The sequence below is a fragment of the Massilia sp. BGA-UO-ETr-WB1 genome (genome assembly GCF_059567845.1).
This window is the reverse complement of sequence record NZ_JCAQOT010000016.1, coordinates 1-55,081: the sequence shown is the minus strand read 5'-3', so window position 1 is coordinate 55,081 and position 55,081 is coordinate 1. Positions and strand designations below refer to the sequence as shown.

60 protein-coding genes and 1 pseudogene (1 of these 61 cut by a window edge) are annotated in these 55,081 nt (G+C 59.5%); 38 read left to right on the top strand and 23 right to left on the bottom strand.

Annotated features, from left to right (window positions below; translation table 11 throughout):
- Positions 1-194, top strand: the 3' portion of a protein-coding gene (locus tag AC56DV_RS04060) for a hypothetical protein (RefSeq protein ID WP_496313025.1). It extends 148 nt beyond the left edge of the window; only the last 194 of its 342 coding nucleotides appear in the window; its start codon lies off the left edge, out of view; it ends in the stop codon at positions 192-194.
- Positions 195-227: 33 nt separating this feature from the next.
- Here AC56DV_RS04060 and AC56DV_RS04055 read toward each other — a convergent pair whose 3' ends face one another.
- Positions 228-848 carry a recombinase family protein gene (locus tag AC56DV_RS04055; protein ID WP_496313024.1) on the bottom strand — a complete coding sequence of 207 codons (621 nt, stop codon included), beginning with the start codon at positions 846-848 and terminating at the stop codon, positions 228-230.
- A complete protein-coding gene (locus AC56DV_RS04050; RefSeq protein WP_496313023.1) occupies positions 845-1,108 on the bottom strand; it encodes a hypothetical protein in 264 nt (87 codons plus the stop codon). Before AC56DV_RS04050 ends, AC56DV_RS04055 begins: the two co-directional genes overlap by 4 nt.
- 327 nt (positions 1,109-1,435) lie before the next feature.
- Between AC56DV_RS04050 and AC56DV_RS04045 the strand changes: the two genes are divergently transcribed.
- Together AC56DV_RS04045 and AC56DV_RS04040 are read left to right on the top strand one after the other, a co-directional pair.
- On the top strand, positions 1,436-2,587 hold the full coding sequence (locus AC56DV_RS04045) for a DNA-binding protein (protein WP_496313022.1): 1,152 nt from the start codon (positions 1,436-1,438) through the stop codon (positions 2,585-2,587).
- Positions 2,588-3,933: 1,346 nt separating this feature from the next.
- Positions 3,934-4,500: a helix-turn-helix domain-containing protein gene (locus AC56DV_RS04040; protein WP_496313021.1), complete on the top strand. Its 567-nt coding sequence runs from the start codon at positions 3,934-3,936 to the stop codon at positions 4,498-4,500.
- 169 nt (positions 4,501-4,669) lie between these two features.
- On the opposite strand, the gene AC56DV_RS04035 is transcribed toward AC56DV_RS04040, so the two are convergent.
- From AC56DV_RS04035 to AC56DV_RS04020, 4 genes are all read right to left on the bottom strand, one after another.
- Positions 4,670-5,236, bottom strand: a complete 567-nt coding sequence (locus tag AC56DV_RS04035) for a recombinase family protein (protein ID WP_496313020.1) — start codon at positions 5,234-5,236, stop codon at positions 4,670-4,672.
- 185 nt (positions 5,237-5,421) lie between these two features.
- Positions 5,422-6,618 carry an MFS transporter gene (locus AC56DV_RS04030; RefSeq protein WP_496313019.1) on the bottom strand — a complete coding sequence of 399 codons (1,197 nt, stop codon included), beginning with the start codon at positions 6,616-6,618 and terminating at the stop codon, positions 5,422-5,424.
- An 18-nt stretch (positions 6,619-6,636) separates the two neighbouring features.
- Positions 6,637-8,067 (bottom strand): FAD-dependent oxidoreductase, encoded by a 1,431-nt coding sequence (locus AC56DV_RS04025; RefSeq protein ID WP_496313018.1) that lies wholly within the window; start codon positions 8,065-8,067, stop codon positions 6,637-6,639.
- A gap of 58 nt (positions 8,068-8,125) precedes the next feature.
- Complete coding sequence (locus tag AC56DV_RS04020) at positions 8,126-8,437, bottom strand: ArsR/SmtB family transcription factor (RefSeq protein WP_496313017.1); 312 nt, start codon at positions 8,435-8,437, stop codon at positions 8,126-8,128.
- A 141-nt stretch (positions 8,438-8,578) separates the two neighbouring features.
- Between AC56DV_RS04020 and AC56DV_RS04015 the strand changes: the two genes are divergently transcribed.
- The 6 genes and pseudogenes from AC56DV_RS04015 to AC56DV_RS03990 form a co-directional block, all read left to right on the top strand.
- Positions 8,579-8,914 (top strand): ArsR/SmtB family transcription factor, encoded by a 336-nt coding sequence (locus AC56DV_RS04015; RefSeq protein ID WP_496313016.1) that lies wholly within the window; start codon positions 8,579-8,581, stop codon positions 8,912-8,914.
- 38 nt (positions 8,915-8,952) lie between these two features.
- A complete protein-coding gene (locus AC56DV_RS04010) occupies positions 8,953-9,432 on the top strand; it encodes an arsenate reductase ArsC (RefSeq protein ID WP_496313015.1) in 480 nt (159 codons plus the stop codon).
- Between the two features lie 13 nt (positions 9,433-9,445).
- Positions 9,446-9,946 (top strand): arsenate reductase ArsC, encoded by a 501-nt coding sequence (locus AC56DV_RS04005; RefSeq protein ID WP_496313014.1) that lies wholly within the window; start codon positions 9,446-9,448, stop codon positions 9,944-9,946.
- A complete protein-coding gene (locus tag AC56DV_RS04000) occupies positions 9,943-10,686 on the top strand; it encodes an aquaporin (RefSeq protein ID WP_496313013.1) in 744 nt (247 codons plus the stop codon). The genes AC56DV_RS04005 and AC56DV_RS04000 overlap by 4 nt, the downstream gene beginning before the upstream one ends.
- Entirely contained in the window at positions 10,683-11,399 is a 717-nt protein-coding gene (arsH, locus tag AC56DV_RS03995) for an arsenical resistance protein ArsH (protein ID WP_496313012.1), read from the top strand. Before AC56DV_RS04000 ends, arsH begins: the two co-directional genes overlap by 4 nt.
- 59 nt (positions 11,400-11,458) lie before the next feature.
- Positions 11,459-11,671 (top strand): annotated as a pseudogene (locus AC56DV_RS03990) (Tn3 family transposase); the annotation flags it as partial.
- A 431-nt stretch (positions 11,672-12,102) separates the two neighbouring features.
- Here AC56DV_RS03990 and AC56DV_RS03985 read toward each other — a convergent pair.
- The 4 genes from AC56DV_RS03985 to AC56DV_RS03970 all read right to left on the bottom strand — a co-directional run bounded on the left by AC56DV_RS03985 (position 12,103) and on the right by AC56DV_RS03970 (position 14,048).
- Complete coding sequence (locus AC56DV_RS03985) at positions 12,103-12,483, bottom strand: hypothetical protein (RefSeq protein ID WP_496313011.1); 381 nt, start codon at positions 12,481-12,483, stop codon at positions 12,103-12,105.
- A gap of 93 nt (positions 12,484-12,576) precedes the next feature.
- Positions 12,577-12,876 (bottom strand): hypothetical protein, encoded by a 300-nt coding sequence (locus tag AC56DV_RS03980; protein ID WP_496313010.1) that lies wholly within the window; start codon positions 12,874-12,876, stop codon positions 12,577-12,579.
- Between the two features lie 16 nt (positions 12,877-12,892).
- Positions 12,893-13,156, bottom strand: a complete 264-nt coding sequence (locus tag AC56DV_RS03975) for a hypothetical protein (RefSeq protein WP_496313009.1) — start codon at positions 13,154-13,156, stop codon at positions 12,893-12,895.
- A 67-nt stretch (positions 13,157-13,223) separates the two neighbouring features.
- Positions 13,224-14,048 carry a DUF932 domain-containing protein gene (locus AC56DV_RS03970; RefSeq protein WP_496313008.1) on the bottom strand — a complete coding sequence of 275 codons (825 nt, stop codon included), beginning with the start codon at positions 14,046-14,048 and terminating at the stop codon, positions 13,224-13,226.
- An 853-nt stretch (positions 14,049-14,901) separates the two neighbouring features.
- On the opposite strand from AC56DV_RS03970, the gene AC56DV_RS03965 reads away from it, so the two are divergent.
- The gene (locus AC56DV_RS03965; RefSeq protein WP_496313007.1) at positions 14,902-15,192 is read left to right on the top strand and encodes a hypothetical protein; all 291 of its coding nucleotides are present in this window, start codon (positions 14,902-14,904) and stop codon (positions 15,190-15,192) included.
- Between the two features lie 33 nt (positions 15,193-15,225).
- On the top strand, positions 15,226-16,191 hold the full coding sequence (locus AC56DV_RS03960) for a hypothetical protein (RefSeq protein ID WP_496313006.1): 966 nt from the start codon (positions 15,226-15,228) through the stop codon (positions 16,189-16,191).
- 354 nt (positions 16,192-16,545) lie between these two features.
- Here AC56DV_RS03960 and AC56DV_RS03955 read toward each other — a convergent pair whose 3' ends face one another.
- The 5 genes from AC56DV_RS03955 to AC56DV_RS03935 form a co-directional block, all read right to left on the bottom strand.
- Positions 16,546-18,057 (bottom strand): sensor histidine kinase, encoded by a 1,512-nt coding sequence (locus tag AC56DV_RS03955; RefSeq protein ID WP_496313005.1) that lies wholly within the window; start codon positions 18,055-18,057, stop codon positions 16,546-16,548.
- A complete protein-coding gene (locus AC56DV_RS03950) occupies positions 18,054-18,872 on the bottom strand; it encodes a hypothetical protein (protein WP_496313004.1) in 819 nt (272 codons plus the stop codon). Before AC56DV_RS03950 ends, AC56DV_RS03955 begins: the two co-directional genes overlap by 4 nt.
- A gap of 168 nt (positions 18,873-19,040) precedes the next feature.
- Positions 19,041-21,188, bottom strand: coding sequence for a TonB-dependent receptor plug domain-containing protein (locus AC56DV_RS03945; RefSeq protein WP_496313003.1), 2,148 nt, complete (start codon positions 21,186-21,188; stop codon positions 19,041-19,043).
- Positions 21,189-22,067, bottom strand: a complete 879-nt coding sequence (locus AC56DV_RS03940; protein ID WP_496313002.1) for a CPBP family intramembrane glutamic endopeptidase — start codon at positions 22,065-22,067, stop codon at positions 21,189-21,191.
- Between the two features lie 67 nt (positions 22,068-22,134).
- Positions 22,135-22,788 carry a response regulator transcription factor gene (locus AC56DV_RS03935; RefSeq protein ID WP_496313001.1) on the bottom strand — a complete coding sequence of 218 codons (654 nt, stop codon included), beginning with the start codon at positions 22,786-22,788 and terminating at the stop codon, positions 22,135-22,137.
- 470 nt (positions 22,789-23,258) lie between these two features.
- Here AC56DV_RS03935 and AC56DV_RS03930 point away from each other — a divergent pair, with 470 nt between their 5' ends.
- The 18 genes from AC56DV_RS03930 to AC56DV_RS03845 all read left to right on the top strand — a co-directional run bounded on the left by AC56DV_RS03930 (position 23,259) and on the right by AC56DV_RS03845 (position 41,160).
- Entirely contained in the window at positions 23,259-23,606 is a 348-nt protein-coding gene (locus AC56DV_RS03930) for a hypothetical protein (RefSeq protein ID WP_496313000.1), read from the top strand.
- A gap of 1 nt (position 23,607) precedes the next feature.
- Positions 23,608-24,237 carry a lytic transglycosylase domain-containing protein gene (locus AC56DV_RS03925; protein WP_496312999.1) on the top strand — a complete coding sequence of 210 codons (630 nt, stop codon included), beginning with the start codon at positions 23,608-23,610 and terminating at the stop codon, positions 24,235-24,237.
- Between the two features lie 30 nt (positions 24,238-24,267).
- A complete protein-coding gene (locus tag AC56DV_RS03920) occupies positions 24,268-24,555 on the top strand; it encodes a hypothetical protein (RefSeq protein ID WP_496312998.1) in 288 nt (95 codons plus the stop codon).
- A gap of 2 nt (positions 24,556-24,557) precedes the next feature.
- Entirely contained in the window at positions 24,558-24,920 is a 363-nt protein-coding gene (locus tag AC56DV_RS03915) for a VirB3 family type IV secretion system protein (RefSeq protein WP_496312997.1), read from the top strand.
- Positions 24,895-27,267, top strand: a complete 2,373-nt coding sequence (locus tag AC56DV_RS03910) for a VirB4 family type IV secretion/conjugal transfer ATPase (protein ID WP_496312996.1) — start codon at positions 24,895-24,897, stop codon at positions 27,265-27,267. Before AC56DV_RS03915 ends, AC56DV_RS03910 begins: the two co-directional genes overlap by 26 nt.
- 100 nt (positions 27,268-27,367) lie before the next feature.
- On the top strand, positions 27,368-28,027 hold the full coding sequence (gene virB5 / locus AC56DV_RS03905; RefSeq protein ID WP_496312995.1) for a P-type DNA transfer protein VirB5: 660 nt from the start codon (positions 27,368-27,370) through the stop codon (positions 28,025-28,027).
- A 132-nt stretch (positions 28,028-28,159) separates the two neighbouring features.
- On the top strand, positions 28,160-29,056 hold the full coding sequence (locus AC56DV_RS03900; RefSeq protein ID WP_496312994.1) for a TrbL/VirB6 family protein: 897 nt from the start codon (positions 28,160-28,162) through the stop codon (positions 29,054-29,056).
- Positions 29,057-29,063: 7 nt separating this feature from the next.
- Entirely contained in the window at positions 29,064-29,192 is a 129-nt protein-coding gene (locus AC56DV_RS03895) for a hypothetical protein (RefSeq protein ID WP_496312993.1), read from the top strand.
- Positions 29,193-29,197: 5 nt separating this feature from the next.
- The gene (locus AC56DV_RS03890) at positions 29,198-30,007 is read left to right on the top strand and encodes a VirB8 family type IV secretion system protein (RefSeq protein WP_496312992.1); all 810 of its coding nucleotides are present in this window, start codon (positions 29,198-29,200) and stop codon (positions 30,005-30,007) included.
- Positions 30,004-30,834, top strand: coding sequence for a TrbG/VirB9 family P-type conjugative transfer protein (locus AC56DV_RS03885; protein WP_496312991.1), 831 nt, complete (start codon positions 30,004-30,006; stop codon positions 30,832-30,834). Before AC56DV_RS03890 ends, AC56DV_RS03885 begins: the two co-directional genes overlap by 4 nt.
- On the top strand, positions 30,831-32,105 hold the full coding sequence (locus AC56DV_RS03880) for a TrbI/VirB10 family protein (protein ID WP_496312990.1): 1,275 nt from the start codon (positions 30,831-30,833) through the stop codon (positions 32,103-32,105). Before AC56DV_RS03885 ends, AC56DV_RS03880 begins: the two co-directional genes overlap by 4 nt.
- Positions 32,086-33,309 (top strand): P-type DNA transfer ATPase VirB11, encoded by a 1,224-nt coding sequence (gene virB11 / locus AC56DV_RS03875; RefSeq protein WP_496312989.1) that lies wholly within the window; start codon positions 32,086-32,088, stop codon positions 33,307-33,309. Before AC56DV_RS03880 ends, virB11 begins: the two co-directional genes overlap by 20 nt.
- The gene (locus tag AC56DV_RS03870) at positions 33,302-35,185 is read left to right on the top strand and encodes a type IV secretory system conjugative DNA transfer family protein (protein WP_496312988.1); all 1,884 of its coding nucleotides are present in this window, start codon (positions 33,302-33,304) and stop codon (positions 35,183-35,185) included. The genes virB11 and AC56DV_RS03870 overlap by 8 nt, the downstream gene beginning before the upstream one ends.
- Positions 35,186-35,200: 15 nt before the next feature.
- Entirely contained in the window at positions 35,201-37,354 is a 2,154-nt protein-coding gene (locus tag AC56DV_RS03865; protein ID WP_496312987.1) for an LPD7 domain-containing protein, read from the top strand.
- 91 nt (positions 37,355-37,445) lie between these two features.
- Positions 37,446-38,048 (top strand): TrbM/KikA/MpfK family conjugal transfer protein, encoded by a 603-nt coding sequence (locus AC56DV_RS03860; RefSeq protein ID WP_496312986.1) that lies wholly within the window; start codon positions 37,446-37,448, stop codon positions 38,046-38,048.
- Positions 38,049-38,207: 159 nt separating this feature from the next.
- On the top strand, positions 38,208-40,655 hold the full coding sequence (locus AC56DV_RS03855; protein WP_496312985.1) for a DNA topoisomerase: 2,448 nt from the start codon (positions 38,208-38,210) through the stop codon (positions 40,653-40,655).
- A 2-nt stretch (positions 40,656-40,657) separates the two neighbouring features.
- Complete coding sequence (locus AC56DV_RS03850) at positions 40,658-40,801, top strand: hypothetical protein (protein ID WP_496312984.1); 144 nt, start codon at positions 40,658-40,660, stop codon at positions 40,799-40,801.
- Positions 40,802-40,881: 80 nt separating this feature from the next.
- Positions 40,882-41,160 carry a hypothetical protein gene (locus AC56DV_RS03845; protein ID WP_496312983.1) on the top strand — a complete coding sequence of 93 codons (279 nt, stop codon included), beginning with the start codon at positions 40,882-40,884 and terminating at the stop codon, positions 41,158-41,160.
- Positions 41,161-41,357: 197 nt separating this feature from the next.
- On the opposite strand, the gene AC56DV_RS03840 is transcribed toward AC56DV_RS03845, so the two are convergent.
- Positions 41,358-42,203 (bottom strand): hypothetical protein, encoded by an 846-nt coding sequence (locus tag AC56DV_RS03840; RefSeq protein ID WP_496312982.1) that lies wholly within the window; start codon positions 42,201-42,203, stop codon positions 41,358-41,360.
- Positions 42,203-42,346: a hypothetical protein gene (locus AC56DV_RS03835; RefSeq protein WP_496312981.1), complete on the bottom strand. Its 144-nt coding sequence runs from the start codon at positions 42,344-42,346 to the stop codon at positions 42,203-42,205. The genes AC56DV_RS03840 and AC56DV_RS03835 overlap by 1 nt, the downstream gene beginning before the upstream one ends.
- A gap of 513 nt (positions 42,347-42,859) precedes the next feature.
- Between AC56DV_RS03835 and AC56DV_RS03830 the strand changes: the two genes are divergently transcribed.
- The 4 genes from AC56DV_RS03830 (at position 42,860) to AC56DV_RS03815 (ending at position 45,858) form a co-directional block, all read left to right on the top strand.
- Positions 42,860-43,141 carry a hypothetical protein gene (locus AC56DV_RS03830; protein WP_496312980.1) on the top strand — a complete coding sequence of 94 codons (282 nt, stop codon included), beginning with the start codon at positions 42,860-42,862 and terminating at the stop codon, positions 43,139-43,141.
- A gap of 22 nt (positions 43,142-43,163) precedes the next feature.
- Positions 43,164-43,922 carry a hypothetical protein gene (locus AC56DV_RS03825; RefSeq protein ID WP_496312979.1) on the top strand — a complete coding sequence of 253 codons (759 nt, stop codon included), beginning with the start codon at positions 43,164-43,166 and terminating at the stop codon, positions 43,920-43,922.
- A gap of 376 nt (positions 43,923-44,298) precedes the next feature.
- Positions 44,299-45,069 carry an SOS response-associated peptidase family protein gene (locus AC56DV_RS03820; RefSeq protein WP_496312978.1) on the top strand — a complete coding sequence of 257 codons (771 nt, stop codon included), beginning with the start codon at positions 44,299-44,301 and terminating at the stop codon, positions 45,067-45,069.
- A 39-nt stretch (positions 45,070-45,108) separates the two neighbouring features.
- Positions 45,109-45,858, top strand: coding sequence for a competence protein CoiA family protein (locus tag AC56DV_RS03815; protein ID WP_496312977.1), 750 nt, complete (start codon positions 45,109-45,111; stop codon positions 45,856-45,858).
- Between the two features lie 192 nt (positions 45,859-46,050).
- Here the strand turns inward: AC56DV_RS03815 and AC56DV_RS03810 are convergent, their stop codons facing one another.
- Both AC56DV_RS03810 and AC56DV_RS03805 read right to left on the bottom strand, forming a co-directional pair.
- Positions 46,051-48,876 (bottom strand): LPD7 domain-containing protein, encoded by a 2,826-nt coding sequence (locus AC56DV_RS03810; RefSeq protein ID WP_496312976.1) that lies wholly within the window; start codon positions 48,874-48,876, stop codon positions 46,051-46,053.
- A complete protein-coding gene (locus tag AC56DV_RS03805; RefSeq protein ID WP_496312975.1) occupies positions 48,866-49,228 on the bottom strand; it encodes a plasmid mobilization protein in 363 nt (120 codons plus the stop codon). The genes AC56DV_RS03810 and AC56DV_RS03805 overlap by 11 nt, the downstream gene beginning before the upstream one ends.
- A 347-nt stretch (positions 49,229-49,575) precedes the next feature.
- Here AC56DV_RS03805 and AC56DV_RS03800 point away from each other — a divergent pair, with 347 nt between their 5' ends.
- The 5 genes from AC56DV_RS03800 to AC56DV_RS03780 all read left to right on the top strand — a co-directional run bounded on the left by AC56DV_RS03800 (position 49,576) and on the right by AC56DV_RS03780 (position 51,535).
- Entirely contained in the window at positions 49,576-49,929 is a 354-nt protein-coding gene (locus tag AC56DV_RS03800) for a hypothetical protein (protein ID WP_496312974.1), read from the top strand.
- Positions 49,930-49,941: 12 nt separating this feature from the next.
- Positions 49,942-50,661 carry a P-loop NTPase family protein gene (locus AC56DV_RS03795; RefSeq protein WP_496312973.1) on the top strand — a complete coding sequence of 240 codons (720 nt, stop codon included), beginning with the start codon at positions 49,942-49,944 and terminating at the stop codon, positions 50,659-50,661.
- The gene (gene traM, locus AC56DV_RS03790; protein WP_496312972.1) at positions 50,662-51,156 is read left to right on the top strand and encodes a conjugal transfer transcriptional regulator TraM; all 495 of its coding nucleotides are present in this window, start codon (positions 50,662-50,664) and stop codon (positions 51,154-51,156) included.
- 24 nt (positions 51,157-51,180) lie between these two features.
- Positions 51,181-51,315: a hypothetical protein gene (locus tag AC56DV_RS03785; protein WP_496312971.1), complete on the top strand. Its 135-nt coding sequence runs from the start codon at positions 51,181-51,183 to the stop codon at positions 51,313-51,315.
- Between the two features lie 76 nt (positions 51,316-51,391).
- Positions 51,392-51,535 (top strand): hypothetical protein, encoded by a 144-nt coding sequence (locus AC56DV_RS03780; protein ID WP_496312970.1) that lies wholly within the window; start codon positions 51,392-51,394, stop codon positions 51,533-51,535.
- A gap of 343 nt (positions 51,536-51,878) precedes the next feature.
- Here the strand turns inward: AC56DV_RS03780 and AC56DV_RS03775 are convergent, their stop codons facing one another.
- From AC56DV_RS03775 to ssb, 4 genes are all read right to left on the bottom strand, one after another.
- On the bottom strand, positions 51,879-52,229 hold the full coding sequence (locus AC56DV_RS03775) for a TrfB-related DNA-binding protein (protein WP_496312969.1): 351 nt from the start codon (positions 52,227-52,229) through the stop codon (positions 51,879-51,881).
- 84 nt (positions 52,230-52,313) lie between these two features.
- Complete coding sequence (locus tag AC56DV_RS03770) at positions 52,314-53,492, bottom strand: ParB/RepB/Spo0J family partition protein (protein ID WP_496312968.1); 1,179 nt, start codon at positions 53,490-53,492, stop codon at positions 52,314-52,316.
- Positions 53,489-54,283 (bottom strand): ParA family protein, encoded by a 795-nt coding sequence (locus tag AC56DV_RS03765; RefSeq protein ID WP_496312967.1) that lies wholly within the window; start codon positions 54,281-54,283, stop codon positions 53,489-53,491. Before AC56DV_RS03765 ends, AC56DV_RS03770 begins: the two co-directional genes overlap by 4 nt.
- Before the next feature lie 129 nt (positions 54,284-54,412).
- Positions 54,413-54,940, bottom strand: a complete 528-nt coding sequence (gene ssb / locus AC56DV_RS03760; RefSeq protein ID WP_496312966.1) for a single-stranded DNA-binding protein — start codon at positions 54,938-54,940, stop codon at positions 54,413-54,415.
- Positions 54,941-55,081: the final 141 nt, after the last annotated feature.

The window sequence follows — 55,081 nt, the reverse complement described above, 5'->3', positions numbered from 1 at the left end:
TTAGTCAGAATAGCTTGGAAACTGAGAATGTGAAGCATCGCATGTGGGCCATTCGAGACGCCATGATTTGGCTGTCAATCTTGCGCAAGAGACAACAGGAAGTAGATCTGGTTGCGGGCTCAGGTATGCCGCTGCCGTCAGAAAATGAAATCCAGTCTATCCAAACGGCAGCAAATATGTACCGAGAAAGCTAACCGTCGAGCAATCGAAATAACCGTGAAACCCACTTAGGCCGTCGGACGGCGAAGGTGTAGAGCCCATACCCTTTTGACTTGGCTTTCAGAGCAGCCGGCCAGCTTGGCCGTTTCGGCAATTGAATGACTGGAGCGCAGCGCCACAATCCGGTCATGCACCGAGTGATCGGTTTTACGCCCTGGATACTTGCCCTGCTGTTTCGCCAACTCGATCCCTTGCAACTGGCGCTGGCGCCGCGTTTCGTACTCTTCACGCGCCATCTGGAGGGCAAGCTTCAATAGCATCTCCTGGACCGACTCCAGCACAATCTTGGCGATGCCATCGCTCGATGCGACAAGTTCTGTCAGATCGACAACGCCGGGAACCGCCAGCCTAGCCCCCGTGGCGCGGATGGAAGTGACGAGTTTTTCGGCCTCTGGAAGCGGCAGGCGGCTGATCCTGTCGATTTTTTCCGCAATCACCACGTCCCCGGGCCGCAAATCCGAGATCATCCGCAACAGTTCCGGACGGTCGGCCCGAGCGCCGGACGCCTTCTCTCTGTACACAGCGGCGATGTAGAAACCAGCGGCGGCCGCCTCGGCCTCGATGCTGGCTTGCCTGGCCAAATCCTGCTGTTCCGTGCTCACTCGCAAATAGATACGAGCTACTTTCATTTCACGATACGCAATGCAGGTTTCCTTACTCGTCTATTGGGACGCGGACTGAGCGAAGCCCACTTCATGCGGCCCAGCTGGATGATGACATACACGGCGGCGATGCCAAATCCGATCTTGACCACTGTCGGATTGGCGATGCGCATGGACTGCCAGCCAAGCCAACACAACACCGTCATGATGACCATAAAAAAGGTCAGCATCACGAAAAACTTGCGGCGACTGTCCGGGCTGCGCCACCTTGGTGCGGAAAGTTTCACGGCGGTCCCTTCTCCATTCAAGATTTTCGCGGACGCGAAAACGGTTCTATCTGAAACGATAACCCAATGGCAGAAGGACTGCCACAAAATCTAAGCCAATTTGGGTATACCCAAATGAGCCAAGAAAAATCACACTGGTCAAGAAACGATAGAGCAAGTCTACTTGGCTAGGCTATTTTTGGCGACCCTAATTGACCAAAAATTGTCATTAAATAAACAATATTTATAAATTTATTTGTTTGTTTATTTATTTGTTAGTTTATTAGTTAATTTATAAATACAAAGTAACTGTGATATACTGTTCCTTCTTCTACCGAAGGAACAGCCATGCGCCCAGTCGAATTCACACCAGAGGTCATCATTCAAGCCGGTCAACAGCTGAAAGACGGCGGCCGCAACATAACCGGCTTCGCATTGCGCAAGCTGGTAGGCGGTGGAAATCCGACCCGGCTGAAACAGGTCTGGGACGAGCACATCAACAGCCAGGGCGCCGCCAAAAGCGAACCGATTGCAGAGCTACCAATCGAGCTTGCTGAAGAAATGGCCAGCATCACGAAGGAGTTGGTGGAACGCCTCACCGCCTTGGCGGTGGCCGTCAACGACAAGGCCGTGAAGGCGTCAGAACGCCGGGTTCACGAGGTTGTCCGTGCAGCTGGGGAACAACGCGAGCAGGCCGAACGGGAGCTTGCCGATGCCTCTCAGACCGTAGACGATTTGGAAGCTAAGCTCGATGAGACCACAGCCACGGTAGAATCTCTGAAAGCCGAGCTAACCCGAAGCCAGGAAAAGACCCAGCGGCAAGCCGTCGAACTCGCCCAGGTAAGCGAAAGGCTCGTCCTGGCCGAGAAAAGCGCAAAGGCATTGGCTGATCAACATGCAACCGAACAAAGAAAATTGTCTGGACAGATCGAAGCCGACCGCCAGCGGCACCAGCTTGAAGGTGACAAACTACGCGGAGACCTGGCCAAGTTGGAAGCGCGGACCGAAGCGGCCAAGGAGCAACACGATGCGGAACTGGCCCGGTTAAAGGTCAGCCGGGACGAAGAACGGCAGCGGCAGCAACAAGTCGCCGACGAGCTACGCGCAGCTTTGCAAGCGGCACAAGAACATGCCGAAGCAGCCAGCAGCGAGCATGTCACCGAACGTCTGCGGCACCAGCAGGATATTGATCAGCTGCGTTCCGAACTTGCCAGGGCCCAAACCAAAGCGGATCAGGCGGAACAACTACATCAGGAACAACGCAAGTCCACCGCGCAAGAAATGCACCACGTAGCCGAACGCGCGAACAAGGCAGAGACAGAACGCGATGCGGCCAGAGCAGAGGCTACAGGCGCACGTGAGGAAACCGCGAAATTGCGCGGCCAGATCGAGGCGCTTCAAACGCAAACTGCCGAACAACTAAGGACACTCGCTGCGTTGCATTCTCAGTCGATACAAGCCGAACCGGCTTTGCCATCCAAACCCAAAAATTCCAAGTAGGTCCGGTGGTGGTGACACCTGGTGCGCAAAAGATCCTGCAGCCAGTCACCACTAGCGTCAAAGCCAACTAAACGCCTTAGCGCGCGGGCGTCCCCGCTTGCTTGCGTACCGATTTCGGAACGAAATCGACACGCCTGCATGGATTGTTTTTCTTCGAAAAAAATCCTTAAAAACCAACCCCGTCCGGTCTCGGGCCTGTGGACAACGAAAATCCGTTGCCCACAGGGTTTATTCGTGCAGGTCTGCCGCCGAGGTACTTTTTTACCCACCGGCCGCAAATCTTCCTTCTGAAAGCCAAACATTACGGTCGGTTGCGTTCTCCAGCAGGGGCGATTTGAGTCCGAGGACCGAAGCCGAAGGCGAGGGAGCGAGGATGGCCCGTTAGGGCCACCCCTGCCCCAAACCCGGCGCCGCTCCACGGCGACCGGCCAGTTGCCATGACTGTGGTACTTCGGGGCTTCAAGCCCCGCACATTGTGTTCTTGATGTTGAGTCTTTCTTGTGCGGCCAACGGCCGCAGTCTGGGGATGCATTCGGGCGCTTGCATATGGTGCCGCGTAAGCGGAACCATAACCACCGGCGGATGCGGTCCTATGTTTCGGGGCGCTCCAGCCCCGCTCTTTTTGTTTTTGAGTATTCCTTGTGCGCCCAACGGGCGCAGTCTGGACCTACCCCGCGCAGCGGGGCGGCCGCGCTAGCGGGCGGGCTCAGGAGATAATAAGAGAGCGTGTCGTCGTAGGTGCCCGGAAACCCGCACCAGCGCTCAGTTATGCGGTATGTTTATAGGTCACACCTTGGCCTGTATTCAGTTCATGCTGTGAGCGGTATACAGGTCACCAGTTATGACCTGTATCTGATTTTTCCTACCACATTTACTTGGGAAATGGAAGGATACTGACAGTAATTATATAAGGGCCGCCGATCATATGTCCACCTGACCTGTATTGAGGTCATCCATGACCCGGCGAGCATCTAATTTGGCCCTCCGGGGCTCAGCGTTAACCCGCCACGGTTCACGAAGACCAAGCCAGGAGGTGTCGTGACCCGAATTGAGGTCATCCGTGACCTGAATACAGGTCACGCGTGACCTCGCAGTCTTCATCTGTGGCCTTCCATGGTTCAGCGTTAACCCTCGGGAGGTCGCGCAACGAAGGATACACAAAGGCGCTGAGCTTGATATGGATCAAATTTGACCTGTATAGGGGTCACCGGTGAGCCGCCGGGATTCTTTCCTGACCTCGCACGGGTCAAGAAAAGTCTTGCGCGGGTCTTCTATGACGAGTATATTAACATTCATGACCTTCCGAAGGTCACGGATGAACTGAATACAGGTCAAGGAAGCCACCGATGAACGATCTTTCCCCCGACGACAGCGGAAATAACCGCTCCCGCCAGCAGCTGTTGGCCGAGCTGGAATCTACGCGCAGCGAGCTGGCGCGGGTGAAGCACGGCGCCGTCAATTCCGATTTCGTCCAACTAAGCAAGATATACATGGACGAGACAGTGGACCTCGCCAATCATGCCCCGGCGGCCTTCACCGTCCTGATGGCCCTGGTGAAGCAGATGAACAAGGTCAATTCGGTGATGATCAGTAATGAATCGCTCGAAAAAATTTGCGGCGTCAGCAACTCCACGGTAAAGCGGGCGATCAAAATTCTGCGTGAACAGCAATGGATTGACGTGATGAAAATCGGCACGTCGAACGTCTACCGCGTAAACTCGAATGTCTTCTGGCAGGACAGGGCCGATGGCAAATGGGCGTCGTTCCAAGCTCAGGTCGTGCTGAACTTCGAAGAGCAAGACGAGACGACAAAGAAGCGTTCCGTTAAGGCATGGACGCGGCACCTTCCCCTGGTGGAAGCCAGCGATCCGGCACCGCCGGAAGGGGACGCGCAGGGCAAACTGGGACTTTAACCGGGTTTCGCGGACGCGAAAAAATCAAGATGGCCAACACGGGAAGCCTATACGTGTTTGACGATGGCGGCCGCGCCGCCGCAGGCTACAAAGGCCAGGCCGGGGATTGCTCCAGGGGTGGAACGCGCTGCGTATAGGGGTCTGAGGTGCAGTGGAACGGAAAACCGGGTTAAGCCGCTGGTATCACTTTCAAATATTGATAAAGGGTCTCGCGACTGATGCCGAACTCCCGTGCAAGCGTGGCTTTTGGCTCGCCGGCGCCGGCACGGCGGCGCAGCTCGACAACCTGGTCGTTCATCAGCGCTTTCTTGCGACCTCGGTAGACGCCGCGCTGTTTGGCCAACGCGATCCCTTCGCGCTGCCGCTCGCCAATCAAGGCTCGCTCGAACTCCGCGAACGCCCCCATGACCGACAGCAGCAAGTTTGCCATCGGCGAGTCTTCACCGGTGAAGCTCAGGCATTCCTTGACGAACTCGATTCGTATCCCGCGCTTCGTTAACGTCTGTACCAGCCGGCGCAGATCGTCCAGGTTACGCGCTAGACGGTCCATGCTGTGCACCACTACCGTGTCGCCTTCGCGGGCGAACGACAGCAACGCGTCGAGCTGCGGCCGCTGTGTGTCTTTGCCCGATGCCTTGTCGGTGAACAGCTTGTCCACCTGGACCTGATCGAGCTGACGCTCTGGATTCTGGTCGAAACTGCTGACCCGGACATAACCGATGCGCTGACCTCGCAAAACGTGCCTCCTTAACAAGATGTGTCAGGAAAGACTCTATGACTGTTCAAGGCACATGTCAATTAATTGCGAAACTGACCCTATCCTGACGGATTGTGCTGGACTCTTCTGACATCAGGTTAGGGTATAGCTTAATCGGACACATCGAGAGCAATAGGATCAGTGGAGCTTGGTAGTGACACCGCTCAAGCTCCGTGACATCGCATCTCCAGCGACCCGGCCCGCATCGCGACCAGATACAGCAAGAAGGAGCCGACTGCGACGGCGAGCAGGCCCCATAGCAGTACCGCTGGATTCGTGTGGGCGCGCAGCACCACGGCGGCCACCAAGGGGCCGGCAGCCTTCGACAGCAGCGCCGGCCCGGCCATCGCACCCGAGATGGCGCCGTAATGGTCGCGCCCAAACAGCGACTGCGGTAGCGTGCCGCGCAGGATGGTCAGCACCCCGTTGCTCAACCCGTACAGCACGCAAAACAGCGACACGGCCCAAGCCTGCGCGCCGAACAGCACAAGGATGAGGATGGCGGCGGGCAGCGCGCCGAACGTCAGCTTGCCGACCCATTGCGCCGGCACCCGGTGCGACCAGGCGCGTTCCATGATCCGCCCGGCCACCTGCATCGGCCCGATCAGGGTGGCCAGCAGCACCGCCAGGCTGGCCGCGTGTCCGAAGTCCTGGATCAGCGGAATCAGGTGCACCGACAGCGCCGAGAAGATCAGCGCGTTGGCGGCGAAGGCACCGGCCAAGAGCCAGAACGCGGGGTGCCGCAGCGCCTCGCCCAGCGTGTGGCTCCGGGCAGATCCAGCATCGGCCGTGCGCCGCGGCGCGCCGTCCTTGCTCAGCAGCAGGTGCAGCGGCAGGCACAGCATGAGCTGTGCGGCGGCGAAGCACAGGTACGTTTGGCGCCAGCCCAGCGCGGCGTTCAGCTGGGCGGTCAGCGGCCAGAAGACGGTGCTGGCGAAGCCGCCGAACAAGGTCAGCGTGGAGATGGCCTGGCGAGCGCCGTCGGCGGTCCTGCGGTTGATGGTGGCGAAGGCCGCTTCGTACAGGCTGAGCGCCATGCCCAGGCCGAGCAGCGTCCAGGCGCCGAAATACGCCACCGCGCCGCCGCAGTGGCCGAGCCCCAGCAGGCCGGTGCCGCACGCCAGCGAACCGGCCGCCATCACGTACCGGCCGCCGTAACGGTCGATCGCCATGCCCACCGGGGTGGCCGCCAGCCCGGCCACCAGGATGGCCCAGGAAAAGGCGCCATAAATGAGTTCGGACGGCAGCCCCAGTTCCTGGCGGATGGCGGGCGCCAGCACGCCGAAGGCGTAGTACAGCGCGCCCCAGGACACGATCTGTGTGAAGCCGAGGATGCCGATGGTGCGCCAGGGGTGTTGCATGTTGCGTTCCCGGGCCGCTCAGGCGCAGCAGCCGGAAGCGGCGGCCGCCTTCGGCCGGCATGCCGTGGACGTGGCGCAACCGGCCGCGCCCTTCTCCTTTTCGGCGACGTCGAGCGCGCAGCAGCCGGCAGCGCCGGCCGGCGCCGGGCCGCCGCAGCAAGCGTCATCAGCCCGCGCCGTTGCCGCAAATTGCGTGTTGCACACGCCCGTTTCCGGCAGTTCCAGCCGTACCTCGTCGGCCGCCGCGAAATCTCCGGCCAGTGCCGCCACCACCGAGCGCACCTGTTCATAGCCGGTGACCATCAGGAAATTGGGCGCGCGGCCGTAGCTCTTGGCGCCGACCGTGTAGTAGCCCGGTTCCGGGTGAGCCAGCTCGCGGTGGCCGTGCGGGCGCACGGTGCCGCAGCTGTGCTCATTCGGGTCGATCAGCGGCGCCAGCGCGTCGGTGCTTTCCAGCCAGGGATCGTGCCGCACCCGCAACTCGCGCGTCAACGCCAGGTCCGGACGGGCGCCGGTGGCCGCGACGATCCGGTCCACCGTCGCGATCACGACGGCGGCGCCGTCCGGCCCGGTGCCGACGACATCGATGCCGTGCGCGCCGGTTCGCAGCGACTGGATGCGGAAATCGGTGCGCAGTTCCAGCCGGCCGAAGTCCCTCAGCGCCTTGAGGCGCTGGCCCAGCTGACCACGCGCCGGCAGGCCGTCGGCCTCGCCGCCGCCGAACACCCTGTTCAGCTGGTTGCCGCGCGTGGCCCACACCAGGTGCGTGTCCGGCGCCTCGGTCGCCAGTTGGGCCAGCGCGAGCAAGGTGCCGGCGGCGGAGTGGCCGGCACCCACCACCAGCACGCGCCGGCCGGCGTAGTCGGCGCGCGCGCCGCCCAGGATGTCGGGCATGCCGTAGGCGATGCGCTCGGCGGCCTCGGCCTCGCCCAGCGCCGGCAGGCCGTTGGCGCCCAGCGGATTCGGTTGCGACCAGGTGCCGGTGGCATCGATCACGGCGCCGGCGAGATATTCACGCTCGCCGTCGGCGCCGGCGGTGCGGATCACGAACGGCGCGTCTTGCCGGCCGCGCGTCTTGACCTTGTCGACGCCGGTGCGGCTGATGTGCAGTACGCGCTGCCCCAGCCGGATATGCGGCGCCAGCGCCGGCAAGGCGGCCAGCGGCGCCAGATAGGCGTCCACCAGCGCGCCGGCGGTCGGCAGTTCATCGTCGGCCGGCGCCTGCCAGCCATGCTCCTGCAGCAGCGCGCGGGCGGCCTGGTCGATGTTGTAGCGCCAGGGCGAGAACAGCCGCACATGGCGGTAGCTGGCCAGGTTGGCGCCGACCTGGTCGCCGCTGTCGAAGACGACCGGGGTGAAGCCGCGCGCAATCAGGTGGGCGGCGGCGGCCAGGCCGACGGGACCGGCGCCCAGCACGGCGACGGGCAAGTGGGGGTGTTTGCTGAGCATGGTGTTCTCCCGATATTAGTCATTCGTCGAATAACGAATAACATGACAAAAAAATGGCCTACAAAGCGCCAATCAACTGTTTCAGTTGCGCCAGCCGTTCCGGATTGACGCAATAGCACACTCGCTGCTCGTCCGACGAACCCAGGATCAGGCCGGCCTGCTTGAGGATGCTGATATGCTGCGAAATGGTGGACGGCGCCAGCGGCAGCACGTCGGCCAAGCTGCCGAAGTAGCAGGCGCCGTAGGCCGACAGGTAACGCAGCAGCTGGACCCGCGCGGGGTGGCCAAGCGCCTTGCACAGCATGGCGATCTCTTCCGTGTCCAGGTCCGGCGGCGCGCCTTGCGGCGCGGTATCGCAACAGCTCGTCATTGCATACTCATTCGTTAATCGACGAACAAAGATTAACGCCGATGTCATCAAGCTGTCAAGAAGGTTCGATATTATTTGAAATGTCGTATAGAAATGCAGTAAGATTTCGATCTTAGTAGAACTATCAAAATAAGTGAGCACATGGAAACCCAAGACATCCTGGCCGCGCTGGCGGCCCTGGCGCAGGAACACCGCCTGCGCGCCTTCCGCCTGCTGGTCCAGACCGGGCCGCAGGGTCTGGCCGCCAGCAAGATCAGCGACCACCTGGGCTTGGCCCCCTCGTCCTTGTCGTTCCACCTCAAGGAGCTGACCCACGCCGGACTGATCGTGGGCCGCCAGGAAGGCCGCTTCGTGATTTACAGCGCCAATTTCGACACCATGAATGGCGTGCTCGCTTTTTTGACCGACAACTGCTGCGGCGGAGTCAGCTGCGCGCCAGCCGTCGCCGCTTGCGCGCCGCAAGCGGAACTGGCTTAACGACTACATACCCCATTCACCTCCAACCGGAACCCCACATGAACGTACTGATCCTCTGCACCGGCAACTCCTGCCGCTCGATCCTGGGCGAAGCCACCTTCAATCACTTGGCGCCGCAAGGCTGGCACGCCGTCAGCGCCGGCAGCAAGCCGGCCGGCTACGTGCATCCGCGCTCGCTGGCCCTGCTGCAACGCGAAGGCATTTCCACCGAGGGCTACCACAGCAAGTCGTGGGACAGCCTGCCGGTCACGCCCGACATCGTCATCAGCGTGTGCGGCAACGCCGCCGGCGAGGAATGCCCGGCCTACCTGGGTCCGGTGCTGCGCGCGCACTGGGGCGTGGAAGACCCGGCCCACGTCACCGGCACGGATGAAGAAATCGACGCCGCCTTCATGCACGCCTACCGCACGCTGCGCGCCCGCATCGAGGCCTTTTTTGCGCTGCCGCTGGACGAGCTGAAGAACGACCGCGCGCGCCTGAAGGCCGAGCTGGACCGCATCGGCACCCTGCAAGCCTGACCTGGAGCACACCATGAGCGACAAAGCCTATAACGTATTGTTCCTGTGTACCGGCAATTCGGCGCGCAGCATCATGGCGGAAGCCCTGCTGAACGGCGACGACAGCGGACGCTTCCGTGCTTACAGCGCCGGCAGCCATCCGGCCGGCGCCGTCAACCCGTATGCGCTGGAACAGATCCAGGCCATCGGCCGCACCCAACCCGATCAGCGCAGCAAATCGTGGGACGAATTCGCCGGCGCCGACGCGCCGGCGATGGACTTCGTCATTACCGTGTGCGACAAGGCCGCCGGCGAAGTGTGCCCGTTCTGGCCTGGCCAGCCGGTCACCGCGCACTGGGGTTTCCGCGACCCGGCCGCCTCCACCGGCAGCGCCGAGGAGATTCGCCACGCCTTCGCCACGGTCTGCCGCGAGATCAAGACGCGCCTGGATATCTTCCGCAGTTTGCCGATCGAGAAGCTGGACAAACTGGCGTTGCAACGCGAGCTGGCGAAAATCGGTGGGGTGCAGCCATGACGCTGGCACGGCGCCTGGTGGCCGAAGGCGTGGGCACGGCGCTGCTGCTGGCGGTGGTGGTCGGCTCGGGCATCATGGGCGAGCAACTGGCCGGCGGCAATGTCGCCATCGCGCTGCTGGCCAACACCATCGCCACCGGGGCCGGACTGGTGGCGTTGATCCTGATGTTCGGCACCATCTCCGGCGCGCACTTCAATCCGGTGGTGACGTTGTCCGAGGCCTGGCAGAAGAATGTGCCGGCCGGCGAGGTACTGCCCTACGTCGCGGCGCAGGTGGTCGGCGCCTTCGCCGGCGTAGCCGCCGCGCATGGCATGTTCGACCAGGCGCTCTTCTTCGCCTCCCAGCATGTGCGTACCGGCCCGTCGCAGTGGTGGAGCGAATTCGTCGCCACCTTCGGCCTGATCGGCGTCATCATCGGCTGCTCACGCAGCCGCCCGGCCGTGACGCCGTTCGCGGTGGCGGCCTACATCACGGCGGCCTACTGGTTCACCGCGTCGACTTCATTTGCCAACCCGGCCGTGACCCTGGCGCGCAGTGCCAGCAACACCTTCGCGGGCATCCGGCCGGCGGACGCGCCGGGATTCATCCTGGCCCAGCTGGCCGGCGCGATGGTGGCGACCTTGCTGTTTTGCTGGCTGTATCCGGCACCGCCGCCTGAGGCCACCGTGGCTGGCACTGTTGCGCCCGGCGATTTCGCAGACACGGCGGCATTCACTAAACAAAAGAAAGCGAACGCATGATGGCGATACCGGACCTGCCCAATATCCAGGAGAAATTGCTGGACATGCCCGACATGGCCAAGCTCGCCCAGCAGGGTGAGCTGTCACATCCACCCCGCATCCTGCTGTTGTATGGCTCGCTGCGGGAGCGTTCGTTCAGCCGCTTTCTCACCCATGAAGCGGCGCGTATCCTGGAACACTTCGGCGCCGACGTGAAAATCTTCGATCCGATGGAATTGCCGATGGCCGGCAGTGTGCAGGAAGATCATCCGAAGGTGGTGGAACTGCGCGCGCTGTCGCTGTGGTCGGAGGGCCAGGTCTGGTGCAGTCCTGAGCGCCACGGCGCCATCACTGCGGTGATGAAGAACCAGATCGACTGGATTCCGCTGGAACAGGGGGCGCTTCGGCCCAGCCAGGGACGCACGCTGGCGGTGATGCAGGTGTGCGGTGGCTCGCAGTCGTTCAACGTCGTCAACACGCTGCGCCTGCTGGGTCGCTGGATGCGCATGTTCACGATTCCGAACCAATCCTCGGTGCCAATGGCGTACAAGGAATTCGACGACGCCGGGCGCATGCGCCCTTCCGCCTACTATGACCGGGTGGTGGACGTGATGGAGGAATTGTTCAAGATGACCCTGCTGCTGCGCGGCCGCACCGACTATCTCACTGATCGCTACAGCGAGCGCAATGAGCGGCAGATGAAAATCATCTCTGCGCAAGTGGCGAAGATCTAGCCATACACTTTTGGCCCGGATGGTCGATCGATCGGACCCATGCCCGTCAGTTTTCTCTCGACATGATCGTCCTGTGGAACACGAGCTACATGGAGGCCGCAGTGAACCAGCTGCGCGCGGACGGCTTCGAGGTCCGCGCTGAGGACGTGGCCAGGTTGTCGCCGTTGCTGCATGAGCACATCAACATGCAGGGACGATATTTGTTTTTAGTACCGGATGCTGTGGCGAAGGGCGAACTGCGGCCATTGCGCAACCCGACGAACGACGAATAGGCGTTCTTAACCCGGTTTTCCGTTCCACTGGACCTGAGACCCCGTATACGGCTACTGGCTCCCACTTCCGAAGTCGCCAGGGCTTGGTGCCACTGTGGCGGCGCCGCAGCTGGTGGCCAGTCACCAGTGCAGTCCGGCCTGGTGACGCCTGGCCGCACCAGGTGCGCGGTCGCTGTCACCAGCGTTTGGTGACGCGGCCGCCGCGCCGGCGCCGCGATCGTGTCACCAGCCAAACCGGCTGCGCGGTCCCTCGATGTCCCGGACCGGTCGCATCGGGGCTGGCCGGGGTCGGCCCGGCCAAACCCGCCCCTACATGCTCCCGTGTGGCAGGGGGTGCCGTCCTGCGGCGGCATCCTGACATGCGTCAGGACTTGAGCCGCCCCCGTCTGCTCTGCTCATCGGCCGGGTAAAACCGGCTTGGCAGAACAAGGTCACTTAGCGCGAGACAGTATGCGGGCCGCATCCTGAAGCTTCCCCAGGCCCTCGGCCAAGGCCGAATCCAGCCTCCTGGCGCGTTCTGCCAACACGTCATAGTCTTTGGCCCTCTGGATCGCGTTGCGCGCCGCCTGCATCTTTCCAAGGTCCATGCCGATGTATTTCCGGCGCCTAGGCTCCCCTGGTTGGATGGGATACAGCAGAACGAGGTACTTGCCGTCCTTCATGTGCTCGCTGGCATAGATCAGCCCGTCCTGCTTCAGCACCCGCATTTGCTCGGCGATGTCGGCCTTTGCCCGGTCGAGCTGGGCGATACAGTCAGGGAGCGCAGCGGCGACAGCGGAGAGGTTCTCGATGTGGCTCTTGGTCATGGTCATGATGTGGGTCTCGATGATGGTGGTGACACGCTCAGCTGCGCCAGGCTTGAATTCTGTCACCACGGATGCGTTTTTGGTAGGGTCGGCCGCGAATCAATGCGTGTCGCGGTAGGTGGTCAGGCTCTTCATCAGGTTCGCGAAGTATCCCGCCCGGCGTGCTTCCTCAGCTTGCGCGTACAGGCGCCGGATGCACTGGATCAGTACGGCCTCTTCGTCGGGACCGGCCGCGCCCGCGAGATGGACGGCCTCCAGCAGCAGTACCATGGGGCCGAGGCAGTTGCTGATAACTTCGTCGCGGCGGGCTTCGGGAATGGCGCCGGGCGGCAGGGTCTTCAGGCATTCGCAAATAAGTTCCTGCACGTGGGCCGCACTGGGGATGTTTAATGTGGTCATGTCGAACTCCTGTCTGCTAGCGGGCATCGGACGATGCATTGTTGTCACCCAAAAATACTTGTCGGCGGTCGCCCTGCGTGGTGAGGATGATCCGGCCAGCCGCTTCCGACTCGCGAAGGTAGTACGAGACCTTGACGGCCAGGGCCGCCGCTTCGCTATGCAAGACGAAATTGGAATCGGGGTCGCGCCTGTATTCCCTCAGCAACGCCGCCAGCCGTTTGGCGTTAGATCGAGCGCGCTTCCCGCTTTGGCGCGCAAAAAACTTCAGTTTCGATTTCATCGTGGACCTCATCGCTTAAGCCGTTCGATTTCGAGAGGAGGGAGCAAGCCCCCTCCCCCAGCTGGGATTACGCCTTCAGCTTGCGCATTTCCTCGGACAGAATCCAAAGGGCACGGTTGAGCTTCACGGACTGGTCGATGCCGGTCACTGGACGGGTCTGACGGCGCTGGCCGGTGGCGGTACGGCCGGACAGGCCGCCGTCGATCAGGTGTTCCTGCACCCGGTTGAACGTCGTCCACAGATCGTTAGAGCGGTCCTCTGCGCGCTTCGGATAGAGGATTTGGGATTCGGTCACGGGGGCCGGTGCCGTTTCGGTGTCGTACTTCAGGGCCAGGGCGGAGCGCGCGAATGCTTGCTGCTCGCCAGCATTCAGGGTCAGCGATTTCATGCCCTCCATCTGTTCGCCGATCAGCTCGAAATCGTCCAGCACGCGGAAGGCGCCCTCGATCACGTTGTCCACGATGTCGCCCTGGTGGCGGATACGGATGTCGCTCAGCGTGTCGCCGCAAACCAAGCCGTTCGCGCACACGAAGCGGTACATGCCGGACAGCATTTGATAGCTGCTGGTGCCGTCATGCGAATTCAGCAGGATGATTTCGTTGGCTTCCTGGCTGTTGATCTGGCTGGCGTGGCGCAGGCGCACCATGTGTTTCGTGTGCTCGCGCTTGCCTTCGTCGCGGGCTTTCGCTTGGCAAACCATGAACGGGGAAAAGCCCTCTTTGCGCAGCGCATTGAGCACGTCGCCCGTGGGAATGTAGGTGTAGCGCGTCGAGCGGCTTTCATGCTTTTCAACGGCGAAGATGGAAGGGGCGACGCGCATGATCTGGTCGTCGCTCAGAGGGAAATCCGAACGGAAGGAGACGCGATTGCGGGTGAATTTGGAAGCTAACATGGTCATTTCCTTTAGGTTACGTTGACGTTGAATCAGTTTTTTTAACAGGTGAATCGTTTCGTCCACCATGTAACCATTATAATTCATGACAACCTTAATGACAACTCTTTTATATTGTCATAAAGCGTTTTTGTGCGAGTATTTATTGATGACAGAACGTGCCCTGATAGTCTTTTGCAATGGGCAGAAATAGCGCTTGCTGCCGCAGTTCATCAGTCGGGAACCGTGTTCTGTAGACCGGTTTTCGCGGCCGATGAGAAGAGCAAACGGGGGCGGCTCAAGTCCTGACGCATGTCAGGATGCCGCCGCAGGACGGCACCCCCTGCCACACGGGAGCATGTAGGGGCGGGTTTGGCCGGGCCGACCCCGGCCAGCCCCGATGCGACCGGTCCGGGACATCGAGGGACCGCGCAGCCGGTTTGGCTGGTGACACGATCGCGGCGCCGGCGCGGCGGCCGCGTCACCAAACGCTGGTGACAGCGACCGCGCACCTGGTGCGGCCAGGCGTCACCATGCCGACTGCATTGGTGACTGGCCACCAGCTGCAGCGCCGCCGCGGTGGCACCAAAACTAAGGGGTGCGGGGTTGTCCTTGACGTGCGGGGTTAGGCAAGTGGTGGCCTGGAGGGGTGGGCGGTTTCATCGCCCAGTCGCGCAGCGACCAAGGGAGCGTAAGCGACCGCGCTCCGGAACGGGCATCCCGGTTTTTCGCGTACGCGAAAAATGCCCCGGAAGCTGCTGGAATAACATTTCCCGGTTTTGTAGATCATAAGCAACGCTTTGTGAACATTTATCAATAACGTTCAGCGATACAGTAAAATTGGCTCTCTACATACCAAACTCTACCGATACAAATGGGCTTCAATAAAAACGAGCTTGCTACCATCGCGAAAACAAGCCCTGATGCGTATTCTGTCGAACTTCGCACGGCGGAAGACAATTTTTGGTATGCGTTTGTAAGCCTGATCCGGACATCGGAAGAACATCGAATTTTGACCGCCAGGGGAGATGTGAAGTCTTGGCGTAATCTTGCCGATGCGGTGCTATTTTTTGAGAAAACCTGTCCGGATTGCCTCAATTTCGAGGTCAAAATTGGGACTTGGGTTCTGGCCAGACGTGCCGGATCGGCACCAGACCTTCAATAAATCACCCTCCTTCCCATAGGAATTCATTCCAGTATGCATCACCTTCTACCGGCTGACTTGGCTCAGGCCCTTGCGGACATTTCCACGGCCAGACTTTCCAGCTATCAGAATTTTTTCAGCCCGACGAACGATGCGGAGCTTTACGGCCTCTACTGCTGGAACGACGCGGTGTCGAGTCGGTACATGAGGCTCATAGGTATTTTGGAAATCATTCTCCGCAATCGCCTGCACGCGGCATTGAGCGGCTATGCGTGGAACCGCCGTCGCTCTGTCGGGAACAGGGACTCCAACGACTGGTACTTGAAGCTCTACAACCCGTTTACAGGCACCACTACGGGCGATAAAACGTTGAGCAAGAAGATAGGGAGCCGTGGCAGGCCAACAGCTCCCAACAAGGTCATTGCCAGTATGACCTACGGCTTCTGGCCCCACGTGCTCGACAAGACATTAGACAACAACGGCAATCCCGTTCCGTGGGACTCGCTTATCCCAGCAATCCTTCCGGGCCATCACCAGCGCGCATCCACGTATTGGGGTGTGCAGGCCCATCAGGATGCCCTCTTCGCAAGGCTGGTGTTGGTCGGCGATCTGCGTAACAGAGTTGCGCATTTCGAGCCATTGTGGAAGTTTGGCGACGAGCTGAGCGAGACACGCGACCGGCCTGGTGTACCCAGGATCGTGGTAAATCCTGCGCCGACTACGGTTCTCGAAAGCCTGCACCGTCTGCAAACGTATTACCAAAGGACGACGCAATTGTTGCACTGGCTGTCGAAAAGTCGCGCTGCGGATTATGCCGAATCGGAAAACCATCAGTCGCTTAGGTGGCTAATGTCCGAGGACGCGCTAAAAAGCTTCCGGTCGCTCCCTGGTCACGGCGAAATTAGGCTCAGTTCCCTGACCAAGGGGTGGGGGCTAAAGGACGAGCTGAGGACGCGTAAGTTTGCGGTAATTACTGACAAGAGGAAAGCGGTAGGAAGGTATTACAGCGAGCCTTTTTGAGGAAATCGGACCCGGAAAGACAAAGAGCCATCCTTTAGGGATGACTCTTTGATTGAAGCCGTTGCACTCCAGACCCTGCTAAGTCGCTATTAACCGTCGCAAGTTACGCCTGTCATGTCTACCCAAGTATCTTAACACAAGCCGTATGCGGTTGCAAACAAGGTCGTGACAGTAGCAGCCGGAGAGCGTAAGACGCGGCACGTAGCCAATAGACAACAAATAACCCGGGTTGGTGACGCCGCGGAACTGCTGCAGCGCGCCGGCAGTCACCAAGGAAGACATTTTCGCGTCCGCGAAAATTGGTGACGTCGGATCGCGGCCGACGCGCTGGCCAAGTCACCAAGCAAACCCGGATCAAGGCTGCGGATCATCCTGGCGTTCGAGCAGCAGCGGCAGGATGATCGTAATCTTGGTCCCCTCCCCTGGCTGCGAATCGAACTTGAATCTGCCGTTGTAGGGGTAAATTCGTTCCTTCATCCCGATCAGACCAATCCCCTCGGCCTCGTGGGACACGTTGCAGCCCACGCCATTGTCGAGCACGGTCAAACGCACCGATTGGCTCGCTTCGTCAACTTTCAGCGTCACATACGCTTGCGTGGCGTTCGCGTGCTTCACGACGTTGGAGAGCCCTTCCTGGATCAATCGGAAGATCGTGATCGACAGTCCTCCGTCGAGCTTCGAGCAGTCGCCATTCTCCTTGAACTCGAATTGGCAGCAAGGGTGGCTTGCGTTGTACGTATAAATCATTTCCTCGATTGCGCCCCGCAATCCCAGCATGTCGAGCACTTCTGGCCGCAGGCGCCTCACTATGATCCTCGCGTTCTCGTACAGCTCAAGGGTCAGATTCATGATCGTTTGAGCGCGGGCAGCGATTTCGCTGCTGGCCGTCGCAGACGGCCCCTGGTGTGCGAGGTGGATGATGCGTTCCGAGTTCAGTTTTGCCGCGATGAGCGTTGCGTTGAGCTGGTCGTGGATTTCGATGGAAATGCTCTTGCGTTCGTCCTCCACGGCGGTATTGACCTTTTGGATCAGCTTGCGTTTTTCGTAATTGGCTTTGACTGCCTCGTTGCGCGACTGCTCCAGGGCGATGGTGCGCTCCTGCACCTTCCTCTCCAAACTCTGCTTGGATTCGTTCAGGCTGATGCTCATTTCCTTGATGGACGCTTGCAGATCCCCTATTTCGCCGCCGCTTGTCACGGCTATGTCGGTGTCGTACTTTCCGGCCCGGATGCCGTTTACCGCCCCTATGATCGTCGCCAGGGGCCGTTTGAGGGTATTGGACAGGATCATGGCGATCCAGATGCTGGCGATCAGGGCGAGCATAGCGATGGCCGTTTGCTGGTAGAGGCGCTCTTTCTGGACTGCCAGCACATCGACGGCCGACATGCTCACCTCGGCCTGGCCGATCACGGTTGGCTTGAACTGTGAAGCGTGGTCGACCGCCGGACCGGTCAAATGCGGCTCCCCGGTAGCGCCAAAATCGTCAACGATGGGCGCTTGCCTGAAAATTGCCGATTTCGCCACTGGTATCGAACTGTCCGGGCTTGTCTCGGCAGCGATACGAAAGACTTCGCGCTGCTGGTTGTCGAGCACGCGGATCAGGCGGATGCTGCTGTCCGATTTCAGGAAGCCTTTGGACATGCGCGCCAGTTCGGAAAAATTGCCGGTGACGAGCGAATATTCGCTGCTCTCGGCAACCGCCGTGGCGACGACCTTCCCACGCTCTACGACCTCGGCGCGCACTTCGGCCAGGCGGGCCACGTACGTGAAGGGTACGACCGAACAGAACAGCAGTACGACGGGCACGAGGGTGATCCATACCAGCCGCGTGCCGATGCTCCAGTTCGTCCATTTCAGGAATTTCATAGCTTACCGCCCGGCTTACGCGAAAACTTGGGTACTTGGTCGGAAATGACGATGTTCAGCGACCGGGCCACGTCCTCATTCACGATGGCGTCGAAGAATTTGGGGAATTGTGGCTCCGGCAGGCGTCCGGTGGTTTCGTATTCCCCAAGCATTTCGTCCACTTGCGCAACGATATCGTCAATGCCTGAGTACGTGGACGCCAGCGCCCCGGCTTTGACGACGGCCGCCGAGAACCCGATGACCGCCTGGTTTCGGCGGTAGGTCGAAACCAGTATGGTCCGGATCGTTTCGGCGTTGTAGACAGCACTGTCGGGGGTGGCCAGGATCGCCTGCACGTCCGCCAAGCGTGTGAGGACTCGATTGATGTCTTCACCTGGTGCGAGCCTTTCGTAGGTCACCTCGGCCTGCCGCGAGGTGACGCTGCGGCGCAGGACGCTTTCGATGTGCTCGTTGTCGCTGCTGAGAATGACGCCAACCTTGATTGGTTTGCGGTAAATCGTTCCGATAAGCTGGAACTGCTGGACCGGGGACGGGTCGGCGTATACGGCGCTGACGGCGCCTGCGCGCCAGGGTGCCTTGTCGTTGACCGCGTGGAATACCTTGTGCGATGTGAAGGTCGAAATTATCGGGCCGCTTGTGCCGGTCGCGGCCAGGTAGCGCAGCGCTTCCGGCCCCACCGCCAGGTAGATCGGCAGCTTGCCTGCCGGTCGGCGTTTGTTGACTTGGCTGGCCGCGCTGGCGGTAGGAAACCGTGCGCGCAGCGCTTCGACTATCAGGATGGTGGATTTCGACTGATCGGCGGTAATGATCTGCAAATCATAGCGCTGGCCGTTAAGCGCCCACGCGTCAGCGGCTGGACCAGCTAGAAGAGGTACGAGAAGGGCGAGAAACTGTCTCCGAGAACGTACACTCATGTTGCAGCAGCTTTAGGTTGTGTAACATTGGCCGCTGCGAGGGTGAAAAGCGCAGCGGCAGGATATGCGTCAGAAGGTAGCTTTGATGCTAACCTGATATTGCATTTGATTACCGATGCGATTGGTAATCGACTTGCCGATGTCGTAGAAGTACCTCACCTCGGATTCGTCCAAGTGCGTCACAGTCAACGTCGGCGTCAAAACTGCCCCGCCGATGCGGAAGCGCTTAGAGATGGTCAAATCCTGTTTGCCGAAGGCGCTCTGGCCCGTGGCCGCACCCTGGTTCTTGTACGCGGCCAGCGATACGCGGACATCCCCAGGCAGCAGGTGTGACGCGGCGAACATGCCGCTGTTGCGGGAGTACTGCGTCAATTCGGTCGGCGTTGTCGCGTCGGCGTTGAGGTGGGAATAACCGGCATGCACGTTCCAATTGGGTGCGGGTGCGTAATCGACTTGTACCTCCGCGCCGCGCAGGCGCAGTGCATTGGCGTTCGTCGGCTTGAAGCTGGTCAGCGTGAGCCGTTCGGAAATCAGATTGGTCAAGTGGTCATCGAACAGCTTCGCATCGACTGTCAGCCCACGGGCGGGGAAATTGCCCGAATAGCCTATTTCCCGCGACGTGTTCTTTTCGGCCTGGAGGGTGCCGCTCGCGCGCGCGCTTTGCGCGTAATACGCTTCGGACACACCCAGCAGAGCGGGATTCAGGCCGGTGGTCAGGTACGACCAGTTCGACCGCTGCTCGATGATGCCCGGCATTCTGTTGGCGCGGGACAGCACCACGCGCACCGTGTTATTCGCGTCCAAATGCTTGTTGAGTGCGATACGCGGCGAAAATGAGGAACCCGTCAGGTTGTCGCTCTCGTAGTAGCCACCAGCGTTGACGACGAAGGAAGAGGCTGGGCGGTATTCGGCATTGGCGAAAACGCGCCAGGTATTGTTGCTGACCTTGCCGCCAAGGTACGTCGCGCTTTCTGCCGTGTCGCGCCGGCCGCCGGCGCCCGCGACAAACCGGAGCGATTCGGAAAGCACGCTGGTCATCTGCACTTCGATGTCGGCGCGGTTCTCAACATAGTTTTGATTGGTGGTGCCGCAAGCGGGCGCTGTCGCCCTGGCGCCCAGGCCGCGAATGGCACGCAGGGCCGCAGCTGCCAGCAGGTTGTCAGCCGGGGTGCCTCCCGAAGGTGCCTGGCCCGCGATGATCGCCAGGACGTAGCTTGGATTGGCGCGCCAAAGGGTGCCGAGTTCGGGCAGGTAGGCGAGGGCCGGCAGGCATTCGACCCAATTCTGGTCGTTGCTGTGGCGGGACAGGTAGGCATTGACCTTGATTTCGTGGGCGGGCGACAGGCTCTTGTGCCAAGTTATGCCGATGTCGCGCTCTTGCAGTCCGACATCGGGGTACGACTGCTGGTACTGGTCAAGCAGCGGATTTTCCTGCCGTCCATTGAGCGCCGCCACGCGCACTTCAAGGTTCTCATCCTTTCCAAGTTCCGTCGATGAGCGGAAGTTAAGCAGATCGCGTTCCGAGCGGTCGTGGTGCGGATCGACTCCCGGCAAGGTGAAACCGGAGCCGCGCACCTCTTCAAAACCCGCCGTCCGGCGGCGGTCCAGCGTGAGCCAGTAATTGGTGGCTGCGCCGATCTTGCCGCCATGGCGCGCAGTGGCCGAGCGTGTCTTGCGCGAGCCTGCCGAACCGCTAAGTGAGGTTCCGGCTGACTCGTTCGGGTGCTTGGTGACGATGTTGATAATCGCCAGCATCGAATTGGGGCCGTACGACGCGCTGTTCGGCCCGCGAGTCACTTCGATGCGCTCGATGTCATCCAAAGCCACAGGCAACATGGTCCAGTCCACTTGGGCGAACGCGGAGCGGTAGACCGACATACCATCGACCAGTACATTCATCCGCCGTGGCGAAAAGGCATTACTGCCGTGGTAGTTGATCGAGTATTGGCCGCCCGAAAGCTGGGTGACGGCCATGCCAGGAACCAGTCGCAGCGCTTCCGGCACAGTGCTAATGCCGTACTTCACCAGCATGTCGGCGGTGATGACGGTCACGCTTCCTGGCACCTCCGAAATTGGCTGGCGTAAGCGTGTGGGCGTGAGCACGACATTGGTGTTGTCAATGATGTCGAGGTCCGCGCTTTGGCCGAACGCCTGCAACGTGGTGAAGGTAAGGGCGCTGAGCGCCAGGTAACGTGGGAATGGCTTCATGATCGTCATTTATAGGGTTCGGGGATAGGTGAACGCAACGAAGTGCAACGCATTCAGCGCGAAATGAGTCAATATCGCCGCCTCGATTCGCTTACTGCGGTGAAGTGCGTAGCCGTATCCAAGACCGGCCAGCGAAGCTAGGGCGATCAACAACGGCCCCCCCTTCGCATGGGCGATGCCGAATAGGACCGCCGCTACGACCATGGCGATATAGGGGCCGGAACGCCAGCGCTTCATTCCAATGGTGAGTTGCGCTTGGATGAAGCCACGGAAGAACGCTTCCTCGGTCACGCATGTGAACAGCAAGTTGCACAGGAAAAACACGGGAGTGTAGGCAACAAGCTTGGGATCAACATTGACATAGCTCAAGACAACACCCAAAGCGAGGACGACCATTGGCGTGCCGATGATGACGGGGTACTGGCGGAGGACTTCGCGCCATTCGTTGCGGGTGCGGGCTCGCACGCAGAAGGTCGCGAAGAGTATCAGACCGGCTGCGGCCGTGTCGAAGTTGAGATTGTGCGTGAAGGTGGGCGCCCCTTCGCTGACGCGCATATTCGATACAAGCGAAGGATTCATGAAACCGGGGAACTTGTGGACGGACAGAGCCAACGTCATCCAGCCGGTCCCTATGAGCAACGCCAACTTGATCAAGCCGGGCTTCACGGCCTTCGCGGCGTAGGCGAGGGCGGCGAAACCTGTCAGTGCGAACAAGCCTTGCCACGAGACCAAGCCGGTTTGAAGACCGCTGACGCAGGCGGCGGCGAACACAGCCCCCCAAGGGGGCAGGGTGAGCTTGTCGCTAATGCGCAGGGGCTTGAGCCATACGGCGACGATGGACGCGGCCAGGAGGCCGTAGGTGACGGCAATCGGTATTGTTATATTCATAATTTGCAGGGTAGATTTTCGCGGACGCGAAAAAGCTGGTCCTTGGCCTTTTTCGCCTCCGCGAAAATCAAGGCTCGATGTATCCGTGTTTGACGGCAAGTAATGTCAAATCGGCAATTCTGTTGGTGCCGAGCTTTTCCTTGAGTGAATGGGTCACATTGCTGATCGTCTTCTGCGAAAGGCCCAGCAAGTCCGCCATTTCCTGATTTGTCCGGCCCTTTGCCGTCAGCAGGAAGATATCGAACTCGCGGGGATCGAGCACAGCACCTGGCGACTGGTCGCCCTTCACCGACAAATTGGCCAAGCGTTTGGCGATCCTGTTGAGGAAATAGGTTTCGCCGCGACTGGCATCAGAGACCGCTTGGGCCAAGTCGCCCGCGCTGATGTCTTTGGTTAGAAAACCGCGTCCGCCGATGCTGTAAGTCTGCTTGATCAGCGCATCCTGGTCGAACTGGCTCAAAAACAAAATGTTGGCATCGGGATGGCGCTCCAGAATCGTTTTGGCGGCATCCAGGCCTGTCAGCTTTTCGCCAAACCGCAAGTCCATCATTAGAACGTCTGGCTTCAATTTTTCGTAACTTTCCACGGCTTCATTGGGCGTAGTTGCTTGCCCAATTACCTCTATTCCTTTGCTTTGCAGGGAAAGTGCAAACCCCGACATAACGATGGGGTGGTCGTCCGCCAGCAGGACGCGCATCTGCGCTGTCTCATTGTCATTCATACATTTCTCCTAGTTTTTCCCGTGAGCATTCGGTTTTGGGTTCGGCTGTTTTGCGCATTCAGTCGGATTGGCTACTGCCGTCTTTATTTTTTTATGCTGCGAGAGTGGCAATTATTTCATGGTTCGTCTTGCAACGGACGCCCCTGAAGGGCGTAGCACATCTTTTTGATAACTTTATTTAATTACCAACAGGAATTTTACCGTTATTGGCAGAAAATGTTTCCAAAAATATACGTGGAAATGCCTAAAAAAGTTCTTTAGTATTTCTGTAACAGGAAATATTTTTACCATATCTTCCCTAGGATACTTCCATATCAAGAAAAAAGTTAGCGTTCAAGTGGAAGAACCTGTAGTCACTTTGACAAGATCGCGCCAGCGCGAATATGCACCAAAACCAACAAAATCACATTTTGTTAAACAAAACGTGATTTTGTTTTGATAATCCTTTAAACTTGGGACAAATCCACAAAATGAAAAACATTATGGAAGATATGACCCTAGATGTAGGCAAGCCACCGAAATTGACCAAGGGGTATTTGGAAATGCTTGGTGCGTCTCTCGGACGCGGAACGTACAGCGTGACGGTCAAGCAAGCGCCTGAAGGCTTTTGGACGATCCGGTTGAGGTTCGAAGGTCAGCCGGAGGAAAGGCCGGTGACGACCGCCAGGGGTGAAATGAAGGTATGGCGCAATGTGCTTGGCGCCATCACCTTTGCGCAAGAAAACTGCGCCCTAGCCAGCAGTGTCTTCGTCGAAGTAGGCGGCTGGCGGTTCTGCCGCGTACCGGTCACTGAGCCAGCCTTGGCGGTGGGAGGCTGAAATGACTGACTTCATGGCCGCAGCCAATGACTGCATGCAGTACGCGACCAAGCCCATAGCGCGAGCACTGGTCACGGTGGAGTCGTCATTCAACCCGTACGCCATCGGCGTAGTCAACGGCCGTTTGGTTCGGCAACCACGCAACAAGGATGAGGCCATCGCAACCGCCCTCAGCCTTAAGAAACAGGGCTTCAATTACAGCATGGGGTGCCGCCAGGTTAATCAGGCGAACCTCGCCAAATACGGATTGGACCACGAATCGGTGTTCGATCCGCTCAAGAACTCGCTCGCCGGGGATGCGATTTACGACGAGTGCAGCGGTAGGGCCGAGCCCAAATTCGGTGACGGCATGTCAGCAACCAAAGCCGCTCTGTCTTGCTACTACAGCGGCAATTTCACAAGGGGTCAAGAAAAGGAGGGAAACAAACCGAGCTATGTAGACAAGGTGCTAGCGCACCTCGCGCCTAGGGAACTTCAATCCATTGCGCAAGCGATACCAGTGATCGCGAAGTCGTCGGCTTCGGCAAAACCGAAGATGGCGCGCACAGGCGCGGGGTCGGCAGCGCCACCCAATGCAGGAAAACCAGAGGGGCCGCAGGCCGCGACCTGGGATGTATTTCAAGAGTTCTAACTTTCCACTTATCAATTAAAGGGTATCGCCATGAAAAAGTTCCAATTCGTACTGTTGTTCACCGCCTTCTCCATGTTCGCTTCCGCCGCCAGCGCCGCCGGGCTCGATACCGGCACTGCCGCCGTCGAAGCGTTCAAGGTCTGGTTCTTCGTCATCCTGGCCATCCTGGCTGTGGTGTACCTGGGCGCCAAGGGCGCGCAGCTGGCCACGGACAAAATCCAGTGGTCGGACTACGGCCAGTGCGTCATGAAGACCGCCGTGGTTGGCGCATCCACGGCGCTGGCCGGCTGGGCGTTCTTCCTCTGGGCCGCAGCTTAATCATGTCCACGTCCCCACACAATCAAGAGGTATACCCCTCCTATAACGCCCTGTCTCGGGTGGCTATGGTCTGGGGTGTCCCGCTTGTCGCTTTGATCGTGGTCGGGATGCTGAGCATGTTGATCGCTCTCGTCGCGGCCGCGCTTCTCGGGGCTGGTGGCGTGTTCTTCGGTGCCGTCGGTCTCCCAGTGCTGCTGTATTTCAAGCAAATCTGCGAGACCGACGACCAAGCCTTGCGGATCACCGCGATGGAAATCTGGTGCCGCCTCAGCCGAAGAAATGCCAAGCATTTTGGCAACACCTTCACCCTCTCACCAATGAAATTCGGACGGAGAAATCATGTCTATAAGCGCCATCTTGAATAATCAGTTGTCAGCAGAAGAGCGGCTTCCGAAGATCGGAAGGCACGTCACGCCCCGCGTCGTCAGCTACTCCGACGACAAGGCGCTGCTGGTCATCAAGCTCGCTGGGATGCCGTTCGAGGCGAAGGCGGACGATGAAATCGTCAGCCGCTTCAACAACCGCAACCGGGTCATCGCCTCGCTGGCCAAGGACAAGGGCGGCCGTCTGGCCCTCTGGACCACGCTCAAGCGGGAGCGCGTCTCCTTCGACAGCCGGTTCAAGTTCAAGACGGCGTTCATGCGGCAGTTCGCCTCCAAGTACCTGCGGCGCTTCGAGACCGGCAACTATTTCGAGAACAATTTCTATATCTCGGTGCTGCTGAAACACGACGACATCGAGGAGGGGGCCCAGGAGCTGGAGGAGGTCGGTACGCAGATCATGAAGGCGCTGGCGATCTACGATCCGGAAATGCTGGAAACCTATTCGGCCAACGGTGTGATGTTCTCGCAAGTCTACGAGTTCCTGGGCGGAATGTACAACGGGTTCAAGGAGCCGCAGCCGGTCTATTCGACCCCGGCCATGGAATCCATCCCCAGCTCGTGGCACCACTGGGGCTACGACCTGCAAGAAATTCGCGGCGCCAGCGCGACGCGCTTTGCCGTTTCGTACGACTTGGGAGGATTCCCCGACGAAACAAAATGGGGCATGTTCGACAAGGTACTGGCTCTGCAATCCGAATTCACGTTGACACAATCCTTCGTTTGCATGGGCACCTTCCAGGCCCAGAAGGCCATCAACAGCCAGATCAACAAGCTGGAATCGGTAAAGGACAAGGCGGGCCACCAGCTCGCCGAGCTCCGCAGCGCTCTCGGCTACATCCAGTCCGGCGAACTGGCCTTCGGCGAATACCACGCGGCGCTGACTGTCTACGGCCCGACGAAGGAGAAGGCCGCAGACAACGGCACGATGGTGACGACCACCTTCCTGGGAGAGTGCGGCGCCCGCTTCATCAAGGCAGCTCTCTCGGCGCCAGTGACTTACGTCAGCCATATTCCCGGCGCGAAGCTCAAACCGCGGCCGATGATGAAATCCAGCCGTAACCTGGCCGCGTCGTTCGGCATGCACAACTACTCAACCGGGAAATCCGATGGCAATCCCATCGGCGACGGCTCGGCCGTCATCCCGTTGCAGACCGCCTCGGCCTCGCTGTACAGCTTCAATTTCCACCACTCAAAGGAGGGCGAGGACAACCTGGGCGAGAAAATCGCCGGTCACACGCTGATACTCGGCGCGACCGGCGCCGGTAAGACGACGCTGGAGACCGCACTGATCGGCTTCCTTGAGCGCTTCGACTCCAAGATTTTCGCGCTCGACAAGGACGAGGGGCTGAAAATCTTCATCGCCGCGCTGGGCGGCGTGTACTACTCGCTCAAGGCCGGGGAGCGCACCGGCTTGGCGCCGTTCCAGCTGCCCGACACGCCGATCAACCGCCAATTCCTGTACGGACTCGTGCGCACCTGCGCCGAAGACCACAACGGCAAGATCACAGACGAGGAAGGCAACCAGATCAAGGTCGCGGTGGACGCCGTGATGAGCCTGGACATCCAGCATCGCCGCTTCAGCCGCCTGCTGGAGAACATCCCCGGTGCCGGTGGCAACACCTTGCCGGAACGGCTTGCGAAATGGTGCGAGGCGACGGACGGCGAGTTCGCCTGGGCGCTCGACAACGTAGCCGACAACATGGGGCTCATCCACGAAAGCAAGGTCGGCTTCGACGTGTCGGACTTCCTCCGGGAGAACTACAAACCCACGGAACCCGTGCTGGCGTACCTGTTCCACCTGAAGGCGCTGATGCAGAAGCAGGGCGGCTTGCTGGCCACCGTGATCGAGGAATTCTACGTGCCAGCGTCCTACCCCAGCACGCAGAAGATGATGTTCGACGTCCTCAAAACCGGGCGCAAGCGCGACGAATTCATGGTCATGGCCTCCCAGTCCCCCGAGGACGCCATTGGCTCGCCCATCTTCGCCGCGATCCGAGACCAGACCGCGACCAAAATCCTGCTGCCAAACCCATCGGCTGAGTTCGACAGCTACAAGCGGGTAGGGCTGACCTACAAGGAGTTCGTGACGCTGAAGGGGCTGGACCTGGAGTCGCGCACCTTCCTCATCAAACAGGGCAACCAGAGCTGCTTCGCGATGCTGGACCTGTACGGCATGGACGACGAGATTTCCATCTTGTCCGGCAATACCGAGAACATCACGATCTTCAACGAAATCGTATCCGAAGTGGGCACCGACCCTGACGTGTGGATGCCCGAGTTCCAGGCGCGGCGCAAGGGCAAGAAGCAGGCGCTCGAAGCAATGGTTTAACCGGCAGCGGGATCACCCATTTTCGCGTCCGCGAAAAAACAATCCCTCCCCGCTGCCAATGCAAGTTTTCGCGGACGCGAAAATCAACTTGGAGAGTTATATGACTACCAATACAGCAAAACGAATCGGTGCGGCGCTGCTGCTGACCGTATCCAGCTCGGCGTTCGCGGGGATTCCCGTGTCCGTCATGCTGGACGCGCCGGCTATCGTCAATCAGGTTCAGACGATGACGCAGTGGGCCAAGCAGTACACCCAAATGGTGGACCAGATCAAGGGCTTGGAGAAGCAGTACAAGGCCATCAGCGGCGCCCGCAACCTGGGCCAAATCCTCAACAACCCAGCGCTGCGCAACTACCTGCCTGACGAATGGGCGGGCGTCTACAGCCAGGTCAAAAGCGGCTCACTCGTCGGACTGAGCAATTCAGCGAAAGCCATTCTGAAGGCCGAGGGCTTTATCGACGGGGCCACCGGCGGGCGGAAACGCCAGCAGGACGTAATGGTCGCAAACAAGGCCATGACGATGGCGGCCTACGACGCCACGCTCAAACGGGTGGAAAACATCAACGCACTGATGATCCAGGCCGACGCCCAAGAGGACGCCAAGGGGGCCGCCGACTTGGCAAACCGCATGGCCGCCGAGAACGCCATGATCCAAAACGAGCAAGTCCGGCTGAACCTGCTCATGCAGCTGCAACTGGCGGAAGCGCAATTGGCGAATGAGCAGCGGTCGCGGGAATTCGACACGGCATTCGCCAAATAAGCGTAGCGGCGGGCGGGTGTCCTGCGATGCCCGCCTATTTCTTCAATCACAAGTCCGAACGGAGCGGGACCACCGTCCCACACTATGGCAATAACACCTTTTACCGATTTGTACACGTTCTTCGACTCCGCCGTGACCGCAGTGCTGGTGACGGGGACCGCGAACATGATCGCGCTTGTGACGCCCTTGTTTGCGGCCTGTTTCGGCTTGTACATGATGCTGATTCTCTTCTCGTACTGGCGGGGGGAAAGCGACATCGTTGATGACATGATGGACTTCTGGTCCCGGATGATCGCCTGGGGGGCCATCATCGTCTTCGGCCTGAACATCGATATGTACCAGCTGTATGTGGCGCCGTTCGTCATCGGCCTCGGCGACGACCTTGCCAATACGGTCGGCACGGGCTACAGCTCGCAGGCGGCGCTGGACACGATGGCGAACGCCTTCATCGACTCCTTCATTAAGCTGTACAACGACGCTGACGGCATCAAGCAGACCATTTTTGCGGGCATTGCGATTGTCTCCATGTCCGTGTTCGGCGGCGCCTTCATGGTCATCGCCATCGCCTACATCCTCCTCGCCAAGATCGCGCTTGGAATTCTGGTCGCGGTAGGTCCGCTGTTCATTGGCGCCGCGCTGTTCCCGGCCACCCGCGACCTGTTCAAAAACTGGACCGGGCAATGCCTGAACTACGCCTTCCTGGTGATGCTGTTCTCCTTCGCCGCGCAGATCGAGATAGCGATGATCAGCAGCAAAATTCCTTCGGAGCTGTCTATTTCCTCCGTCTTCTATATCTCCCTCGTCTGCCTGGGGATGGTCTTCGTGTCGTTGAACCTGCCTTCGATTGCCGCCGCCCTGGCTGGCGGGATCGGCATTTCAACGATGGTCCGCAAGCTGCCGGGCATGCCAAAACTGCCGAGCATGAAAGGCAAGGAGCCGCCCGGGGGCGGCGAGATCAAGCCCAAAGAAAATAATCCACCAGCACCGTCGCCACCGCGAGGCGGCTCCATGTCACCTGAAAAGAAGTGAGGAAATCATGAAGAAATTCATCGCAATGCTCGTATGCGTCGCCGTCGCCACCGGCTGCGGCAGCACGCCGCCCAAGCCACCGCAGCCGACCGGCGATTGGACGCCAGTCAACGCACCGCTCACGAAGAAAGGGTAATCGATATGTCAGCAGTTCTAGATAAAGCCAGGGCGCGCCTCACTGGCAAGGGCAAAGAGGCGACGGAAGGCGGCGACAACAAGCAGCCCATGTCCATGGACCAGCTGGGCGAGTGGTACATGCAGCAGGCGCTCGATTTCGAGAAATCGAAGACCGAAGAAAGCCGCGCCTCGAAGAAAGTCGCGTGGCGGGTTGCTACCGGCGCCATGGTGCTGGCCGGGGTCGCGATCATCGCGGCCGGGGTCAACATGTTCCTGAACAAACCCAACCCGCCGGGCGTGTGGAGCCACAACGGCGTCACCGGAGAAGTCACGCAGCTGACGACGCTCAAGGACGGCAAGATGTCCTTCGGCAAAGCCACGGACCTGTTTTACCTGCGGCAATACATCCACTACCGCGAGTCGTACGACTGGGAGCTCATCCAGTCGTTCTACGATGCGACCAAGCTGCTGTCGTCGGTGCAGGAGGGCGACCTGTACAAGAAATTCTCGGACCCGTCGAACCCGAAGGCTCCCGTCAACATCCTGAAGGACAACTTCCGCGTGATCGCTACGGCGGGGACCATCGCCTTCGTCGGCGAGACGGCGCTGGTGTCGTTCTCCAAAAAAACCATTCCGCTGAACGGCAACGGCAAGCCGCGCACCGAGTATTTCCAGGCAACGATAGCCTTCGAATACGAAAACGCGCCCATGACCGACAAGGACCGGGGCATCAACGTTCCCGGCTTCAAAGTCACCAGCTACACCGTTGAGCGCGACATCACGAAAAGCGCGGCCGTCGCAACCGATGCAGCAGTGGAAGGAACCAATCCATGAAGCCCATCGCCATGACAGCCTTGGTGCTGGGCCTGACCGGCACCGTCGCCAACGCCGCGCCGCCGACCGATCCGCGCATCCGCATCGAGCGCTATGAGTTCGGCCGCTTCGTGAAGATCAACACCAGCGTCGGCGAGCCCACGCTGATCCAGTTCGAGGAAGACGAGCGCATCGTTGACGCGCCCGAGTCGATGGTCGGCATGGGCGATGCGAAAGCATGGTCGCTCGGTCCCAAGGGCAGCAACATCATGCTGAAGCCGAAGGTGGCGAAGCCTGACACGAAGCTCTTGGTCGTGACCACCAAGCGGACGTATGCGTTCGAGATTGTTTCGATCCCGCCGAAATCCGGCATCCCGCCAACCAATATCGTGCGCTTCGAGTATCCGGACACGGCGCGCAGGATGGCAGAGGAAAGCGCCCAGAAGGCCAAGCTGGTCAACGAGCGCTTGCAGCGCATCGACTCGGCAGTCAAGGCCGCAGGGGCGGGTGCAGCACGCAACAGGGAATACATGAAGCAGGGCGACGACGATCTGGCGCCAAGCATGGTGGAAGACGACGGCCGGTTCACCTACATGCGGTTCGATTCCACCCGGCCGCTGCCGGTGGTCTTCAAAATCCTGCCGGGCGGGGACGAAGCCATCGCCAACTTCCACATGGAGCCGCAGACCGGAACCGTTGTGGTGCATGGCACCGCCGCGAACTTCGTCCTTCGTTACGGCAAGTCGGTCATGGCGATCCGCAACGACGGCTTCAACCCCAACGGAAAACTCAACGTGCTCGGCACGACCGAACCAAACGCTGTTCGCATGCAAAAGGACCCGCTATGAATCCGATGCAAAACACCGTGGCCGACGAACCCATCGACCGCGACATCCCCGACCTGAAGACCACGAAGAAGAAGACCAACATCACGCGCCTCGTGCTGGTCGGGGGCCTGTTGTTCGCCCTGGTGCTGGCCGCTCTGGGAATCACGCTGTTCATGAAGCAGCTTGAGAAGAACAAACGGCAGGAGGTCGCGGAAAAGGCCAAGGAGCGGCCCAAAGCCGTGGCGGCCACCACCGCAGACTTCGACGGCGCCCAGGCCCGTATCAGGCGCGAGAAAGCGCAGGAGGAAGATGCAGAGAGGGCGGCTGAAGCGGCGGCGGCCGCCGCCGCCGCGCAAGGCAAGCTCGCTACGCCCGCAAGCGCTATCGGCGTGGCAAAAGACGGCGCGCAGGGTGCCGCCGTTGGCTCAGGCGCGGCGGGCGCGGGCCGGACCGGCGGCGCACCTTCGGGCTCCGGCGCCGGCAGGGCAGCCGGCGGCGGATCGCCTGTTCAGACCTTGGCTCAGCGCAGGATGGATGGCGATGTGCTGGTGCAGACCGGTGGTGGCGGCAGCGCGTTCGGTGACGACGGGGGCCGCCGTCCAGCGGCGCCTGGTGGGACGGCTCCGGTACGCCTAGCGTCGGCCGACGCACCGCGCAATGGGCTAGACGACAAGGTGAAACCGTCGGTGCTGCAGGCGGGCGTCGCTGGCCAGCGACCTGATTTGAGCATGCTGCTGCATCGGGGCACCGCCATTGCTTGCGGAACGATCACGAGGATCGTCAGCGAGCACTCCGGCGCCGTGTCTTGCGTGGTGGCGGAAGACGTGTACTCGTCCGATGGGAAGGTGCTGCTCATCGAGCGCGGAAGCAAGGCCTTCGGCGAGCGGCGCGACGTGATGATGCAGGGACAGGCGCGCATCGCCGCCATCTGGTCGCGGATCGACACCCCGTACGGCGTGTTTGTCGATGTCAACTCGCTGGCGACCGACCCCCTCGGCGGCGCGGGCATCCCCGCAGACGTGGACAACCACCTCGGCCAGCGCTTCGGCGGCGCCATTCTGCTCAGTCTGATCGGCGACCTGGGGCAGGCTATGGCGAACCGCGCCAGCGACTCGAAGGGAACCGTCCAGTTCGGCAACACGTCAACGGCGGGCCAGGACCTCGCCAGCAAGACCCTGGAGCACACCATCAACATTCCGCCGACCGGCTACGTCAGCCACGGCGAGGCCACCACCATCTTCGTGCTGCGTGACATGGACTTCCGGAGGGTATATGAACTCGCTCGTAAATAAATCGACCGGCAACGCGCAAGGCAGCGCCGCGCAGCCGCAGGCCACGCCCGGTGGCTCCCAGCAGCGCGCCGCCCCCTTCGAGCCGTGGGTGCAACCGCCGGTTTTCGCGGACGCGAAAATTGCGGCGCCGGAAGTCCAGCGTCCAGCCGCGCCGCGCACGCAGCTGGTCAGCGCGCCGTTCGACAAAAGCGTGACAGTGCGGGAAAAGCTCAAGCAATCGGGAATTCAGCATTTCCTCGACCTTCCGGGCCTGACGGAGGTCCGCGTAAACCAGCCTGGCACGATCATCACGGAATCGTCCGCCGGGTGGGAGGCGCATCAGGTGCCCCAGTGCGACTTGCGCATCCTGAAGGAGCTTGCGAACGCATCGTCCATCTACCACGGCGGGACTGCCCTCGACGTCAAATGCCCCATCAAACAGGTGACGCTCCCTGACGGCCAGCGCGGGCAAATTGTGATCCCGCCAGCGTGCCAGCCCGATACCGTCGCGCTGACGTTCCGCATCGCCAGCGACAAACGCTTTCGCCTTCTGGACTACATCAATAGCGGGCGCCTGGAGCATTTCCGCGACGTGTCCATCTTCCAGTCCGTGCCCGACGACGTGCATTTGCAGGACTTCGAGTTCGACATCCTGATGGCGAAAAATGGGCGGGACATGAAGCGCTTCTTCGAGCTGTGCATCGAGCACAAGCTGAACGTCTGCATATCGGGCGGCACCGGCAGCGGCAAGACCACCTTCATGAAGGCGCTGGCCGATTTGGTGCCCAAGGACACCTGCATCATCACCATCGAAGACACGCACGAACTGTCGCTGCCGCTGCACTGGAACAAGGTCCACCTGTTCTACGGGGATTTCGTCACGCCCAAGCAGCAGATCAAAAATTGCATGCGCATGAAACCGGACCGGATATTCCTGACCGAGCTGCGCGGCGACGAGGCGTTCGACTACATCGCCGCGCTGAACACTGGCCATCCCGGCTCGCTGACGACGGCGCATGCCAACAGCCCTCTGGAGACCTACCAGCGCGTGGCCACGCTCGTCAAACAGTCCGAAGTCGGCCGCACGCTGGACTGGAACCACATCGTCAGGGAGGTCACGACCTCCATCGACGTGATGGTCCAGTTCTCCCATACCCAAATGACGCAACTCTATTTTGACCCGGTTCGTAAAGCAAAGATGATGAGGGGGGATAAAGATGTCTAAGACCGAAAAATATCTGGTCCTGGCAGTTGTCGGCCTGATCTTCTTGGGAGCCTTCTCGGCGGGAGGCATGTACGCGGGGGGGCGGCTGTTCGCCCACCTCCAGGATATACCGGCCCACACGGTCACGCTGACGACGCTGCCCGACTACTGGGCCTTGTTCGGCCACGTTGTGAAGGTGAAGCAGTCGTTGGTGCTTGGCGCTATCGCGGCTGTGGCGGTTCCCGCCGTGCCGCTGGCCATCGTACTGATGGTACTGGTGGGCGGACCCGGCCGCAAACTGCACGGCGCTGCGCGCTGGGCGAACACGGGGGAAATGCGCCAGTCCGGGCTGCTGGGCAAGTCCAGCAACAAGTGGCCTGCGATCATACTGGGCAAGGTCGGCGACGAATTCCTACGCTACTACGGCAAGGAATTCCTCAGTCTCGCATCGGCCACGCAGGGGGGGAAGGGCGTCGGCTTCGTCATCCCCAATCTGCTGTCCTACCCGCACTCCGTCATCAACCTCGATCTGAAGCTGGAGAACTGGAAGATCACTTCGGGTTTCCGGTCGCAGAACGGCCAGGAGTGCTTCCTGTTCGCTCCAGGCCAGGAGGACTTCAAGTCGCACCGGTTCAACCCGCTGGCCTATGTGCGCCACGAATACGAATACCGCATCGGGGACATTCAAAACCAAGCTGTCATGTGGTATCCGATCAAAAGCGAGAAGGACCGCTTCTTCACGGGTAACGCACAGACCCTGTTCATGGGCCTGTGCATGTACATGATGGAGACCCCGGACGAGGAATTCTCGATGCCGAACCTGCTGCGGCTGTCCACGCCGTCCAGCGGCGAACCGCTCAACAAGTGGATCGAGGCCACCATCCGGGCGCGGGAGGAAAGTACCAGCCCGGCGCCGCGCCTCTCCGTCGAGTGCGTGGACGCCTTGCGCTCCTACTCCAACCTGTCCGAAAAGGCGCAGGGCGACATCCTCGGCACGTTCGTGGAGCCGCTGAAAATCTTCCGCGACCCCGTGCTGGCCGCCGCCACGGCGGGCAACGACTTCGACCTGCGCGATGTGCGTCGCAAAAAGATGTCGATCTACATCGGCATGACGGCGGAAGACTTGGTGCGCTACTCCGTGCTGATGAACATTTTCTTCTCCATCGCCATCAACCAGAACACGAAGACGCTGCCGGAGGACGACCCGACCCTGAAATACCAATGCTTGCTGCTGCTCGATGAATTCACGGCGCTGGGCCGCATCACGATCATCCGCAAGGCGATTGCCATCATGGCGGGCTTCAACATGCGCCTCGTGCTGGTCTACCAGAACAACTCGCAGATCGCGGGCGAAGAGGACGGCTACGGCAAGGAAGGCGCGGACACGCTGCTGAGCAACTGCACTACCAAGCTGCTGTACCAGCCGGACGACCTGAAGGATGCCGAGGAATATTCCAAGCTCCTGGGCTACGACACGATCAAGTCGAAGAGCCGGACACGCCAGCTCGACAAGGCTGGCCGCAGCGAGAACGAAAGCGACCAGAAGAGGGCTTTGATGCTGCCGCAGGAATTGCGCGAGCTGGGGTTCGGCAAGGTGATCGTCCTGAAGAAGAACACCAAGCCTGTTTTCGCCGACAAAGTCCTCTACTACCTAGACCCCGCATTCTTTGGCCGGATCAGCCTACCACCGCCGCCCGTGCCTGTCCTGCGCATCGTCAGAACCACCCACCGCGACCGGGCGCTGCTGCCGGAGGAAGTAGCTACCACCGACGTGGATGACATCGTGAACAGCCGCGAAATCCTCGCCGCCATCGGCGAAGCGATCGGTTTCGACTTTGCGGCGTTCGATGCAACCGTTGTTGAAGAGGAAGAAAACCATTTGGCGAGAGCCGCCTAATCTTAGGAGCCCCACATGAACAGCATCGAATTTACCAGCAGCCCCGAAGTTACCCCGATTGCGCAGAAGGACAGTCAGAAGGAGTCCGGCGCGCTGCGGCTCTTCTACAAGGAGAAGCAGGACGCGAGCTATACCCTCCATCAGGAGGGTGGCGACTTCCAGAAATTGATGAAGGAGGCCGTCAAATTGCAGGAGAAAGGGCGCGATATCCTGCTCAACGAGAAAGACAATCCGAACATCGTGCACGCCAAGTCCAACAAGGACAAGGATGTCGATGTCGGCCGCGTGATCGAACCGGCCAAGAGCGCCGACGGCACCTTCAAGAAAGGCGTAGGCGAAGTGGTGCTCGCCAGCTTCTTCGAAAAACTGCCCCTGGACACCAAGGCTTTCGACGCCCGCCAGCCCGCGCCGAAGGAGCAAGCGCCGGGCAAGGAAGCGACCGGCAAGGCCCCGATGACGGAAGAACACAAGGCTGAAGTACGCACCGTTGGCGCCATCCACGGCCGTTACGAAAACCACCATGGAAACCCGTCCGGCTACACGGCCCCGGCCGAGGCCATCAAGTCGTGGGTGGACAAGGACACCAAAGCTCTGGCCGAACTGACGCGCCCCGACTTGCAGGCCAGAGCCCTGGCCTACATGGGAATGAGTATGCGGGACACGCCCCAGTACAAGGACGAAATGGAGCGCGCCCACCCCGGCCTGGTGGCAGGTGCCACTAGGGAACTGGCGGCGTTGACACAGGCGCAGGCGAAGATCGAGGCCGACATCGACGCCAAACTTAAAGCGCAGGAAGCCGCCAAAGCGCCGGCGCCTGCGACCGCCAAGGCGCAGGTGGGCGCGGGTCTGGGCGAAGGCGCCAAGCAGCCGGAGGCGCAGGCCAAGCCCGCCGTGCAGCTGGATAAGGAGCCCGGCGCAAAACCGGCGGTCGCGCAGCCCGAGCCCTCGAAGGAGCAGGCCAAGGACGGCGCCACGGACACTACGGCCGTGGACGCGAAGGGCAACAAGATCGTCCTCAACAAGACTGGCTACGAGCTGCCCGATAAAGTGCTGAGCTCGTACCACGTGCAGGACGGCAAATTCAAGGAGCGCGGCTCCGACGCGCTGCGGTTCGAGGACCACGGCAAGAAGCTCTCGACGTCGGTCGAAGACCGCCAGGTCATCGCGGACATGATTGCGGTGGCGGCGGCAAAGAACTGGGGTACGCTGGAACTGAAGGGTACGGACAACTTCAAGCAGATCGCGTGGCTGGAAGCGCAGGCGCGCGGGATGGACACGAAGGGCTACAAGCCCAACGAGCGCGACCTGGAGCAGCTGGAGCAGCTGAAGCGGGATCGCGGCGTCACCGCCGAGCGTCCCACCATGGCGGGCGCCGGGGAAAAGGCCGTCGCGAACACTGTCGAAGTCGTCACCGTGCGCGAGCGCTCCACGCCGGAACCCGCACCGGAAAGGAAGGAAGCGGCGCCAGCGCCCGAGCCGAAGGCCGCCGACAAGGTGGCCGCCGCGCCCGAACCCGCGCAGGAGCGAAAGGAACCGGCCCCGGCGACCGCCGCAGCCGTGGCCGTCAAGACCGAAGTCAAGGCGGCCACGGAACCGAACCCGCCGGAACCGGCCGTCGCCGCCCGCATCGAGACTGGCCGCCTGGTCGAGCACGGGGCGGCGAAGTTCAACTTCGATCCGAAAGAAAAGGACAGCTATTACGTCAAGCTCGACACGGACAAGGGCGAAAAAACCGTGTGGGGCAAGGACCTGGAGCGCGCCATCAGCGACAGCAAAAGCCAGCCCGGCGATCCGGTTTCGCTGACGCTCAAGGGCAGCAAGGATGTGATCGTTGAGGCCAACAAGCGCGACCAGTCGGGCAAGGTGGTCGGCACGGAAACCATCGAGGCGCAGCGCAACAAATGGGAAATCAAACCCGCCGAACTGGGCATCACCAGAACCTTGTCGAAGGACGAGCAATTACGCGTCGACGCCGCCATGAAAGTACTGGGCAGGAACATCGCGAAGGTTCCTGAGAATGAGCGGGCCACTCTGCTGTCGAAAGTCGGCGAAGCCATCAACAAGGGCGAAATCAAGCTGCCAACCCCGAAGGTGACGGTGCGTTCCGTGGAAAAGCCAGCGCCTGCGCCATCGCGGGACGTGTCGAAGGAGCAGGTTAGGTCGCGCTGATTTCGCGTCCGCGAAACCATAGTGGTGACAAAAACGCCGCCTGGCCACCGCCGCGGCGTCACCAATATCAACCCCGAATGGAACCATGACCATGAATACTAAAAAACTCATCGCATCAATGGCGCTCGCTTTGCCTGTGCTGTGCTCGTCCGGCGCGAAAGCAGCGGAAATGGACAGCCTCTCCCAGCTGGCCTGCGAGGCCGTGCTGTGCCTTTCAACGGGCGACCGGCCCGCCGAATGCACGGCCTCCATCACGCACTACTTCGGCATCGTCATGAAGAAACCCTGGAAAACGGTTCAGGCGCGCCAGAACTTCCTGAAGCTGTGCCCCGACGCGACCGAAGCCGATGTCAACAAAACGGTGGCGGACAGCACGCAGGGGGGCCAGACCGAACCCGGGCTGACGCCCGATGACGATCCGGTACCGCCGGGCGACACCGCCACCACGGCGCCGACGCCTACGAACAAGGCGCAGGTGCAGGAAAGCTTGGCGACTCTGCGTCCCCTCTGGACCGAAAAAGTCGCAGAAAGCATGGCGTCGCGGGTCACACTTGAAAAATGCGTGGAGCGCGAGGGCGCGGTGGCTGACGGCCATTGCGCTGCCGAGCTGGCGGATTTCAACACCAAGCGGCAACCGGCGATCATCCTGCGCGACGAGATAACCCGCCTCGAAAATCTGCTGGCAGGCATGTAGGGCGGATAAACAGCCAATTGGTGACGCGATCGGTGCGCCGGCGCGCATCGGTTGTCACCAATCCGTCGTCCGTCCCGTGGTGACAGCGCACAAGATCCTGCAGCGCGCCGCTGTCACCACACTTTTTCGCGTCCGCGAAAATTCTCCAAGAGACCACACATGAAAAACCTCATCATTGCGGAAAAACCGGCGGTCGCCGCCGACCTGGCCAAAGTGCTGGGAAACTTCAAAAAGACAGGCGGATGCTTTGAACGGGACGACCTGATCATTACGAGCGCGATAGGCCACCTGTTAGCGCTCAAGGCGCCAGCAGGGTACGAACGCGGCTTTCCCGTGATCCCGCCGCACTTCGAGCTGGAACCCATCGAAAAGACAGCCGAACAGCTACGCCTAGTGGAATCCTTGATCGCGAGGCGCGACGTGGCCGCCATCATCAATTGCTGTGACGCCGGGCGCGAGGGTGAGCTGATTTTCCGCTACATCTATTCGCACTCGGGAACGATAAAGCCCATCAAGCGTATGTGGCTCCGGTCGATGACACCGCAGGCCATCAGCGACGGCTACGCCGACATGAAGGAGGGCGCGGTCTACGACAATCTGTACGCCGCCGCCGTGTGTCGGTCCGAGTCCGATTGGCTCGTCGGCATCAACGGCACGCGGGGCTTGTCGTGGCTAAACGAAATCCTGACCGGCGTGCGGGACTTAATGACGGCCGGGCGTGTACAAACGCCCGTGCTGACCATCGTGGTGGACCGCGAAAACCAGATCGCCAACTTCCAGCCAAGGCCATACTGGGAAGTGGCGGCCACCTTCGCGGCGGCCAGCGGCGAATACACCGCGAAGTGGATTGACCCGGCCTTCGCTAGGGGCGACGACGAGGATGCCCGGGAAGACAGGTTCTTCACGGAAACGGCCGCCGCCGCCATCGTGGCGGCATGCGCGGGGGAACCGGTCCGGTCGGTTTCCGAGACAGCGGAAGAGGAAACCAAGGCCGCCCCTAAGCTGTTCGACCTCACATCCTTGCAGCGCGAAGCCAACCGCAAACTGGGATTTTCCGCCGCGCAAACACTATCCCTCGCCCAGTCGCTGTACGAAACCCACAAGGTGCTGACATACCCCCGCACGGATTCCACCGCGTTACCGGAGGACTACCTCGACACGGTGTTGGCCGTCTTCGACGCCTTCGAGGGGACCCTTGCCCAGTTCGCACGTAAAGCCTTGGACAGCGGATACGTCAAGCTGACAAAACGCAACTTTGACAACACAAAAATCTCGGACCACTTCGCGATCATCCCGACTGGCCTACAACCTGCTGCCTTGTCCGACGACGAGCGAAAAATCTACGCGCTCGTGGCGCGGCGCTTCATCGCGGCATTCTTTCCACCGGCACGCTTCAATAAAACGGTCCGCACGACCATCGTCAACGGCCACAGTTTCAAGTCCACGGGAACCGTGCTGGTCGATCCGGGATGGATGGAAGTCAACGGCCGCGAAGCGGGCGGTGACAACGAACTGGCCTTCGTGGCCGATGGCGAACTGCCCGTGGTGGTAGGCGTCTCCAGCAAATCGAATGCCACCAAGCCACCTAAGCGCTTCACCGAAGACACATTGCTTGGCGCGATGGAGGGCGCAGGCCGCTACATCGAGGACGACGAGTTGCGCGAGGCCCTGAAGGGGAAAGGGCTAGGCACGCCCGCCACCCGCGCATCCATCATCGAAGGATTGATGGTGGAGAGCGAGCGCAAGGCGGCGTATTGCATCCGCGAAGGCAAGGACATCGTGCCCACGGCCAAGGCCATGGCGCTCATCCCGTTCCTGCGGCAAAACGGTATCGACGAGATGTGCTCCCCCACGATGACCGGCGAATGGGAAATGCAGCTGCGCCAAATGGAAAAGGGCGCTTACGCCAAATCGCGCTTCATGGAGGAAATCTCCGCGCTGGTCCTGGCGATGGTGGCCAAGATCAAGTCCAAAGGCCATGGATCGCCCCAGTACGAGGCATTGAGGCTGGCGGTGCCGTGTCCGCGCTGCCGTGGCGAAGTGCGCGAAGAGGGATTCAACTTCGGTTGCGGTTGCGGCTTCAAGATCGGCCGCAAGATATGCCACCGGAACATGACCAAAGCCGAAGTCACCGCCTTGCTGCTACATGGCCGCACCACGCTGCTGAAAGGGTTTGTCAGCAGCAAGACCGGGGAGGTCTTCGACGCGTTCCTGACCTACTCGAAGTCCGACGACAAGCTCGACTTCGAATTCCAGAAGCCAGGACAGCACGACGGCTCATGCCCCAAGTGCAAAGTTGGCCAGCTCAAGCGCAAGCAGGGCTCGAATGGACCGTTCTGGTATTGCTCCCAATGGAATGCCGCGCCGAAATGCGAAGCCACGTACAAGGACGCCGACGGCCAGCCGCTGGTGGCGGCGCCGATACTCTGCCCCAAGTGCAAGACCGGGCGGCTCTACCTGCGGCCGGGAGACAAGCCATTCTGGGCCTGCTCCAACTACCGCAACGAGGCCGCCCAGTGCAAGGCCACGTATCAGGATCGAGGCGGCGCGCCGGACTTCAGCACGCAGCCCAAGCAGTTCAAGCCGGGCATGAAAAAGGTGGCATAGACATGGACGCATACGAGATGGGCAAGCAGGCATGCCGGGATGGCCATAGCCTCGATGACAATCCGTTCAGCTTCATGACGGAAGGCGGAAACTGGTCGGACTGGTTGACCGGATTCACCGCAGTAAAAAGCGGCCTCAGTAATTGAGTTGGTGTCAGGACCGCGCCACCTGGTCGCCGCTCCAGACACCAACATACCGCCCACACTCCACCAAACAGGATAAGAAAATGTCAAAGATTCGTCTGTCGCTCATCCTCGGCATGCTTGCTGTTCATGTTATGGCTGGGTGGCTGTTTCCTCCCGTGGCGGCCGGGTCGCTTTATATCCCGGCGATGGTGGCGCACCGCATTGGCATCCCGGTGCTAGCTCCCAACTCGGGGGGCTGGCCCTCGCCCACCATACTGGGATGGTGCGTCGTCGCGGGCGCGTGGCTCGCGCTGTACCTGATGATCGCCTGGGTTGTCGAACGGCGCCTGCACAGCCGGGAAGGGCGGCACCAGCGATGACCGCCGCGTACGCTGTTCCTGCCAAGCCGGTTTTCCCAGCCCACAAGCAGAGCAAACGGGGGCGGCTCAAGTCCTGACGCATGTCAGGATGCCGCCGCAGGACGGCACCCCCTGCCACACGGGAGCATGCAGGGGCGGGTTTGGCCGGGCCGACCCCGGACAGCCCCGATGCAACCGTTCCGCGACGCCGGCGACAACTACAAGTACTCAGTGAAGTCGATATTGGGTAGAACCTGTTCGCGATTTGGCCCACGCTGGATTCCCTGTGGCTGATCCTCAACCACATCAAAGTCTTCTCCAGGGTCTGCCTGCGGAAATCTTCCTTCATGTGCATCGTTCAATTGAACATCATCGCGACCATACCCGTGAGTCAGTCCAATCAGCACGTACCTCTGACTTTGGTCGTCATCCGTAAACCGGTTGTGGCGCTCATCGCGTTTGAACGAAACGCTCGCGAGTTGCTGCCCGTCCAAGTAACCCCACGCCTTCCGAATATCTTCACGCCTGATGCCAGTCCAGCGTGTAATACCGTTGTAGCTGAGGCTCGCCGTGCCAATCTTGGTACTCCGCACTGCCAACAATGCAAAGTACAGTTTCAGGGCGTTTAAGCCGATGAGAGTTGCCGGGAGATTCTTGAACCGGGATACCGGATCGCCACCTTTTTCGATCCAGGATTCTGGAATTAAGCAGAAGTCCCCGGCTTTATGGACCCCAACCAGTCGGTAGATATTTTTCCTTCCAACAGTTGATTTCTCGATGGCGCCCCAGCTCTCCAGCAGAAGGATCGCCTTTCCAACGGTGGCGCGCGCATAACCAGTAACTTTTTGCAGCTCGTCCCAGGTTACGGAAACCGTATCTGGCCGTGTCTTGGCGCCAGCCTTGAGCGCGGCCCTGCCAGCCGCGTTAAGCCGGACAGCCAGAGTGAGCAGAACAAGAAGAGCTGCAATGCCGCCAGCGCGATGATCACGCCAATGCAGTTCCGCCAGCGTATAGCGGTGTTCTGACGGGTGCATCCATTTTGCAGGTAGTTGAGCGAAGGACATCAGCGATTCACCAAGGCGAGTACGACATAGAGGGAAAAGAAGGCCAGGCCCAGCGCGGCAAGCGCGACGATAGCGACAAGCGCCTGCGGGTTGTTCTGCACGGACCCCAAAAATTTTAAGAACTGTTTGAAAGTGGCCTGCATTTTGCACTCCTCATAATGGCGATACCGTACTTTCGCATATTGCCTAACGAAGTTCTAGAAAGAGTGCCAGTCAGTTCCTGTTAGATTTCTTGATTTTCACATATTTTTCAACAACTTAAGTCACATCTAACTAGTTCTCATATAGTTCATCAGGGGCATGAAAATGCCTAAAATTAGTTCATCAGAGGCATTTTTCCGACTTAATAGTTCATCAGGTGAATCGATAAAAAGTGTTATTTTGGCAACAATATGAAAAATTGACGTATTGGGCGAAAAGGCGAGGCGGCCGCATCATCGGTGGTGACAGCGCTTTCGTACCAGGTGCGCCGTGGCGTCACCACGGGGGCGCGAAGATTGGTGACAGGCCAACAACTGCAGCGCCGCCGCAGTGGCACCACAGGCGATGCCATGATGTATCATATTCAGCACTGAATGGATCATGAAATGTAGCGCTGCTTCACGATCCCCCGTCCGGCCGGTTGCCGTCTTGCTGACACACCAAGAGGAACGAATATGAGTAGCCGTCAACTAGAAGAGCGTTACGAGCAAGAGCAAAGTGAACGATTGGCAGCGCACCTGGGCTTGACGGTCGATGAGCTCGACCAACTGTCGCCCGATATCGATACAAACGAAAGTAACGACGGGCTGGTTTATAACCACGTTTTGAATTTCCACAGTGAATCCCCCAAGGAACTCCTGGCCAAAGTCGTCGGCTTGGAGCCTGGTTCGCTTACCATGTGGGTTGAACTCGGAGTGCTCGACCACGACGAGGGCGATGACGAGCCCAACGACTAATCCCAATATGCCAGGGCCGAAAATGCCTATCGATCCCGATGTTCCTAAAAGGCTGGCATCCCGGCTGCGAGCGAGCTACACCCGCGTATATTCGGCAAGAGACGATATAGCGTACAAAGAGGCGAAGAGTCGGGACAATCAGTTGGAACTGGATGAATATGACACTGATCCATCCCAGTACGCAGCACTTCGTTACCCACGTGATGCCGATCCTGGCGCTTACCCGACATTTACCCGTACTTCTCGGTTACAGGATTCGCTCGACCGTAGGGAATCCCAAATGCCTCAATACCATGAGGCACTACTGATCGCCGAAGCGGATATGGCACGGACTGAGGCTGAGGTGCTGGCTGAGTTAGAAAGAATGCGCCGCGTTACCCCTGGACGCGAGCCTTGGCCAGCACGACCTGCCGCGCTTTCTGACCTTCGGAAAAGGTGGGAAAGAGAGCTTTCCTCGAACCGGAAGAAGTATGCCAAGGCCTTACGTGACGGGCAAGCTAAGCGTGAACGGGATGCAGCACGCAGGGAGGAAGAGCACCGGAAATTCCTTACCGAAATGGCTGAGACTATCCGTACTAACGCTTCAATGATGGCCCCGGGGAAGGCGGCTGCTTACCTGAGTATGATGGAAGTTCTTCAAGAGAAGATGTCGAGTGGTGAATTTGGTGCTTCCGATATCTATGACATTGCTGCCGGGGACTCGCCCAAAATGAAGGCCATGATAGCTGAGGCTGAGGCTCGTGCTATTGCTAGAGTGACGGACTTAGATAAGGCTGATTAGAAAATATAGCCCCTTTGCATGTGGTGACAGGGTCACGGTGCCGGCGCGCCAACCATGTCACTATACCGGTGGTGACGTGTCCACCAATACGCGGCCGACGCCGACACCGTGCACGGATTGACCTGTCTATACTTAGCCGTCGCGCATTTCCGAGCGCGCCACCATTGGGAGATGTGTATGTGTTATTCGGCTCAAGTTTGGTCAAGTTACCGCAGCTATCAACGCTCTTACGGCGCTCATGTGGATTTCCCGGCATTCCTGGACCTGCTGCGGCGCCGCGAACAGGGTGAAAAAATCCTGCTGCCCAAGGGCTTCACCGATGCCTTCATGCAGGCCCCCCCCAGAAAGCGACGAGGAAGAGGAATGCCGCGAACTGGTGCAGCTCTATAGCGCCGCGCAAGTGCCGCTACTGCAAGAGCAACTATTTGCCCAGCGCCGTCGCTTGGCCGACGCCGAGCGCAGCCTCGCAGCGAAGGCTACGAAGAAGGCAAGCGAGGACCAGCGCATCGCCACCAAGAAAATAGCGGACCTGGTGCGCAGGCTGGACGATCTGGAGCGCACGGAACCTAAGGACCGCGACGAGCGCATTTTCGCGGGCCAATACTGCCCCGTGCTGACTATGGATGCCGACGGCGATCTGGTGGTCCAGCCGATGCGCTACCAGTGTCGTCCGGCGGGCAAACCAGCTTTCTACGACACGAAATTCCCCGGCACCTACAATGCCCGCCGCGACAATCTGAATGGCTTCTGGAAGGGGCAGTTCGGGCAGACGCATGCGGTGCTGATGGCGACCGCGTTCTTCGAGAACGTCAAGCAGCACCGGCTGGAGCAACGCGAGCTGGTCCCAGGTGAGGCGGAACAGAATGTAGTCCTGAAATTCATGCCGGGCGACGCGCAAGCGATGCCTCTGACCTGCCTGTGGTCCCATTGGACAGGCCCCGGCGACCCTGATTTGCTGTCGTTCGCGCTGATCACCGACGAGCCGCCGGTTGAAGTCGCGGCAGCTGGCCATGACCGCTGTCCGGTGCCGCTGAAGGCCGCGAATCTGTATCGCTGGCTGGCCACAAGTGCCAGCCAGCCAGCCGATTTCGATGCGTTGCTTGAAGACAAAGAGCGTCCGTACTACGCGCACAAGCTCGCTGCCTAAATTTCGCGGACGCGAAAACCGACGTAAAGGAGTGCAAAGTTGCCGTTGACTGCTATTCGTGCCGCGACCGGAGAAATTGTAGAGGCATTCGATCTTACGGCTGAACAGTGGCGCCAGATGAAGGACGAACCGGCTGGCTCGTATCTTATACGCCGCAGTACTCTTCCCGCGATCCTCAAGAAGAATTTGCAAGGCACGCGCTGGTTTGCGGCTCGCCCGGGAGAAGGTGATCCGAATTGGAAACCAACTTCGCCTGAGCACGAGTTCGCGCAGGTGCGGATGGTAAAAGCGCTTCGCTCGGCGGGCTTTAACGCAAGAGTGGAAGAACCCGGTTTTACCCCCGCCGGGGAGCGATGGGAGGCTGATGTCTTTGTCGAATGCAACGACCGCAAAATTGCTATAGAAGTCCAAATGTCACAGCAGACCTTTGACGAGTACCTGCGGAGGTCGGAGAAATACACTCAGTCCGGCGTCAAGGTGGTGTGGCTGGTTAACAACCGGCACTTCCAGAATTTCACCCTTGGCTGCTTAAGAAGCAACGGATGGGGCCTGCTGTCGGTAAACGGACCCGTGGTCAACGGTGAACAGTTCCATCGAGACTTTCCTGCATTCCCGCTTAGATTCAACTGCCCGAAGGGAAAGCCGACTGACGATGCGACGAGAGTCTGCGTTTTTTTGCCGCCCAAGGGATGGCCAGCGCGTGAATTGTCGTTGGACGATTTTGCTGTGGGTTTGGCCAATGGGGCTTTGACGCACTCGAAGCGCAGGTTTTGGCTGTGGAACCGATAAGCAGTTGCCCCGAGACCATCGCGGTAGCAGGGATGGTGACGCGCTCGGCGCGCCGGCGTGCCCTCGTTGTCACCAGTGTTTGGTGACAACTTTGCGCCTGCAGGTCGGCCTAGCTGACACCAACATGTCGTCATCGCCACGGATTGGTGACGCCGCGGCGGATCCAGGGCGCCGGCGTTGTCACCAATGCCGCTACCGCTCGCGGTCTAGCTTTTTCCCCGGCTCCGGCAAAGTGGCGGGGCGCTCCTGCGGCGGTTTGACTCCACTCTTCGTCTGGCCGCTCCCAGGTGCTGGCGTGTCCGGACGCTGCGCGGCCACGAACTCCCGGCCCAGTTCGCGGTGCGCCGTCCTGCGGGCGCGTTCGGATGCGAGCTGAGCAGCCCTGTCTTCCCTGATTTTTTCGAGCTTCTTGTTTTGGAAAGTGATCTTCACGCCAGCATCGGCCGCGACGAGTGCAGCGCGCTCCTGGAACTCCTTCGGCCCGGACAGGATGATGATGCTGCCGAACTTCGCTTCCGCCAGCCGCAAACCTGCCTCGATGGCGAACCGGTCCGTTTGCAGCATCATCAGTTTGGCGCCGCGATCCTCGATGATTGCACGGCCGCCCAGCGAGTACACCACGTCTCCGTTCATGTGTACGCGGAACCGCACATCCTTGCCGCGATAGAAGATGCCGTTCGTTTCGGGACGAAGGGCGAGAGGCGAAATCGAGCCGCCTTCCGCCGGTCCGCGTGGAGGCCCCAGCTTGGCCATCCGTCGAAGCTCGGCAAGCGCTTGGCCGTCGCCGGTTTCGGCCAGCGTATGCAGGAACGTCCTGTACTGCTCGGATATCGGTGTGCGGAGCTGCTGTCGCTCGGCACGAATCTCGTCGCTTAGATTGCGTTCAGCGGCCACGTAGGTCATCCGCGCCACCGAATCCGCCGCCTTGCGCTGCATGGGCAGGCCGCTGCGGGCCTCCCGCTTGTTGCGTTCTAGCGCCTGCTTCAAGGCGTCGCGCCGCGCCCGCTCGCTGGCGAACTGGCGCGTCCACAGTTCCCGCTGGCCACCGCGACTTTTGCGCTCCGTCTGGAACTGACGCCATAGGGCAGGGGTCGGCGCCTGGCGCGGACCGTGGATGGGAACCATGCCGGATTGGCGAGCATAGGAGGACCGCAGGATTGCCGCCGATTCCTCCCACGACAACCGCATTTCCTTGGTAAGGAAATCCGAGACGTTCAGCTTGCGATTGCCGCAGGTGATCCGGCCGCTCCCATCGGCGGCCGTGGTCACTTCGTACTTGTCAACCAGCAGGCCATGCGATTGGGACAGCTCCGACAGTAGCCGGTGGGCGTCCAGCTGCTGCCTGATCTGCCTGAACTCCATGACCTCGGCAGTAGCCGCGACCTGTTCGCGTTCACGCAAGTCGCGGGCGTGCTGGGCCAGCGTGGAGTCCGTGGCGCGTCCGGTCGGTCCTATCCGTTCGCGGCGCTTGCTATGGCGATCCCGTCGCAGTGCGTCATTTCCTTCGGCTCTTCTGTGGACCACGTGATCAGGTGCATGATCCGGCAATAATTTTTCACGCTGGTGGGGGTCGCGTACCACATCGAGGCTGGACAGTGTTCGCACACCGTCGAGGGTTCTGGTCGCCTCGAAGCGGGCAATTGGGATAGTGCTGTGCTGCCGACTTGCGGTAAAAGCGCGCTGTCGTTCTGTGAGCCCGCTTGTGTCGGTTCCTCGAACTCCACTGGCTCCGGTGGACCGTCCTCCGAATCGTCCTCCAGCCCCTCCAGGCCCTCCGGTGGCCCCGCTGGCGCCTCCGGCGGGAACTGGCCCATCATCTCGTCCATCGAAGGCCCGTTCGGCTCCTGTGGCCCGTCCATGGGCTCTGCTGGGTCCATCCCCATCACTTCGTCCTCCCAGGCTTCGCTCCGGCTGTTTATATCCATAGACGTGCTCGAAGGGATTTCGCTTGAATCCTTCTGACTCATGTTGAGGCTCCTTGTAACGTGCGTAAAACCTTGTCGCCCTTTCCCTGAGAATATCGTTCTTTTCTACAGGAGAGGCGGCCTTATATCGCGTGTAAAGTTTGGCGTTACCGCTATTGATGTACTTTATTTCCTGTGCCCGCTGGCCAAACCATTCGTCTAGATGCTGCGTAATATTTGCAGGGTCTTGCCGCGCAGCGCCTTCAATCTCGTATTTTCGCGTGACCTCAGCGGAAAGCGCTGCGCGCTTGTCGTCGGCGCTCAGTTCGATAAATGACCTGGTGAAAACGTATTCCTTCAGGTTGACGCCTTTTACGCTGTCCGCAGGTTTGACGTTTTGATACTCGTTGTCCCTGCCTGCATTACGGGATCGGATATCGCCGAATTCCGCAATTGCGTTCTTGAACGCTTCATAGTCGGAAATATTCCTCTCCAGAATAACGGAGAGAATATCCTTCTTCAAATCCCTGTTGCCGCCTTCAAATTCGTCGTCCTTATAGCGCTGGATCATGTCCGAGGCATCGGTGAATTCGATCCTGCGGTTGGTCTTGGGGCTCGCCAGACCATACTTGTTATTAATGTGCTCTTGAAAAGAGTCAATGAAACGCTCATGATGATCCACCAAGCCGAATGGATTCAGCGCACCGCCGCTGAGCATATTCGTCTTTGGAATCACGATATGGATATGAGGCTTTCTTTCGACGGTTTCGCCGGTCTTCTGATTTACATAGCTTTTTATCTTTGGCAAATGAGCTTCGGCATAAAAGTTATACTCGTCCTTGCCATAGGCCGCAAAAGAAAATTTCTCAAAATCTCGGACTATGGACTCCAGTGTTTCACGGCTGATTTCGTCTTCTTTGAACGAAAGCGTAATGTGCTTATATTTTTCGCCATCAGCATCAGAATCCAAAATCAATTGGTCCGTAAATTCCAAATCGCCGGAAAGAATTACACGCTCATCCAACTCGTCGCGCGAGAACTCGCGGCCCTGTTTGTGCCCCTTTTCAAGATACTCTTTAATGCCTTCGCTGCCACCACCAATTCTAATCAACATGATTGAGCGCCGATTTTAGATACTTTGCGATTGCCTCCAAACTTGCGATGGCATCCTTGCAGATAGGGTTTGTCAGCTTGCCCGCCAGATTCGCTGTGTTCAGCACGTGCGCAATCTGATTGAGGTTATTACTCGACTTGTTAAAGAGAAACTGCATACGCTGTTTTTCAAGACTCGCTTTTGGTCTTGCTACAACGACTGTCTTATTCTTCAGGACACAATCGCGTATAAACTCGGCTTGCTTCATATTCGACTCCGCTACTTTTCCAAGTAGCTGAACGGCCTCCGGCTTGGTCAGCCGGAACGAGAAAGGCTCTGTAAGCGGTTCCTTGGTCTTCTGCGGTCTTGCCATGGTGGCTCCTTCAAAATCGGCTAACGCGTCGCGATGGCCTTAAAGCGGCGGCCTGGAGGCCGTCCCGGCGCCGTAGGCGCTGGGGTTTCAAAGGGGAGACCCCTTTGGCACGGATATGATATACGAAACTCGAAGAGTTTTGTATTCATATCTCTCGTGCCTTGGCAGAGGCCAACTCTGCCAAGCGGCGCTTGCATTTGGCTTGCATGTAGTAGCTTACGGTTGCAAGGCAGAGCAATCCATACTACTATGGTTGCATGGAGGTTGCACATAGTTGCAAGAGCACGGCGTCTATGCCCTGGACGTCTGAAGCACCACACCACACACCACAGGCGGTAGCGCACAACATGGACATCGAAGAATTTGTGAAGAACGTCCAGCCGGGCAAGAAGATTTCCCGGCTAAAACAATACACGCGAGAAATTAATGAGCTGAAAGATAAAGGATACACTGACGCACAAATTCAATCATGGCTTGCGACAATCGGCGTTTCTATTTCACGTGAGGCGGTAAGGCGTTTTGCAAAAAAAGCTGCGGGTGCGCCAGTGGCTAAAGACAAAGCACCGAACGAATCCGAAAATGTGGAAACGCCCAGCGGACAAACCGAATCGCAAGCTGAAAAGATGAAGAAGCGTTTGGCAGAACAGCAAAGCGAGGCCGATAAATCGCGCTTCACTCACGACAAATCCGGAAAATTTTAATTGAGAGAATATATGAAAAACTCTGTTCATTTTGTACTGCAAGGCAAGGGCGGGATTGGTAAAACTCTGGTGTCATCTTTGATTGCACAATACCTTGACGATAAATTTCCCGGCACGCTGAAATGCTATGACACCGATCAGGAAAATGCCACGCTGGCACGGTACAAGGCTTTGAACGTAACCGAAATCGACGTGATGAATCCAGACCGTACGATCAACCGTAAGATGTTCGACAAGATGATGCTGGACATCCTTGCGTCCGAACAGAACATCGTCATCGACAACGGCGCAAATACCTTTTCTCCGCTGATGTCCTACCTGATGGAAAACAGCTTCATCGACCTGCTGATGGACTCGGGCAAAAAGGTTTACATCCATACTATAATCGGAGGCGGCGACAATCTGACGGACACAGTATCCGGCTTCGCATCGCTCGCGAAGCAAACCAATTGCCCGATGGTTATCTGGCTTAATGAAAATGCAAGCTGGGGCACTACGGATAACTTCGTGGAAACAAAAGTATTCGAGAAAAACTCCACGAACGTTAAAGGCATTGTGCTGCTCCAAGGCCGCAATTCAGATACGTTTGGCGATGATATCAAGCGTATGCAGAAATCGCGCTTGACGTTGAATCAAGTATTGGACAGCCAGGAATTCAATGTGTTGGAACGCAGCCGCCTGAGCACGGTGGTACGCGACGTATATAAAAAACTTGATGCGGTCGAATGGTAAATGGATATCCAGAAGCTGCGCACTGCCATATTCGAAAAGACGGGCGTCCGGGTTGACGAACTCGATCCGGTATTTACCTTAGTCGCGTTGAACGAAACCATGCTGGAGGAAGTATCGGAAGCGTTCAACCAGACCATGGCAAAAAACAATGCCGAACTGGACGAACGGATCGGCAGCTTGGTGGTACTCCATCGAACCATAGTGGTTGCGGCAGAGAATTTGGTAGAGCGGGCCAACCAAGCACATCTAGCTTCCGCACTGAAAGCTGCAACAGAAGCGAAGACAGAGATAATGGTCGCTGCGCAAGCGGCAATGAGCGAAGAAGTTAAGAAGAGCGCGGCGATTATTACACGAGCCGCTACCGAACTCGCTGAGGCGGGAGACAGGGCCATGGCGCACACAAAACGGACTTGGCTCATCGCAATAGTGCAGGCGGCGATTGGTGGTATCGTTGCAGGGGCCACCATATTAACGGCCATGCGTCTTTTGTCTTAAAAGTTGCACCAACCGGAGTTTATTATGCGAAAAATGCCAGCAATCATTATTATCGTAGTGCTGCTGACTTCAGTTGTAGGCTATTTGGCACTGGACCGCGACGAGAAGAACGTCGCGCACCAGCGCGATAAAGCATTCGACTCAAAGTTCGCCAAGTAGCGCCGCAGTGGTGACAGAAGATCCGCGCCGGCGGCGCCAGGTTGTCACCATGCGCGTATGCGCAAAGGAGGATCACATGAAACAAGTCAAGTCGGTGGTCTGCGGGGCTGGCCGAGTGGCCAAGGCGGTTCTGCTTATGAAGTGGGAACCGGTGCCGTTCTTCGGGGCCGGTCTGGTGGCCGTCTGGCTGTGGTGGATCGCGCTCGCGTTCTCGAAATGAACTGCGGCGAGCCTTGCCGCCCCGGACCGGTCGCATCGGGGCTGGCCGGGGTCGGCCCGGCCAAACCCGCCCCTACATGCTCCCGCGTGGCAGGGGGTGCCGTCCTGCGGCGGCATCCTGACATGCGTCAGGACTTGAGCCGCCCCCGTCTGCTCTGCTCATAGGCCGCGAAAACCGGCTTGCAGAAGCGTATGCGGCTGGCGGATTGTGGTGGCCGGTGTCGAAGCTTGCGCCATGCTAGGGCGCAAATGCTGTGTGTTACAATTTGCCCGTTAAGTTGGGTCATTTGACTCGGCTTACGTTGACTTGATAACCCGGTACGCTCTGGCGTTGCCGGGTTTTTTTATGGCTCGGATGTCGGCGTGCGGTCGCCAGTTGCGGCGGTGGGATGCGCGGCAATCTCAGCACGGAATTTCTCGATCAGCGCACTCGGCGCAATCAGCGTCACAACCTCCCATCCAGGCGGCACCAGAACGCCCGCATGGGCCGTGGCCCGCTGCGCCTCGTGATATGCCGCCAGTTTGTCCCAAAACGTCATAGCGGCCTTATTCACGGCTTGGCGGGACCACCCGTAGCGCCCAGCTATCTCGGCCAGTGTTTCGCCATCGACAAGAGCCGCCCGTGCTGCGGCGGCTCTCTCATCGCTGACATTTTTCAATAACGGTCGGACTGCATCAAACTCGGCTGCGGTCATTCGCCGTTTGGCTCTTGTCATGATCTACCCTTAAATTCTACGAACAAGATGGGGGGCCGTTTGCAGCCCGCCCACCAAATGAGTCTACGCTTTCTTCACAAGGCCCAGAACGTCAACCACGTCGAACCTTTCTACCTCGATATCGGCGCCCTGCAGGAACGCCACCATGGCAAAAGCCCCTACCCCGTCGTCCGCGAATGTACCGTTCCGCAAGCCTTGGATAACGGCCTTGGACAGGTTCTTGCACTTGCGTCCGGCTTGGAAGAAGGATTCGAGCCATTCTTTGACATCGGTCCTGTCCTCGGGCCTGAGCGATTCCATGAAGACCTTGGGGTTCTTCCCTTCCTTGAAGATGAACGCGAAGGCTTTGATCAGGACGCCAGCTGGCGGCAGGGCTGGACCGGGTCCGCCAGCCGTGGTGCTCCCCTCCCCCGCTTCCTGTAGCCCGTCTTCCTCCGGCCGCTCGCCGGACTTTTTCGCGTCCGCGAAATTGATGACGGTGGCCTTGCCCGGCTCGGCATGCTTTGTATCCTTGGCCGTGGCGGCAGCGCCTTTAGCTGGCTTGTCGGCCTTCGGCTTGACCTTGGCTTTGACCTCGGCCACCTTCTTGCGCGCATCCTCCTTGCCACGCGTTTGCTTCAGTTCATCGACCAGCGCCTTGGCGGCGGCCGGGTCACTCTTCTCCACCACCTTCACCGAGTTGATCAGGTCCAGGTCGGCGCTGATTTTCTCGCTGACCAGGCGCTTGGTCTGTTCCGGCAGCTTCAGCAGCGCCAGGATGTGGGACAGCCATTTGCGGCCCTTGGAGTGCTTTTCCAGTACGGCTTCAACGCTGCCCAGCTGGTCAAGGTCAGCCTGAATCTTTTTGGCTTCCTCGATCTGCGTCAGGTTCTTGCGCTGGATGTTCTCAGCGAGCTGGATGTCGGCGGCCTCTTCGTCCGTCAACTCCTTGATCATCGCCGGAATGGTGAGTTCCTGTGCCCGCTCGGAACCGATATACCGCCGCTCGCCCGCGACCAGTTCGAACGGGATGGGTCCGGCAATCGGCCGCACCAGCACGGTCTGGAACACGCCATGCCGTTTGATGCTCGCCTCCATATCGCCCAGCGTGCTTTCCTCGTCCTCGAACTGCTCGCGAATCTGAGGTTTTACCAAAATATCCGTCAGATTGAGCATTTCGAGACGGCACCCTTTTTTCATCATGGCGTCGAAGTCGCCACTCAGGATGTCCCCCAAATCATCGAAGGCGTTAGCTTTTTTCATTTACGCAGGCTCCCCAGGTTCTTCAAAATGTTGTTGCAGGCAGCTTTCCATTCCTTCGCCGCCGCCAAGTGCCCCGCTCCCTTGGTGTTCATCCACACCGGGCGGCGCCGGGCCGTGGCCTGTTTCACCGAGGCGCGGAAGCCAAGGACGTGCGGCAGGATCGCCGTGCCGAATTTCTTGCGCAGGGTTTCCAGCCCCTCCAACTCTTCGGGGCTTTTGGTGTTCACCATCGAGGGGATCATGCCCATCATCTGCAAGCGCGGATTATGCTTCGTCTTGACCGTTTTGATTACGCCCCACAGCTTGGCCAGCCCGGCGATTTCGTACAGGCCGACCGCGACCGGACACACCACCGCATCGGCTGCGGCCAGCGCGGCCGTCAATTTCAAGCCCAGTGCGCCGGGGGTGTCGATCAGGCACAGGTCGAATTCGCCCGCGAACCGGCGCAGGCGCAGGCCGACGCGGCGGATCACCTCGTCATCGCCCTTTCCGTCCCAGTTTTCCAGCCCCTCGTCCGCCCGGATGATGGCGATGTTCTTCGCCAGGTACTCGGGCGTGGCCGTCGTTTCCTCTGCCGCAAACAGCGCAGATGCCAGCAGGCCCGGCTCAACCCCATTCGCGCTAGGGTAGGTCAGCGACAAGCTGCCCTGGAGGTCCAGGTCGACCAATAGAATTTTCAGTTGCTCTTGATTGGCGGTGACGGGGGCCGCATCCGCCGCCCACGCCATATGTGCAATAAAGGTTGACTTGCCCACACCGCCTTTTTGGTTTGCTGCCGCAAGGATTTTCATAGTTGGAGCCTATTATCGGATTACGTTGACTTGTCTATTATCATTATGCGGGGGCAATTATAGTCTGGCCCCCGCTATGGCAACACATTTTGATTGTCATGGCTGCTTAACGCCAGCCATGACTGTGGCTTAGTAAGGTACATCATCCTCCATCGAACTTGCAGGCGCTGGGGCGGAGGCTGCGGCAGGCTTGCCAGAGCCGCGTTTGCCTGCCGATTTCGGAGCATCCGCTTTTGCAGCTGGTGCCGGGGTGCGTTGCGCAGCTGGTGCAGGGGCTGGGGTGGCTTCCTCGCGCTGCTGGCCAGCGTCGCGGTTGGCACCAGCTGGACCGCCTAGCATTTGCATTTGTTCGGCAATGATGTCCGTCGCATATTTCTCCACGCCGTCTTTGTCGGTGTATTTGCGGGTTTGCAACCGGCCTTCGACATAGATCGAAGAACCTTTCTTGAGGTATTGGCCCACGATCTCCGCGAGTCGGCCGAAGAAGGAGATGCGATGCCATTCCGTGTGTTCCTTGGTTTCGCCCGTGTTGCGATCCTTCTGCGTGTAGCTGGTGGCGACCGCGATATTGGCGATGACATCGCCGCTGGGCATGTAGCGCACTTCCGGATCACGACCCAGATTGCCGACGATGATGACTTTATTGACTGAGGCCATTTTGATACTCCTTGAAAGGTTAGGGAAACGCTGAATTATTCCTCAACGGTTGTGCCTGCCGTGATCTGAACCTGAGACAATGTGACACCGCCTACTGCTGCCCATCCGATCATGCAACGAAGCTTTTCCGACCTTGAGTAC

Coding starts and splice junctions, on each gene's coding strand:
- AC56DV_RS04055 (WP_496313024.1), bottom strand. CDS start 848: ATGAAAGTAGCTCGTATCTATTTGCGAGTGAGCACGGAACAGCAGGAT.
- AC56DV_RS04045 (WP_496313022.1), top strand. CDS start 1,436: ATGCGCCCAGTCGAATTCACACCAGAGGTCATCATTCAAGCCGGTCAA.
- AC56DV_RS04040 (WP_496313021.1), top strand. CDS start 3,934: ATGAACGATCTTTCCCCCGACGACAGCGGAAATAACCGCTCCCGCCAG.
- AC56DV_RS04030 (WP_496313019.1), bottom strand. CDS start 6,618: ATGCAACACCCCTGGCGCACCATCGGCATCCTCGGCTTCACACAGATC.
- AC56DV_RS04025 (WP_496313018.1), bottom strand. CDS start 8,067: ATGCTCAGCAAACACCCCCACTTGCCCGTCGCCGTGCTGGGCGCCGGT.
- AC56DV_RS04020 (WP_496313017.1), bottom strand. CDS start 8,437: ATGACGAGCTGTTGCGATACCGCGCCGCAAGGCGCGCCGCCGGACCTG.
- AC56DV_RS04015 (WP_496313016.1), top strand. CDS start 8,579: ATGGAAACCCAAGACATCCTGGCCGCGCTGGCGGCCCTGGCGCAGGAA.
- AC56DV_RS04010 (WP_496313015.1), top strand. CDS start 8,953: ATGAACGTACTGATCCTCTGCACCGGCAACTCCTGCCGCTCGATCCTG.
- AC56DV_RS04005 (WP_496313014.1), top strand. CDS start 9,446: ATGAGCGACAAAGCCTATAACGTATTGTTCCTGTGTACCGGCAATTCG.
- AC56DV_RS04000 (WP_496313013.1), top strand. CDS start 9,943: ATGACGCTGGCACGGCGCCTGGTGGCCGAAGGCGTGGGCACGGCGCTG.
- arsH (WP_496313012.1), top strand. CDS start 10,683: ATGATGGCGATACCGGACCTGCCCAATATCCAGGAGAAATTGCTGGAC.
- AC56DV_RS03985 (WP_496313011.1), bottom strand. CDS start 12,483: ATGACCATGACCAAGAGCCACATCGAGAACCTCTCCGCTGTCGCCGCT.
- AC56DV_RS03980 (WP_496313010.1), bottom strand. CDS start 12,876: ATGACCACATTAAACATCCCCAGTGCGGCCCACGTGCAGGAACTTATT.
- AC56DV_RS03975 (WP_496313009.1), bottom strand. CDS start 13,156: ATGAAATCGAAACTGAAGTTTTTTGCGCGCCAAAGCGGGAAGCGCGCT.
- AC56DV_RS03970 (WP_496313008.1), bottom strand. CDS start 14,048: ATGTTAGCTTCCAAATTCACCCGCAATCGCGTCTCCTTCCGTTCGGAT.
- AC56DV_RS03965 (WP_496313007.1), top strand. CDS start 14,902: ATGGGCTTCAATAAAAACGAGCTTGCTACCATCGCGAAAACAAGCCCT.
- AC56DV_RS03960 (WP_496313006.1), top strand. CDS start 15,226: ATGCATCACCTTCTACCGGCTGACTTGGCTCAGGCCCTTGCGGACATT.
- AC56DV_RS03955 (WP_496313005.1), bottom strand. CDS start 18,057: ATGAAATTCCTGAAATGGACGAACTGGAGCATCGGCACGCGGCTGGTA.
- AC56DV_RS03945 (WP_496313003.1), bottom strand. CDS start 21,188: ATGACGATCATGAAGCCATTCCCACGTTACCTGGCGCTCAGCGCCCTT.
- AC56DV_RS03940 (WP_496313002.1), bottom strand. CDS start 22,067: ATGAATATAACAATACCGATTGCCGTCACCTACGGCCTCCTGGCCGCG.
- AC56DV_RS03935 (WP_496313001.1), bottom strand. CDS start 22,788: ATGAATGACAATGAGACAGCGCAGATGCGCGTCCTGCTGGCGGACGAC.
- AC56DV_RS03930 (WP_496313000.1), top strand. CDS start 23,259: ATGAAAAACATTATGGAAGATATGACCCTAGATGTAGGCAAGCCACCG.
- AC56DV_RS03925 (WP_496312999.1), top strand. CDS start 23,608: ATGACTGACTTCATGGCCGCAGCCAATGACTGCATGCAGTACGCGACC.
- AC56DV_RS03920 (WP_496312998.1), top strand. CDS start 24,268: ATGAAAAAGTTCCAATTCGTACTGTTGTTCACCGCCTTCTCCATGTTC.
- AC56DV_RS03915 (WP_496312997.1), top strand. CDS start 24,558: ATGTCCACGTCCCCACACAATCAAGAGGTATACCCCTCCTATAACGCC.
- AC56DV_RS03910 (WP_496312996.1), top strand. CDS start 24,895: ATGTCTATAAGCGCCATCTTGAATAATCAGTTGTCAGCAGAAGAGCGG.
- virB5 (WP_496312995.1), top strand. CDS start 27,368: ATGACTACCAATACAGCAAAACGAATCGGTGCGGCGCTGCTGCTGACC.
- AC56DV_RS03895 (WP_496312993.1), top strand. CDS start 29,064: ATGAAGAAATTCATCGCAATGCTCGTATGCGTCGCCGTCGCCACCGGC.
- AC56DV_RS03890 (WP_496312992.1), top strand. CDS start 29,198: ATGTCAGCAGTTCTAGATAAAGCCAGGGCGCGCCTCACTGGCAAGGGC.
- AC56DV_RS03885 (WP_496312991.1), top strand. CDS start 30,004: ATGAAGCCCATCGCCATGACAGCCTTGGTGCTGGGCCTGACCGGCACC.
- AC56DV_RS03880 (WP_496312990.1), top strand. CDS start 30,831: ATGAATCCGATGCAAAACACCGTGGCCGACGAACCCATCGACCGCGAC.
- virB11 (WP_496312989.1), top strand. CDS start 32,086: ATGAACTCGCTCGTAAATAAATCGACCGGCAACGCGCAAGGCAGCGCC.
- AC56DV_RS03870 (WP_496312988.1), top strand. CDS start 33,302: ATGTCTAAGACCGAAAAATATCTGGTCCTGGCAGTTGTCGGCCTGATC.
- AC56DV_RS03865 (WP_496312987.1), top strand. CDS start 35,201: ATGAACAGCATCGAATTTACCAGCAGCCCCGAAGTTACCCCGATTGCG.
- AC56DV_RS03860 (WP_496312986.1), top strand. CDS start 37,446: ATGAATACTAAAAAACTCATCGCATCAATGGCGCTCGCTTTGCCTGTG.
- AC56DV_RS03855 (WP_496312985.1), top strand. CDS start 38,208: ATGAAAAACCTCATCATTGCGGAAAAACCGGCGGTCGCCGCCGACCTG.
- AC56DV_RS03850 (WP_496312984.1), top strand. CDS start 40,658: ATGGACGCATACGAGATGGGCAAGCAGGCATGCCGGGATGGCCATAGC.
- AC56DV_RS03845 (WP_496312983.1), top strand. CDS start 40,882: ATGTCAAAGATTCGTCTGTCGCTCATCCTCGGCATGCTTGCTGTTCAT.
- AC56DV_RS03840 (WP_496312982.1), bottom strand. CDS start 42,203: ATGTCCTTCGCTCAACTACCTGCAAAATGGATGCACCCGTCAGAACAC.
- AC56DV_RS03835 (WP_496312981.1), bottom strand. CDS start 42,346: ATGCAGGCCACTTTCAAACAGTTCTTAAAATTTTTGGGGTCCGTGCAG.
- AC56DV_RS03830 (WP_496312980.1), top strand. CDS start 42,860: ATGAGTAGCCGTCAACTAGAAGAGCGTTACGAGCAAGAGCAAAGTGAA.
- AC56DV_RS03825 (WP_496312979.1), top strand. CDS start 43,164: ATGCCTATCGATCCCGATGTTCCTAAAAGGCTGGCATCCCGGCTGCGA.
- AC56DV_RS03810 (WP_496312976.1), bottom strand. CDS start 48,876: ATGTTGATTAGAATTGGTGGTGGCAGCGAAGGCATTAAAGAGTATCTT.
- AC56DV_RS03805 (WP_496312975.1), bottom strand. CDS start 49,228: ATGGCAAGACCGCAGAAGACCAAGGAACCGCTTACAGAGCCTTTCTCG.
- AC56DV_RS03800 (WP_496312974.1), top strand. CDS start 49,576: ATGGACATCGAAGAATTTGTGAAGAACGTCCAGCCGGGCAAGAAGATT.
- AC56DV_RS03795 (WP_496312973.1), top strand. CDS start 49,942: ATGAAAAACTCTGTTCATTTTGTACTGCAAGGCAAGGGCGGGATTGGT.
- traM (WP_496312972.1), top strand. CDS start 50,662: ATGGATATCCAGAAGCTGCGCACTGCCATATTCGAAAAGACGGGCGTC.
- AC56DV_RS03785 (WP_496312971.1), top strand. CDS start 51,181: ATGCGAAAAATGCCAGCAATCATTATTATCGTAGTGCTGCTGACTTCA.
- AC56DV_RS03780 (WP_496312970.1), top strand. CDS start 51,392: ATGAAACAAGTCAAGTCGGTGGTCTGCGGGGCTGGCCGAGTGGCCAAG.
- AC56DV_RS03775 (WP_496312969.1), bottom strand. CDS start 52,229: ATGACCGCAGCCGAGTTTGATGCAGTCCGACCGTTATTGAAAAATGTC.
- AC56DV_RS03770 (WP_496312968.1), bottom strand. CDS start 53,492: ATGAAAAAAGCTAACGCCTTCGATGATTTGGGGGACATCCTGAGTGGC.
- AC56DV_RS03765 (WP_496312967.1), bottom strand. CDS start 54,283: ATGAAAATCCTTGCGGCAGCAAACCAAAAAGGCGGTGTGGGCAAGTCA.
- ssb (WP_496312966.1), bottom strand. CDS start 54,940: ATGGCCTCAGTCAATAAAGTCATCATCGTCGGCAATCTGGGTCGTGAT.